Origin of the sequence: Devosia faecipullorum, assembly GCF_015158295.1 — a bacterium.
Classification (GTDB): Bacteria; Pseudomonadota; Alphaproteobacteria; order Rhizobiales; family Devosiaceae; genus Devosia; species Devosia faecipullorum.
The window spans coordinates 1-56,425 of record NZ_JACDXV010000004.1; the positions used below are offsets into that span (position 1 = coordinate 1).

Annotated in this window: 55 protein-coding genes (1 of these 55 cut by a window edge); 38 read left to right on the forward strand and 17 right to left on the reverse strand. The window is 63.1% G+C overall.

Annotated elements, in window-relative coordinates; translation table 11 throughout:
- Positions 1-176: 176 nt before the first annotated feature.
- The 5 genes from H0482_RS10605 (at position 177) to H0482_RS10625 (ending at position 7,192) form a co-directional block, all read left to right on the forward strand.
- Complete coding sequence (locus H0482_RS10605) at positions 177-815, forward strand: TnsA endonuclease N-terminal domain-containing protein (protein ID WP_193730036.1); 639 nt, start codon at positions 177-179, stop codon at positions 813-815.
- Complete coding sequence (locus tag H0482_RS10610) at positions 815-3,028, forward strand: integrase catalytic domain-containing protein (protein WP_193730037.1); 2,214 nt, start codon at positions 815-817, stop codon at positions 3,026-3,028. The genes H0482_RS10605 and H0482_RS10610 overlap by 1 nt, the downstream gene beginning before the upstream one ends.
- Positions 3,025-4,062: an AAA family ATPase gene (locus tag H0482_RS10615; RefSeq protein ID WP_193730038.1), complete on the forward strand. Its 1,038-nt coding sequence runs from the start codon at positions 3,025-3,027 to the stop codon at positions 4,060-4,062. The genes H0482_RS10610 and H0482_RS10615 overlap by 4 nt, the downstream gene beginning before the upstream one ends.
- Positions 4,059-5,996: a hypothetical protein gene (locus H0482_RS10620; protein WP_193730039.1), complete on the forward strand. Its 1,938-nt coding sequence runs from the start codon at positions 4,059-4,061 to the stop codon at positions 5,994-5,996. The genes H0482_RS10615 and H0482_RS10620 overlap by 4 nt, the downstream gene beginning before the upstream one ends.
- A gap of 551 nt (positions 5,997-6,547) precedes the next feature.
- Positions 6,548-7,192 (forward strand): outer membrane protein, encoded by a 645-nt coding sequence (locus H0482_RS10625; protein ID WP_230989580.1) that lies wholly within the window; start codon positions 6,548-6,550, stop codon positions 7,190-7,192.
- Positions 7,193-7,329: 137 nt separating this feature from the next.
- On the opposite strand, the gene H0482_RS16770 is transcribed toward H0482_RS10625, so the two are convergent.
- The gene (locus H0482_RS16770) at positions 7,330-7,455 is read right to left on the reverse strand and encodes a hypothetical protein (RefSeq protein WP_269144686.1); all 126 of its coding nucleotides are present in this window, start codon (positions 7,453-7,455) and stop codon (positions 7,330-7,332) included.
- Here H0482_RS16770 and H0482_RS10630 point away from each other — a divergent pair.
- Positions 7,442-7,933, forward strand: coding sequence for a VanZ family protein (locus H0482_RS10630; RefSeq protein ID WP_230989581.1), 492 nt, complete (start codon positions 7,442-7,444; stop codon positions 7,931-7,933). The two genes, H0482_RS16770 and H0482_RS10630, sit on opposite strands and share 14 nt — an antisense overlap.
- Before the next feature lie 163 nt (positions 7,934-8,096).
- Positions 8,097-8,987, forward strand: coding sequence for an alpha/beta hydrolase family protein (locus H0482_RS10635; protein ID WP_193730040.1), 891 nt, complete (start codon positions 8,097-8,099; stop codon positions 8,985-8,987).
- 99 nt (positions 8,988-9,086) lie between these two features.
- Here the strand turns inward: H0482_RS10635 and H0482_RS10640 are convergent, their stop codons facing one another.
- The 6 genes from H0482_RS10640 to H0482_RS10665 form a co-directional block, all read right to left on the reverse strand.
- Complete coding sequence (locus tag H0482_RS10640; protein ID WP_193730041.1) at positions 9,087-9,986, reverse strand: carbohydrate kinase family protein; 900 nt, start codon at positions 9,984-9,986, stop codon at positions 9,087-9,089.
- Complete coding sequence (locus H0482_RS10645) at positions 9,983-11,050, reverse strand: ABC transporter ATP-binding protein (protein WP_193730042.1); 1,068 nt, start codon at positions 11,048-11,050, stop codon at positions 9,983-9,985. The genes H0482_RS10640 and H0482_RS10645 overlap by 4 nt, the downstream gene beginning before the upstream one ends.
- On the reverse strand, positions 11,050-12,558 hold the full coding sequence (argH, locus tag H0482_RS10650) for an argininosuccinate lyase (RefSeq protein ID WP_193730043.1): 1,509 nt from the start codon (positions 12,556-12,558) through the stop codon (positions 11,050-11,052). The genes H0482_RS10645 and argH overlap by 1 nt, the downstream gene beginning before the upstream one ends.
- Before the next feature lie 3 nt (positions 12,559-12,561).
- Positions 12,562-13,419 carry a carbohydrate ABC transporter permease gene (locus H0482_RS10655; protein WP_193730044.1) on the reverse strand — a complete coding sequence of 286 codons (858 nt, stop codon included), beginning with the start codon at positions 13,417-13,419 and terminating at the stop codon, positions 12,562-12,564.
- Positions 13,416-14,348 carry a carbohydrate ABC transporter permease gene (locus H0482_RS10660; RefSeq protein WP_193730045.1) on the reverse strand — a complete coding sequence of 311 codons (933 nt, stop codon included), beginning with the start codon at positions 14,346-14,348 and terminating at the stop codon, positions 13,416-13,418. Before H0482_RS10660 ends, H0482_RS10655 begins: the two co-directional genes overlap by 4 nt.
- 72 nt (positions 14,349-14,420) lie before the next feature.
- A complete protein-coding gene (locus H0482_RS10665) occupies positions 14,421-15,659 on the reverse strand; it encodes an extracellular solute-binding protein (protein ID WP_193730046.1) in 1,239 nt (412 codons plus the stop codon).
- A gap of 200 nt (positions 15,660-15,859) precedes the next feature.
- On the opposite strand from H0482_RS10665, the gene H0482_RS10670 reads away from it, so the two are divergent.
- Genes H0482_RS10670 through solA form a run of 4 tightly spaced genes read left to right on the forward strand, consistent with a single transcriptional unit; the run spans position 15,860 to position 21,523 of the window.
- Positions 15,860-17,089, forward strand: coding sequence for an ROK family transcriptional regulator (locus H0482_RS10670; RefSeq protein WP_230989582.1), 1,230 nt, complete (start codon positions 15,860-15,862; stop codon positions 17,087-17,089).
- 25 nt (positions 17,090-17,114) lie between these two features.
- On the forward strand, positions 17,115-19,475 hold the full coding sequence (locus H0482_RS10675; protein ID WP_193730047.1) for a PIG-L family deacetylase: 2,361 nt from the start codon (positions 17,115-17,117) through the stop codon (positions 19,473-19,475).
- Between the two features lies 1 nt (position 19,476).
- Entirely contained in the window at positions 19,477-20,367 is an 891-nt protein-coding gene (locus H0482_RS10680) for a DMT family transporter (RefSeq protein WP_193730048.1), read from the forward strand.
- The gene (gene solA, locus H0482_RS10685; RefSeq protein WP_193730049.1) at positions 20,351-21,523 is read left to right on the forward strand and encodes an N-methyl-L-tryptophan oxidase; all 1,173 of its coding nucleotides are present in this window, start codon (positions 20,351-20,353) and stop codon (positions 21,521-21,523) included. The genes H0482_RS10680 and solA overlap by 17 nt, the downstream gene beginning before the upstream one ends.
- A 295-nt stretch (positions 21,524-21,818) precedes the next feature.
- Here solA and H0482_RS10690 read toward each other — a convergent pair whose 3' ends face one another.
- Together H0482_RS10690 and H0482_RS10695 are read right to left on the reverse strand one after the other, a co-directional pair.
- Positions 21,819-24,323 (reverse strand): PIG-L family deacetylase, encoded by a 2,505-nt coding sequence (locus H0482_RS10690; RefSeq protein WP_193730050.1) that lies wholly within the window; start codon positions 24,321-24,323, stop codon positions 21,819-21,821.
- Positions 24,324-24,596: 273 nt separating this feature from the next.
- Positions 24,597-25,040, reverse strand: coding sequence for a pseudoazurin (locus tag H0482_RS10695; protein ID WP_193730051.1), 444 nt, complete (start codon positions 25,038-25,040; stop codon positions 24,597-24,599).
- A gap of 231 nt (positions 25,041-25,271) precedes the next feature.
- Here H0482_RS10695 and nirK point away from each other — a divergent pair, with 231 nt between their 5' ends.
- From nirK to H0482_RS10715, 4 genes are all read left to right on the forward strand, one after another.
- Positions 25,272-26,402 (forward strand): copper-containing nitrite reductase, encoded by a 1,131-nt coding sequence (gene nirK / locus H0482_RS10700; protein WP_193730052.1) that lies wholly within the window; start codon positions 25,272-25,274, stop codon positions 26,400-26,402.
- 70 nt (positions 26,403-26,472) lie between these two features.
- The gene (locus H0482_RS10705) at positions 26,473-27,363 is read left to right on the forward strand and encodes an SUMF1/EgtB/PvdO family nonheme iron enzyme (protein ID WP_193730053.1); all 891 of its coding nucleotides are present in this window, start codon (positions 26,473-26,475) and stop codon (positions 27,361-27,363) included.
- A gap of 98 nt (positions 27,364-27,461) precedes the next feature.
- Positions 27,462-28,157: a Crp/Fnr family transcriptional regulator gene (locus tag H0482_RS10710; RefSeq protein ID WP_230989583.1), complete on the forward strand. Its 696-nt coding sequence runs from the start codon at positions 27,462-27,464 to the stop codon at positions 28,155-28,157.
- A gap of 91 nt (positions 28,158-28,248) precedes the next feature.
- Positions 28,249-29,454, forward strand: a complete 1,206-nt coding sequence (locus H0482_RS10715; RefSeq protein WP_230989584.1) for an NnrS family protein — start codon at positions 28,249-28,251, stop codon at positions 29,452-29,454.
- Between the two features lie 63 nt (positions 29,455-29,517).
- Here the strand turns inward: H0482_RS10715 and H0482_RS10720 are convergent, their stop codons facing one another.
- The 4 genes from H0482_RS10720 to H0482_RS10735 are packed head-to-tail and all read right to left on the reverse strand — an operon-like array spanning position 29,518 to position 31,941.
- Positions 29,518-29,826: a metal-sulfur cluster assembly factor gene (locus H0482_RS10720; protein WP_193730055.1), complete on the reverse strand. Its 309-nt coding sequence runs from the start codon at positions 29,824-29,826 to the stop codon at positions 29,518-29,520.
- Positions 29,823-30,329, reverse strand: a complete 507-nt coding sequence (locus tag H0482_RS10725) for a DUF2249 domain-containing protein (protein ID WP_193730056.1) — start codon at positions 30,327-30,329, stop codon at positions 29,823-29,825. The genes H0482_RS10720 and H0482_RS10725 overlap by 4 nt, the downstream gene beginning before the upstream one ends.
- A complete protein-coding gene (locus H0482_RS10730) occupies positions 30,326-31,672 on the reverse strand; it encodes a hypothetical protein (protein WP_193730057.1) in 1,347 nt (448 codons plus the stop codon). Before H0482_RS10730 ends, H0482_RS10725 begins: the two co-directional genes overlap by 4 nt.
- A 17-nt stretch (positions 31,673-31,689) precedes the next feature.
- Positions 31,690-31,941, reverse strand: a complete 252-nt coding sequence (locus H0482_RS10735; RefSeq protein ID WP_193730058.1) for a DUF2249 domain-containing protein — start codon at positions 31,939-31,941, stop codon at positions 31,690-31,692.
- Positions 31,942-32,179: 238 nt separating this feature from the next.
- Between H0482_RS10735 and ccoN the strand changes: the two genes are divergently transcribed.
- The 10 genes from ccoN (at position 32,180) to H0482_RS10785 (ending at position 40,355) form a co-directional block, all read left to right on the forward strand.
- Positions 32,180-33,826, forward strand: coding sequence for a cytochrome-c oxidase, cbb3-type subunit I (gene ccoN / locus H0482_RS10740; RefSeq protein ID WP_193730252.1), 1,647 nt, complete (start codon positions 32,180-32,182; stop codon positions 33,824-33,826).
- 2 nt (positions 33,827-33,828) lie between these two features.
- Positions 33,829-34,560, forward strand: coding sequence for a cytochrome-c oxidase, cbb3-type subunit II (gene ccoO / locus H0482_RS10745; protein ID WP_193730059.1), 732 nt, complete (start codon positions 33,829-33,831; stop codon positions 34,558-34,560).
- Position 34,561: 1 nt separating this feature from the next.
- The gene (locus H0482_RS10750; protein ID WP_193730060.1) at positions 34,562-34,735 is read left to right on the forward strand and encodes a cbb3-type cytochrome c oxidase subunit 3; all 174 of its coding nucleotides are present in this window, start codon (positions 34,562-34,564) and stop codon (positions 34,733-34,735) included.
- Positions 34,726-35,598 carry a cytochrome-c oxidase, cbb3-type subunit III gene (gene ccoP, locus H0482_RS10755; protein WP_193730061.1) on the forward strand — a complete coding sequence of 291 codons (873 nt, stop codon included), beginning with the start codon at positions 34,726-34,728 and terminating at the stop codon, positions 35,596-35,598. The genes H0482_RS10750 and ccoP overlap by 10 nt, the downstream gene beginning before the upstream one ends.
- Positions 35,595-35,807: a hypothetical protein gene (locus H0482_RS10760; RefSeq protein WP_210319159.1), complete on the forward strand. Its 213-nt coding sequence runs from the start codon at positions 35,595-35,597 to the stop codon at positions 35,805-35,807. Before ccoP ends, H0482_RS10760 begins: the two co-directional genes overlap by 4 nt.
- A 50-nt stretch (positions 35,808-35,857) precedes the next feature.
- Positions 35,858-36,652, forward strand: a complete 795-nt coding sequence (locus H0482_RS10765; protein ID WP_193730062.1) for a DUF2189 domain-containing protein — start codon at positions 35,858-35,860, stop codon at positions 36,650-36,652.
- A gap of 169 nt (positions 36,653-36,821) precedes the next feature.
- Positions 36,822-39,056, forward strand: coding sequence for a heavy metal translocating P-type ATPase (locus H0482_RS10770; RefSeq protein ID WP_193730063.1), 2,235 nt, complete (start codon positions 36,822-36,824; stop codon positions 39,054-39,056).
- A complete protein-coding gene (gene ccoS, locus H0482_RS10775) occupies positions 39,053-39,217 on the forward strand; it encodes a cbb3-type cytochrome oxidase assembly protein CcoS (protein ID WP_193730064.1) in 165 nt (54 codons plus the stop codon). Before H0482_RS10770 ends, ccoS begins: the two co-directional genes overlap by 4 nt.
- The gene (locus H0482_RS10780; protein WP_193730065.1) at positions 39,214-39,672 is read left to right on the forward strand and encodes a hemerythrin domain-containing protein; all 459 of its coding nucleotides are present in this window, start codon (positions 39,214-39,216) and stop codon (positions 39,670-39,672) included. Before ccoS ends, H0482_RS10780 begins: the two co-directional genes overlap by 4 nt.
- Entirely contained in the window at positions 39,669-40,355 is a 687-nt protein-coding gene (locus H0482_RS10785; protein WP_193730066.1) for an NnrU family protein, read from the forward strand. The genes H0482_RS10780 and H0482_RS10785 overlap by 4 nt, the downstream gene beginning before the upstream one ends.
- A gap of 99 nt (positions 40,356-40,454) precedes the next feature.
- On the opposite strand, the gene H0482_RS10790 is transcribed toward H0482_RS10785, so the two are convergent.
- A complete protein-coding gene (locus H0482_RS10790; protein WP_193730067.1) occupies positions 40,455-41,033 on the reverse strand; it encodes a UbiX family flavin prenyltransferase in 579 nt (192 codons plus the stop codon).
- A 1-nt stretch (position 41,034) separates the two neighbouring features.
- Positions 41,035-42,546, reverse strand: a complete 1,512-nt coding sequence (locus H0482_RS10795; protein ID WP_193730068.1) for a UbiD family decarboxylase — start codon at positions 42,544-42,546, stop codon at positions 41,035-41,037.
- Positions 42,547-42,655: 109 nt separating this feature from the next.
- Between H0482_RS10795 and ubiT the strand changes: the two genes are divergently transcribed.
- From ubiT to H0482_RS10815, 4 genes are read left to right on the forward strand one after another with little or no spacing between them, the layout of a single operon-like run.
- Positions 42,656-43,150, forward strand: a complete 495-nt coding sequence (ubiT, locus tag H0482_RS10800; protein WP_193730069.1) for a ubiquinone anaerobic biosynthesis accessory factor UbiT — start codon at positions 42,656-42,658, stop codon at positions 43,148-43,150.
- A 2-nt stretch (positions 43,151-43,152) separates the two neighbouring features.
- Positions 43,153-44,130, forward strand: coding sequence for a ubiquinone anaerobic biosynthesis protein UbiU (gene ubiU / locus H0482_RS10805; protein WP_193730254.1), 978 nt, complete (start codon positions 43,153-43,155; stop codon positions 44,128-44,130).
- A 2-nt stretch (positions 44,131-44,132) separates the two neighbouring features.
- Positions 44,133-45,038, forward strand: coding sequence for a ubiquinone anaerobic biosynthesis protein UbiV (gene ubiV, locus H0482_RS10810; RefSeq protein WP_193730070.1), 906 nt, complete (start codon positions 44,133-44,135; stop codon positions 45,036-45,038).
- Complete coding sequence (locus H0482_RS10815) at positions 45,035-45,418, forward strand: YbaN family protein (protein ID WP_330998254.1); 384 nt, start codon at positions 45,035-45,037, stop codon at positions 45,416-45,418. The genes ubiV and H0482_RS10815 overlap by 4 nt, the downstream gene beginning before the upstream one ends.
- Before the next feature lie 6 nt (positions 45,419-45,424).
- Here H0482_RS10815 and H0482_RS10820 read toward each other — a convergent pair whose 3' ends face one another.
- A complete protein-coding gene (locus tag H0482_RS10820; protein ID WP_193730256.1) occupies positions 45,425-45,856 on the reverse strand; it encodes an Rrf2 family transcriptional regulator in 432 nt (143 codons plus the stop codon).
- A 94-nt stretch (positions 45,857-45,950) separates the two neighbouring features.
- Entirely contained in the window at positions 45,951-47,297 is a 1,347-nt protein-coding gene (locus H0482_RS10825; protein WP_193730071.1) for an FAD/NAD(P)-binding protein, read from the reverse strand.
- A gap of 302 nt (positions 47,298-47,599) precedes the next feature.
- On the opposite strand from H0482_RS10825, the gene H0482_RS10830 reads away from it, so the two are divergent.
- The 9 genes from H0482_RS10830 to H0482_RS10870 all read left to right on the forward strand — a co-directional run.
- Positions 47,600-50,479 carry a monovalent cation/H+ antiporter subunit A gene (locus tag H0482_RS10830; protein WP_193730257.1) on the forward strand — a complete coding sequence of 960 codons (2,880 nt, stop codon included), beginning with the start codon at positions 47,600-47,602 and terminating at the stop codon, positions 50,477-50,479.
- Positions 50,470-50,805, forward strand: a complete 336-nt coding sequence (locus H0482_RS10835) for a Na+/H+ antiporter subunit C (RefSeq protein ID WP_193730072.1) — start codon at positions 50,470-50,472, stop codon at positions 50,803-50,805. The genes H0482_RS10830 and H0482_RS10835 overlap by 10 nt, the downstream gene beginning before the upstream one ends.
- A gap of 1 nt (position 50,806) precedes the next feature.
- Entirely contained in the window at positions 50,807-52,408 is a 1,602-nt protein-coding gene (locus H0482_RS10840) for a monovalent cation/H+ antiporter subunit D (protein ID WP_230989585.1), read from the forward strand.
- Positions 52,405-52,890, forward strand: coding sequence for a Na+/H+ antiporter subunit E (locus H0482_RS10845; RefSeq protein ID WP_193730073.1), 486 nt, complete (start codon positions 52,405-52,407; stop codon positions 52,888-52,890). The genes H0482_RS10840 and H0482_RS10845 overlap by 4 nt, the downstream gene beginning before the upstream one ends.
- A complete protein-coding gene (locus H0482_RS10850) occupies positions 52,887-53,168 on the forward strand; it encodes a K+/H+ antiporter subunit F (RefSeq protein ID WP_193730074.1) in 282 nt (93 codons plus the stop codon). Before H0482_RS10845 ends, H0482_RS10850 begins: the two co-directional genes overlap by 4 nt.
- A complete protein-coding gene (mnhG, locus tag H0482_RS10855) occupies positions 53,165-53,527 on the forward strand; it encodes a monovalent cation/H(+) antiporter subunit G (RefSeq protein WP_193730075.1) in 363 nt (120 codons plus the stop codon). Before H0482_RS10850 ends, mnhG begins: the two co-directional genes overlap by 4 nt.
- A 74-nt stretch (positions 53,528-53,601) precedes the next feature.
- Entirely contained in the window at positions 53,602-54,618 is a 1,017-nt protein-coding gene (locus H0482_RS10860) for a LacI family DNA-binding transcriptional regulator (RefSeq protein ID WP_193730076.1), read from the forward strand.
- A gap of 426 nt (positions 54,619-55,044) precedes the next feature.
- A complete protein-coding gene (locus H0482_RS10865; RefSeq protein ID WP_193730077.1) occupies positions 55,045-56,196 on the forward strand; it encodes an extracellular solute-binding protein in 1,152 nt (383 codons plus the stop codon).
- Positions 56,193-56,425: the 5' end (the start) of an ABC transporter permease gene (locus H0482_RS10870; RefSeq protein ID WP_330998255.1), read on the forward strand. Its footprint extends 652 nt past the window's final position; only the first 233 of its 885 coding nucleotides appear in the window; its start codon is at positions 56,193-56,195; the stop codon falls past the right edge of the window. Before H0482_RS10865 ends, H0482_RS10870 begins: the two co-directional genes overlap by 4 nt.

A 56,425-nucleotide genomic window follows, 5' to 3' on the forward strand; every position in this document is an offset into this window, starting at 1 on the left:
TGCTCGGCAGGCTTTTTGGTGCTCGGGGATTTAGCAGTCATCTTGGTTCCTTCGTCAGACGACGAGACCAAAACACTCCTTAAAGCTCAACCCTCAATCTGTGCCATGGGCGCTGACGGGGAACACCATCGGTTAAGGCCGGCTATGGCCAGCCCTGCGAAGCGGATCACGAGCGTATGCACGTGCGCATCTGCGAGGCCGACCCCCGCATCGTCGACTACCAGCATCAGCCTCATCGGTTGGAGATCATGCTGAGCGATCGCGCCAAAGCCCTCCTCTACACTCCTGATGCGATCAGACAGACCGAGGATGGCACGATCGAAGTGGTCGAGACCAAGCAGACAGAGGAGCAGTTCACGCTCTCGTCGCGGTACGCCGAGAAGCTGGCCATGGCCGAGCAGGTGTACGCTAGCCTCGGCTGGCGTTTCCTCCGCCTTTCCCAGGACAAGGATCTCGAGATCAAGCCCCTTTGGCCGAACGCCCGTATGATCTGCCTACGTAACAAGCGCCGTGTGACGACCGCCGATCGCATGCGCTTCCAAGAGGCCGCCCAGCACGAAGGGGGTACGCTTCCCTTCGGCAAGGCCGTGGAGGCTCTTGCCGCGGGCGGGATCTACGAGCCGTGTGACGCTGTGACCCTGCTGCACCGCCTGATCGTGGGCCGCACCGCCTTCCTCGACCTGACCCGCCGCATCAAGATCGATTCCCCGGTCAAGCTCATCGTCGACCCCGGCCCCCCTTCGATGCTCCGCAATTTGCCTGAATTGTTTGGCTCGGACATCCAGTTCGACGCACTCGAAATGGAGTTATCGTGATGGGAAAAGGTATCACCCTCAAGATCAGGACCGACGAAGTTTTCGCGTTTTCGGACGGCATGTACCGCTTCGTTCGCGAGCTTGCCGACAGCATCCTGCTCCTGCAGCGCCATGGCACCGGGAAGGAGATTCAGGTAGCGGAGGCGGATCTGATAGACCAGCTCGGTCGCGGCGAGGTAGTTCGCCTGCGTGATCGCCGCGACCGCAAGGGCCGCCCGATGGTCGAAGCCGACGAGGTCTCCCCGGACGCGAAGCCTGAAGACGTGTTGCGTGCGAAAACCCTGCAGTTCTACGTTCGCGCCTTCGATGCCGACACCAGTATCGGGCTCGGCAATGCCGGCTTGAACAAGCTTATCAAGCGCAAGCGAGAGGATGCCCAACGAAAGGGGCTCACCCATGAGTTTTCCGCCGATACCCTGCGTCGGGCGATCCAACGGAATGGAGCTCCCGGAGCCCGCCGCCTGAAAGACTTCATGTCCAAGCGGGGCCGCACCAAGCGCATGCGCCTCGACCTGACGATTGAGGACATGCTGACTGACGCGGTGAATTTCTACTGGGAACTGCGCTCGCGGGACAAAAAGGATGCCTGGGCCTACCTGACCGCCGAGCTCAAGAAGGAAAACGCGAAACGCAAGACGGCTGGGCTGTCCAAGCTTTGCCCTCCCAAGGACGCCAGCACGCTCTACCGCCGCATCAAGGCGAGCAACTGCAAGGAGAACCACGCAAGGAAGTATTCCGCGCACGAGGCCAACCAGGCATGGAAAGGTGTCTCCACCCACCTCGACGCTACGGCGCCCGGTGAGCTCGTTATCATTGACCACACGGTTGTCGACACGTGGGTGTTATTGGACGACAACGGAATTCCGCTCGGCAGACCGACGCTGACGGTCGCCATCGACGTCTACAGCCGTTGCATCGTCGGCTTCCTCCTGAGCGCGGAACCCCCGTCTATCTATTCGATGGCCACGGTCATCAAGCACGTCCTCATGCCCAAGACGTATGTGAAGACGCTTTATCCGGATATTCAGCGCCCATACGACTGCTGGATCCTGCCGAACACCATCCTGATCGACAATGATTGGTCGCACCTGTCGGGCAGCCTCAGGGATGCGGGCGAAGACATCGGCTTCGAACTTCATTACTCCCCAATCCACTCGCCCGGCCACAAGGCCATCGGGGAGAAGATCTTCGACACGCTCAACGACTTCTTCCACAAGCTACCTGCTGCCGTCCCTTACGACGTGACGACCATGCGGAAAGCCCGGCTCAATCCTCAAGACGAGAAGCCGGTCTATCATCGCGACCTCGAGTATTTCCTGCATCGCTTCATCATCGACCAGTACCACTATCGGCTGCACGAGGGGATCAACGCCGTGCCCGCACGGCGTTGGGACGAGGGCATCGAGCGGCACGGGCGCGAGTTCGTCGATGACTTCGGTGCCCTCGACCAGCTGCTCGGGAAAGTAGACGAAGCCTCCATCAGCCGTGCCGGCGTCAAGTACCGCAACATGCGCTTCCATGACGCTGAACTCACCACCGAAATCCTCAACGACATGGTCCGCCTCCAGCCGATCAAGTCCCTTACCACCAAGACCTACGGCCAGGTCCGGGCACGGGTGAAGATCAAGATAAACCCCGCGGACTGCAGCAAGATCGACGTCTGGAACGAAGGCGCTGACCCTAAACGATACGTGACGCTGCCCAACGTGGACCAGACCATGACCCGTGGCCTCAGCTTCTGGGCTGCCGATCGTGTGCGTGAGCACGCCAAGGAACTGGACCTTGAGTATTCGTCCGAGGAGGACCGTCTCCTAGCCCGTGATAGCCTGCGCCGTGCCTGGGAAGAACTGGCGCAGCTCACCCCGCGGCGCACCGGTGCAGATGCCCGGCGCGGCATGGCCCAGGAGACGCCCACCGTCATCGAAGGCGTGGTGAGGTTCGCCGAGGCGGAGCCTTCGGTCTATGGCAATGCCCAGCCTGTAGAACTGCCGGCGCTCACTCGCGCCAATTCCTCGCAGAAACCCGTCAGCACCCTGCGCGGTGGCGAGAAGACCAAGGCCAAGATGCGCAAGGCCTTGCAGAAGCGTGCCACTGCCTCGGAGGAGACTGAGACCGCCCCGCCACCCGCCAAGCCAGAAAAGGGGTTCTTCCTGCCGCCGGCGGCGAAGGCTCCCAAACGCAATCCCTATGACTTGGACGGAGAGTGGAAGTGACGTGGACCCCCGAACAAGACCGCAAGATGGACCTTTTCGAGTCCATCTTGGTCGACCATCCCCGCAAGACCCAGTTGCACACCGCCCTGGGCAACCTCATGCATGAGACCACCCGTGCGTCCCGGCGCTACCAGGAGCGGGCCGCTGCTGCCGGGGGGCGCCCCTTGAAAGCGGAAGAGTTATACCTGCTGCCGGTGATCGGTCCTTCGGGTGCGACCAAGACCAAGTCGTTGAGTACCTATGTGGATGCCGTCCTTTCCGACCCCCGCCTGGAACCGGACGAGGTTCCGGTGCTCGTCGTGACGGTCCGCAATTCCGTTAAGTCCACCCGTCACCTTCAGGCGGCGATTCTGCTTGCCTTTGGGGACATTGCCGCCTCCGAGGAGGTCCTGTGCCAGCGGGATTACTCGGAGGCCCGTGTCAACATGGACCTGCTCGAGAAGGCTCGCGCCAGGAAGACGCGTATCGTCATCCTCGACGAATGCCACAGCATGATCCAGAACGCCGGTCCCGTGCTTCTCGACTCCATGGCTACGGCCATGAAGAGCTTCGTCAACGATGGACTTTTCAGCTTGGTTCTGGTGGGTACCGACAGGGTGAAGAGGCTCCTGCAATTCAGCGAGAACCATTCCCGTCAGAAGCGCATCGTCGACTTCGGACCGGCATCCCTCGATGACCCCGAAGACGTGCAGTATTTCATGCAATTCGTGGGGCGCTTCGAGAAGGAGATGCTTGCCAAGAAGGTGATAACGGAGCCGCTCAACATGATCGGCGACGTGGCGACGCGTGCCATCGTCTACGACATGGCACGGGGCGTTGTGGGGACGGTCGTTCGTATCCTTCGCATCGCCTTGGAACAGTCGTTCGAAGAAGGCCAGCTGCTGGACTGGACCCATGTGGCGAAGGCATTCCGCGCCTGGAACCGCGCCCTCGAAAAGCCGGGCCCGGATCCCTTTGCCAGCACCAGCGCGTCCAAGAAGACGCAGATGAAGCTTGAGGCGATCGAGGCCATCAGCATGAAGGCAGCCGAATGACCTGGCGGTACAGCAAGGACAAGCTCGTCGAGCCAGGAAGGGTCGTTCCCGCCTTCATCACCATGCAGCCTGAACCCGACGAAAGTCTTGCCGGATTGTTCAACCGTATGTTCGGACGCACGGTGTTTTCCAACTTCAGCGCAGCCGCCGCCCGTGCCGGCATAGCGAGCAACCGGCCCGATTTCATGGCCAGCTCGGAACTCACCGACGCGCAGGTCGAGGGCCTCGCTGCCCGACTCGGTACCAGCACGGACGAGGTCCGGTTCCGCCTGCATCCCCCGGCGCGGATTGGAGACAACGGCACTCGTGGTGTCAACTTCCACGGGCAATTCCTGCGGTTGACCTTCCTGGAGCGCGAGCGAAGGCGTGTTTCGCCGATGGCTTTGGAGTTGAACCGCTACCATCGTGCCCTTTGGGATGTACGCCCCTTGTCCTTCGACAGCTCTACCATGGAACTGCTGCTCGACACCTGCCCGGTCTGCGGAAACAAGCTACGCTGGCGCAACCTGTTCGGTCCCGAGAAATGTGACCACTGCCGCGACGGGCGGGGGCTGCCATGCACAGACCTTCGCGACCACCGCCAACCGATGGTGCCGGAGGAGCAGCATGACGTTCTTCGTGCCGTGGCCGGCCTGTTGGATCCACGTGCCGAAGTGCGGGAGCAGTCGGTCCGCTTCTTCCCCGATCCCTGGCGGGGATTGGCGCCTAGCGAGATATTCCATCTCCTCACCGAGATGGGGCTCGCGACCTCGGGACTTTCCGGAACATTGTTGCCCTCGTCGCTGCCGCTGCATGCCGATGCGCTCTATGAAGCCGGTAGGGTGCTGGCGGGTGGCGTGGAGGCTTTCCATGCTTGGTCGGACAGCACGCTGACCAGGAAGGATGCTCCTCACTGGACCGTCGACAGACCTATGGCCAGCACGGGCTACGATCGTCTGGTGAAATGCCCGCATATTTCTCTTTCCGCGAAATCCTTGCTGCAAGGCATGAGGCTGGACATACGCAAGGTCACCCGTCGGCGACGCGCCGGATCGTTCGCGTGGTTAGTGGCGTGGGACCTCACCAGGGAGTTCCATGTCGATCACGCCCGGACGCGCACCTTCGTCAAACATGTGAAATCGGTGATCCGGGCCGGGGGGGATCTCTCTTCCGAGAAAATCCCGAAGACAAAGGAGGAGTTCGCTTCGTTGATCCCGGTAATTAAGGATGCGGTGTCGATCGGACTCGCAGCATCCATGCTGAGGGCGGGCATGGACGTGGTGGACGGCATTGGCAAGATTGGTTTGCTCCAGCCCATCCAGTCTCCTGCATCGCTTCTGCTCAAGGCGAACACAAGCTATTCGGGATCCGCTGTCCGCCAGCTCATGGAGCAGTTCCAGTCCAGGCTCGGCAGGTCGACCGAAGGCGATGACCTCTGCCCTGTCGCCACCGTGCTGAGGAATAGCGGCATTCGTCCGCTTCCCCGTGCCGCTGCCTGGCATCTTATCTGGTCCGGAGCCGCCCATGTTCTATGCAGCCGACCTGATCCCTCCGACTGGCTGCGTGAAGTTTTGGTTCCCGATCCGGCAGCGTTCATTGCGCTGCTCCATGATCACCCTTCTGTTCGGACCGATGTTGCACTTCCCGACCAGGTGACGACGCAAGTCGCGGCGCAGATGATAGACTCCGACATCGTCGTCGTCGCCCAATTGGTCAAGAACAAGATCCTGTCGCCTAGTGCCAAAACCAGGCCTTTGATGTTCCGTCGCAAGGACGTTGAACAGTTCGCCGAGAAGTACGTCTCGACCCCGGAGCTGAAGCGGGCGTTGGGGTGGGCAAAGGGCGGACCTCTGTCGGCTTCCTGCCCGGATCTTCCGCCAAGCGCATTCGATTTCGCCGGCCAGAGAAGTCGTTTCTATCTACGCTCGGATTGCACGGGGATACTCCAGGCCTGAGCTTTTCGCTTCGTCCGCTGAGGTATGGCTAACGCCGTCGACGTGTAACGTCGACGGCGTTCCTGTTTGACCCCAAAGCACAGCGTTGCATTCTTACAGCCGAAACCTCACTATCGTTGCAGTCTTACAGCCGGAACAGTTGCAGTCTTAGATCGCAGGTTCGAGTGCTATCAAAGACTTAGCCGTAGCACTCTTACAGCCCCGGCATATCATCAATAAAAGACATAGGCGCTGCCTGCCTGAATTTTCGGGGAGGCCATATGTCGTTGTTTGCCGAGGATTTCCGAGCGCTTCCGAAGACGTCCGTCGGGGCCATGGCATATGCAATGGTACACGACATATGGGAAAGCTCTGCGTTTCCACTGGGCCTGAATTTTTGTGCGCTCATCACGGGTTATCTAAAAACGGTGCCGCGGCAGCCCTGGCATCTGCATGAATACCCTGACTGGGTTATTCTATGGCTCCCGCCCGATCACTAGGCTGCCTTCCCAGCACACTCTGTTTCCAACGAACGAGGCCGAGTGATTCCAATTTTTTGATCGAGTGACCTTATGAAAAGAACAGCCATTGTCCTGGCCACTTTAAGCGTCAGCCCAGCCTTTGCGGCTGACCTTATTAACATGCCGTCCCAAATGACGGCACCGACACCTGTCATGGACACGTGGACTGGCTTTTACACTGGCGTGAATGCCGGCATGGGGCATGCTGAAGTCACCAGGGGCGGCGCTGTGATGGGGGGATTTGACGCCCTCAGAGGGATAAATGGCGGCGCGCAGATTGGCTACAATCTGCAAACCGGCCCTGCAGTCTTTGGTGTGGAAGCCGACCTTCAGGGCGCCCATATGTCCCAATCCATCAATGGCGCCACGCACACATTGCAATATTTCGGCACAGTTCGCGCCCGCGTGGGACTGGATATCGCTGGCATGGTCATGCCCTACCTCACCGCAGGTATCGCTGGTGGCGGCGCAACGCATGATCTGCCGCCTCCCGGCGCATCATCCACCAAATTTCATGCGGGTTGGACCGTTGGCGCCGGCGTCGAGGCGAAACTCAGCGATAATGTCAGCGTGAAAGCAGAATACCTTCACCTCAATCTGGGCGAGGCCGTCTATTTCCCGGTGGCTGGCATTGCCAATACCGAAGTCGAGATGGGAGCCAATATTGCCCGCATCGGTGTAAATTTCCATTTCTAGCCGACCGTGGAAAAAGCCGCTGGGACGAATGCGCAGGCACTGGCACACGGTGCGCGCCGAGAATTGCTGGCGATGCGCCGCCGGATCTCCTCGGCCTGCCCATCGCTATTCTCGACTGGCGCTGCATAGTTCTTGCGTCACTCACGAAGCAAGAGCGCACTGATCCCCAAACGCTGCGAAACCTGCGAAACCGGATAGCCCTGCCCGGTGATCTGGCGCGCTGCATCGTGCTTGAACTCCAAGGCGAAATTGCTGCTGCTCAAAAAGCCCTCCTTGCCTCGAAATCAGGGAAGAAGGCGTCTACAAATCCAGGGGCTATTCAGTTCGGATTGCCTTGCGCCGGGCACGCCGTTAGCAAGATGGTCACGAATGATAGTGTCGATTGTCGCAATGAACTCACAGCTTATTCGAATTGGGGCCTGGCTCCTGCTGGTGGCCATTCTGGTGGTAACGCTTGGTCCGATCGGCCTGCGGCCAGTTTCAGCCGCGCCGGTGCAATTGGAGCGGCTGTTGGCGTTCGGCTTGCTTGGCTTGACCTTTGCCCTCGCCTATCCGCGCCATCTTCTATTGGTGGCCCTGCTGACTTTCGGCGCAGCCTTGGCGCTGGAAGTGTTTCAATATGCGGTTCCCGGCCGCCACGCGCGGGCATCGGACTTCGTTGCCAAGATTGTTGGCGGCGGCCTTGGCATCGCCACCGGCTGGGCGTTTGCCAGATTCATCAGCCTGCGGGACAAGCTCTGAATCGAGAACGGCGCGGGACTGTCACCCTGCCCTTTCCGCAATTCCGAATTGCCCGAGGCGCGAAGGGCGACAATCTGGACACGGCCAATGAATGCGCTCATCCTGCGTTGTCGGAGGCGATCTGCATCGCTGCGCAGAATTGCCCCGCCTGAAAGGCAGAAAAATGAAGCGTCGCAATATCGGACTTCTACCCACTCTCGGCGTGTTGGCCACCTTGAGCCTGGTCAGCGCCGCCGTCGCCGAAACGTCTACCGATGTCACAATCCAGAATGGTGATCGCGCCGTTCCGGCCACCGTGGTGGTGCCGGATGGAGACGGCCCCTTTGCTGCCGTGGTCATGAACCATGGCCATGGCGGCGGTCGCCAGGAAAACGGCGGTTTCGGCGGCATAGCCAAAGCTCTCGCCGACAAGGGGATTCTGACGATCCGCATGGACTTTCCGGGGTCGGGAGACAGCACGGAGCCTTTCACCGAAGGCTATCTGTCGAACATGATTTCGGACTCGAATGCCAGCCTGCAATATGTGCTCGACAATTACGCCGTCGATGAGAACCGACTGGGAATTTTCGGCTACAGCATGGGCGGGCGCATTGCGCTGACCATCGGCGGCACCGAGGGCACTCCCTATCGCGCCATGGGCCTTCTGGCGCCCTCCGCCGATTGGGGCCAGGACATGATGGTGAGCTTCCTCGGCGGACAGGCGGAATATGACCGGCTCTATGCCGAGTCAGGTGGCGAGAAGGGTTTTGCGGAATTCGTTACCCAATGGGGGCAGACGCAGGAATTGAGCCGCCAATGGTTCGATGAAATGATCGCCTCCAAGCCGCTGGAGGTGATTGGCGCCTATGATGGCCCCATGATCGTCGTCTCCGGCGACAAGGACGACGTGATCCGCGCGAACGTCATTGCCGATCTTGCCAAGGCCTATCCAGACGCAACCAGCATTGTGGTTCCGGATGCAGACCACGGATATGGCTTTTACAGCGACCAGCCCGAAGTCACGGCACTCGTCGAAAAGAGTTTTGCTGACTTTTTCGCCGACGCGCTTCGTTGATGACGCATTGCGCGAATAGCCGCGAGGAGTAATCCTTCTCGCGGCGGTTTTTGGGCTCCAGCACCTTTACCGAGCGCCAGGCCCCCGCCCCTCGCCAGCTTATGCAATAGCGGCGAGGGAGCCGGTGCCGCCTGATGCCTGTACCGACCGCGAGCCGGCGCCGATGGCCGCCGCGAGGCACGCCTGGGGCTGGGCGCCATCGAGCCAGGCATCGAGAAAGCCGGCATTGAAGGCGTCGCCCGCGCCGGTCGTATCGATGACCCGAACCTGCGGGCTCGGCATGGAAAACACCTCGTCGCCCACGGCCAGCATGGCGCCGTCGCCGCCGCATTTAAGGGCGACGATGGGGAAATGCCGAGCCAGGATGGCGAGCGCTTCGCGGGGGTCTTCCTCGCCGGTCAGGGCATGGGCTTCTTCCTGATTGGGCATGAAGATATCGACGCCCGTGCTGCGCTCGAAAAACAGCGGGTCGCGGATCAGATCGTCATCCCAGCTGGGGTCGAGGGAGACAGTAAGCCCCCTCGCCTTGGCCGCGCTGACCGCGTCGCGCATTTCGTGCAGCGTGGCATATTCGGCTATGTGCAGATGCGCCGCATCCTGCCAGGCCAGCGCCTGTTCGAAGCTGGCGGGGCGCGCATGCCCGGCTCGGCGGGAAAGGAAGGCGCGGTCATTGTCGTTGACCATCACCACGGTCAATTGCGGACCGGCACTGTCGTGGCGGTCGAGAAATTGCAGATCGAGCCCCAGCGCCTCGATCTCGCCGACCAGCGCCGTCGACAGGGAATCGGTGCCGAAGCGGGCGACGAGCGCGGCTTTGCGGCCGCCAGCCACCAGATGCGCCGCCGTGATCAGCGCGCCGCCACCCGGCGTCAGTGCGAAATCGCGCGCGAAGATTTCGCGGCCCAATTGGGGCATGCCATCCAGCCCGCGAAACACCAGATCGCAATAGAAGCGGCCAAGGCTGAGGACAGCCCGGGCGTTGGATCGTGTCGATGTCATGCGCGACCCAGAGCCTTTTCGTTGGCTGCGTCGAACAGGTAAAGAGCGCCGGCATCGGCATGAACGGACACTGTACTGCCGATAGCGGGCACGACACGGCCCGGAGCCGTCGCCGTCACCAGCGTCTGGCCGAGCTTGAGATGAACCAGGGTTTCCGACCCCAAAGGCTCGACGGCTTCCACGAGACCGGTGCCGGAGATGCCAGTGCCGCTCGTCTCGCCCACGACCAAGTCGTGCGGACGGATGCCGACCAGAACCTTGCCCTCATGAGCCGGCAGCGACAGGCCCGTCACCCCAACGCCGTCGATGGAGAGGCCGCCATTGGCAAGCGTGCCCTCCATCATGTTCATCGAAGGGCTGCCGATGAAGCGCGCGGTGAAGACATCGAGCGGGTTTTCGTAAAGATCGGTGGGGGAGCCGACCTGCAGGATGTGGCCATCGCGCATCACCACGATCTTGTCGGCCATGGTCATGGCTTCCACCTGATCGTGGGTCACATAGACGATCGTGGTGCCCAGGCGGCGATGCAGGCTCTTGATCTCCATGCGCATCTGGCTGCGCAATTGCGCATCGAGGTTGGAGAGCGGCTCGTCGAACAGGAAGGCGACCGGGTCACGCACCATGGCGCGGCCGATGGCGACGCGCTGCCGCTGCCCACCCGACAATGCCGCCGGACGCCGGTCGAGCAGCTTTTCCAGACCCAGGATCTTGCCGGTTTCCTCGATCCGCTTCTGCTTCTCGGCCTTGGAGAGCTTGGAGGTATACAGCCCGAAGCCGATATTCTGTCCCACGGTCATGTGCGGATAGATGGCGTAATTCTGGAACACCATGGCGATGTTGCGGTGCTTGGGCTCGCGCTGGTTCACCACTTCGCCGCCGATCAGCAGATTGCCGCCGGAAATGTCTTCGAGCCCGGCGATCATGCGCAGGGTCGTGGATTTGCCGCAGCCAGAGGGTCCGACAAAGACCACGAATTCGCCGTCTTCGATAGTGAGGTCGATGCCATGGACGGCGCGGGTATTGCCATAGGCCTTGACCAGGCCCTGAAGTTCGATCTTGGCCATCAGGCTTTTCCCTTCAATGCGTCGAAACGCTCGTTCAGCATGCGCGCGGCGTCGGACTGACGGCGCAGCAGGTTTTGGTGTTGATCCGCCAGTGCGGCAGCGTCCCTTCTATATCCGGCAACCGCCGCCAGCAGCGGCTTCGGCGCCGGACCGCCGAAACGAGTGCGCACGGCAACGAAATATTCGGGCGATACCAGTTCGGCGAACGTGGCTTCATCGAGAGTGGAAGCGCGTCCGGTCGCCTTCTCGAAGGCAGCGACGAAGGGCGCATAGCCGTCGCTGACCAGGTCACCGCCCATGGCGACGACGGCGCGGGCAACGGCAGCGGCGATTTCGTGACCTTCGCGGAAGGACAGGCCCTCGCGCCGCACCAGGCTGTCGGCCAGTTCGGTGATGGTGATGCAGGAGCGGCGGATATTCTGGGCCACCCGCGCCGGGTCGATGCGAATTTGTGCCACCAAGGCCGCCAGCAGGTCGAGCACGCGATAGGCGCTTTCAAATGCGCCATAGCCCATGGACTGGGTTTCGCCCTCGCTGTCATTCATGTCGGTGAAGGGCGTGTTGTGCATAATTGTCAGCATGGCATGCGCCCTGCCCACGGTCTGGCTGGCCAGATGGCGCAGATGCTCGATCGGCACCGGATTGCGCTTCTGCGGCATGATCGAGGAGATCTGCACGAGGCTATTGGGCACGTAAATCTGCCCGACCTCGAAGCTGGTCCAGACCTGGAAGTCCTGGATCGGACGACCAAGATGAAGGAACATCAGCTCGATCGCCGAATAGGTCGAAGTGATATAATCGACCCCGGCAATGCAGGAATAGGAATTTTGCAACGGCGCGGCAAAGCCGAGCAGTTCGGCAACGCGCGCGCGATCGGTGGGGAAACCGGTCGTGGTGATCGCGGCGGCGCCCATAGGCGAGAGATCGACGATGGCATAGGCATCGAACAGCCGCCCGATGTCGCGGCCGACAAATTCGATGATGGCCGCCAGATAATGCCCAAACGTGGTCGGCTGCGCCGGCTGGCCATGGGTATAGGCCACGATCAGCGTGTCCTTTTCCCGCTCGGCGGCGTCGATCAGCGCCGCATGCAGGGTCATGGCCTTGCCGATCAGCACATTGAGCCGCTCGCGCAGGCCGAGCTTGAACAGCGTATGGTCGATATCGTTGCGCGAGCGCGCGGTATGCAGTCGTCCGCCAAGATCGGGACCAACGCGCTTCTTCAATTCCTTCTCGATGAGGAAGAAGAAGTCTTCCACCTCACCGGTATAGACCAATCGCGAAGGATCGATCTCGGCATCGATATTGTCCAGCGCGCGCGCAATCTCGCCGGCCTGATCCGGGGCGACAATACCGGTTTCGGCCAGCATCACCAGATGGGCGCGGTCGATGGCGCGGAAGCCCTCGACGTGGTGGTTCTTGGCGCCGTCGAACAGCGGCGCCAGCACGGTCTCTTTGTAAACCGGGTCCGGAAAGACGGAATGATCGGAAAGACGGGGATCGGTCATTGCTTAACCCTTGAGGCCGGCCAGCATGACGCCGCGCACGATGAACCGCTGCAGAGCCAGGAATACGAGGAGCGTCGGAATGGTGCCGATAGCGGCGCCGGTCATGATCAGCTCCCACTGAATGGACGATTCCGCCGAGAAGCTCGAGATGCCCACCGGCAGCGTATAAAGCTCCTTGGACGTGGTCACGATCAGCGGCCAGAAGAACGCCGTCCAATTGCCCAGGAAGGTGAAGATGGCGAGGGCCGAAATAGCCGGCACCACCATGGGCATGGCGATCTTCCACCAGATGGTGAATTCGTTGAGCCCATCGACACGCGCCGCTTCGAGGAAGTCATTGGGCACGCCCTCGAAGAACTGCTTCATCAGGAAGGTGCCGAAGGCCGTCATCATGCCGGGGAACATGATGCCCCAATAGGAGTCGATCCATCCGAGCTGGCTGGACATCAGATACCACGGGATCACCAGCATTTCGGTGGGGATCATCAGCGTCGAGAGGATGGCGAGGAAAATGAAATAGCGGCCGCGGAACTCGAACTTGGCCAGCGTGTAGCCCACGAGGCTGTCGAAGAACACGTTGGAGAGCGTCACCGTCAGCGCGATGAAGGTCGAGTTGAGGAACCACCGCATGAAGCGGCCATCGCCCAGAACCTTGATGTAATTGTCGAGTGTCGGCGCGGCAGGGATGAGGCGCAGGTCATAGACCTGGCCCGAGGTCTTGAGCGAGGTCGAGAACATGAACAGCAGCGGCGTAATCATGATCAGCCCGCCGATCAGCAGCAGCGTCCAGGCGATGATGCGGCCGGGGCGAATTTCGCGGCGATTGGCCGCCAGTTCCCTGGTTTCGGTCATGGCGGTCATTTCTTTTCCCTCAGCACATAGAGCTGGAGCAGCGATACGATGAGCAGGATAGTGAACAGCACCACGGTCTGCGCCGCGGCATAGCCCATCTGATAGGACGAGAAGGCAGTCTGATAGATCATGAGCACCAGCGGCTTGGTCGCGTTCAGCGGCCCGCCCGGATCATTGGTGGTCATGTTGTAGACTTGGTCGAAAATGCGCAGGAAGCCGATGGACGAGAACACGACCAGGAACACGGTGGTGGGCTTGAGCAGCGGAATGGTGATCTTGCGCAGAATGGCCCCGTCACCCAGCCCGTCGATGCGCGCGGCCTCGTAGAAGGTCGAGGGGATGGCGCGCAGCCCGGCCATGAAGATGATGATCTGGAAGCCGAGTCCGGCCCAGATCGCCGGAATGAGAATGGAGATCAGCGCCTGATCGACCGAGCGCAGGAAAGGCTGTTGGGCAATACCGATCGTGCTGAGAAAGCCGTTGATCACGCCAATTGGCACGGGCTGGTAGAACCAGCGCCACACCCAGCCCATGGCCGCCGCCGTGGTCAGATAGGGCAGGAAATAGAGTGCGCGGATGAAGCCGTGCATGAACCGCACGCGGTCGAGGTAATAGGCGATGATGAAGGAGATCACCAGGCTGACCGGCGTACCGATGATCAGATAGAGGAACGTGTTCTGAAACACCTTCCAGAAGATCGGATCGGCGAACATCTTCTGGTAATTCGCAAAGCCGATAAACTGGGCCGGCCGCAGCAGGTCCCAATTGGTCAGCGACAGCCAGAAGGCCTGAAAAGTGGGATAAAACCGGATTCCGGCGTAAAAGATGATCGGAAGGGCCAGAAAGGCCCAGGCCCAGATCACACGCTTGGTACCGATATTCAGGCGATCCCAGAAGCGAGACGGGCCTGCGGGGGAAGTTGCGTTTGCCGACGCCATGATCGCTCCTTGGGAAGCATGCGACCGATGGCGGCGTGACGCCGCCATCGGTCAATTGTCTGGACGTTAGGCTTACTGACGGCCGCCGTCGATGATGGCCTGTTCGGCTGCGGCGGCCTGGGCGATCGCATCTTCGATCGACTGGCCTTCGAGCAGAACGCGGTTGACCATGTCGATCGAGGTCTGGCGCTGGGCCGCTTCGTCATAGAACTGCGTGGTGTACGCATATTCGAGGCCCTTGAGGAAGGGACCACGGATCGGGTCGGCCAGGTTGGCGTCCGTCAGGGCGACGTCGCGGCGAGCCGGCAGTTCACCAACGGTTTCCAGCCAGATTTCCATCGCCTCGGGCGAGGAGATGTAGGCGAGGAACTTCTGGGCGGCTTCCAGCTCTTCACCTTCGGCAGTCGCGCCGATGGCATTGGCGAAATAGCTCGAATAGTTGGAGCGCAGGCCATCTTCATTGGCCGGCAGTTCGACAACGCCCCACTCGAACGGGTTGCTGGCGAAGGCGCCGAGACGGAAGGTGCCGTCAATGGTCATTGCGGCCATGCCGGCGCGGAATGCAGCCTGGCCTTCATCCATGAAGCCGATGAGACCGACCTTTTGCTCGGTCTGAAGGTCGGTATAGAACTTCAGCGCCGCAGCACCGGCAGCGTCGTCATAGGCGACATTGCCTTCAGCGTCGTAAGGCACACCGCCGAACTGGCGGATCAGGGCTTCACGCCACCAATGGTGGTCCTGGCCGGCCATGTCCATGGTGATGCCGGCGGTGGTGATGTTGCCGCCGCCATCGCGCTTGGTGGTGGCTTCGGCGGCCGTCAGCAATTCGTCGAGAGTGCTCGGGGGCTGGACGCCAGCTTCCTCGAAGATCGCCTTGTTATAGAACAATGCGAGCGAGCGCACGGCAGTGGGCAGGCCATAATAGTCTTCGCCGCGCTTCATCGCCGAAACGATCGGAAAGAATTCCGATTCGATCTGGTCATGCGGGAACACAGCCGGATCAAGCGGCTTGATCAGCCCACCATTCACGAACTGGTCGGTCCAGCCGTAAAACAGCTGCACGACGTCCGGACCCTGGCCGGCAACCTTGGCCGCAACGACGCGGGTCTGGTAATCGGCATAGGGGAAAGTGGTGTGCTTGACGGTGATATCCGGGTTGGCCGCTTCGAAATTTGCGATCAGCTTGTCCATTGCCTGGACGCGGCTGTCGAAAACATACTGCCAATATTCGATTTCCACAGCCTGGGCGGAGCCCAGTGCCAAAAAGCTAATGCCAGCCGCAAGCGCCGTCATCTTTGCTTTGGTGAACATTCAATCCCTCCTGTAGGGCCGCCGATCCTCCGGTGGCCAACTCTGGTGCGAGACAGGCGCACGACCGCCAATCCACCCTTAGCGTGGAATATGTGACCTTCGCTTGTCAATAAAATAATCTACTTGAGTTATTATGTGCCCCGGCTAGTTTGGTTTCAGTTTCATGTGCTAGCAGTAGCGCGCCCGGAGGAAAGCCCATCTTGAATAGCCGCAGCAAACGCAATCTGCGTCAGCGCGTTGCCATTGGCTCCAATCCGGAGCGCAATCGCGCTCACAATCGCCGGGTCGTCCTCGAAGTCATTCGCATGCATGAGCATCTTGGACGCACGGAAATCGCCCGCCGCGCGCAGCTCACTCCGCAGGCCGTGGCTAATATCGTCGAAGAATTGCTCGATGAGGGCCTACTGATCGAACTCGGGCGGCTGCGCTCCGGCCGCGGTCAGCCGCCGATCCAGTTTGCCGTCAATCCCAATGGCCCGATGACCGCCGGCATCGAAGTTGCCGCCGACCATATGGTGACGGTGCTGCTCGATCTTTCGGGCGGCGTGCGTGGCCAGTCCATCGTCGCGCTGACCCCGGACGGCCAGGGCCCGGACGTCGTGCCTGAACGCGCTGCCGGCGAAGTGCGGAAATTGCAGGCTTCTCTGGGCGCCGACAGCAGCACGCTGCTCGGCATCGGCGTCGTCATGCCTGGCCCCTTCGAGATCGAAGGCATGAGCTCGGTTGGTCCGGCCACCCTGCCCGGCTGGACCGGCGTCGATCCGGCGCCGCTTTTCGCCAAGGCGACCGGCCAGCATGTGGTTGTGGAAAACGACGCCACCGCCGCCGTGGTCGGCGAGCGGCTTTACGGCGCCGGCAGGCAATTGGGCAGCTTCTGCTACCTCTATTTCGGCGTCGGCCTCGGCCTCGGCGTCATTCAGGACGGGCGCCCGATGCGCGGCGCATTCGGCAATGCCGGCGAGATCGGCCATGTCGGGCTCACGCCGCGCAATGGCAAGGGCGTCTATGGCCCGGCGGGCGCGCTCGAACGGCTGGTTTCCGTCTTCGCACTGCGCGAGCGCCTGGCAATGGCCGGCATCTATACGGCCAATGTCGAGGACATCCAGAAGCTGCATGACGAAAACAACCAGACCCTGCTGGACTGGATAAAAATGGCCGCCGACTATCTCGCGCCCACCGTCGCCATGCTCGAAAACATCTTCGACCCCGAAGCGGTGATCTTCGGCGGCGGCCTGCCCGATTCCGTCTTCGATGCGGTGATCGCGGCGCTGGAGCCGCTGCCGGTCTCGGTGGCGACCCGCCTGCAACGCACGCATCCGCGCGTCGCGCGCGGGCAGACGGGCCAGTTGACTGCCGCGCTCGGGGCCGCCGCCCTGCCGCTGCTCGATACGGTTTCGCCTCATCTCAGTGTTGCCGCCCCGGCAGGCTGACCTTTTTTTGTTCGGGAATTTGCTGATGTTGTCCAGTCGCCAACGGCTCCAAAACCAGGCAGCCAAGCCCTACCTCGTCGCCCTGCACCATGCGCTGGGGCGCCTGCGCTCTCCGCTCACCCTCATGAATACCGGCGCGCATCCCGACGACGAACAGAACGGCATGCTGGCGACGCTGCGCCATCAATATGGAATGCGCGTCGTCATTGCCTGCTCGACGCGCGGCGAAGGCGGCCAGAATACGCTCGGCCCCGAACGCGGCGGCGCGCTGGGCGTCATGCGCAGCCGTGAGATGGAGGAATCCGCCCGCGCCATTGATGCCGATATCGCCTGGCTCGGCCATGGACCGGACGATCCGGTGCATGATTTCGGCTTTTCCAAATCCGGCCCGGATACCCTCTCCCGCTGGGGCCGTGACCGCACCATCGAGCGGCTGGTGCGCGCCTATCGCCAGTTCCGTCCCGACATCGTCATTCCCACCTTCCTCGACGTACCCGGACAGCACGGCCATCACCGGGCCATGACCCAGGCCGCGGAAATTGCCCTGGCGCTCGCGGCGGACCCGGCCAGCTTCCCAGAACATGCGCGCGAGGGGCTGAAACCCTGGCGCGTCGCCAAATACTACCTGCCGGCCTGGACCGGCGGCGAAAACGGCTATTACGATGACGAAGTGCCGCCCCCGCCCGCGACCACCGTCGTGCGGGCCCATGGCCCCGATTCAGCCACCGGGCTGTCCTTCGACCGCATGGGCGAAATCTCCCGCGCCTATCATGGCAGCCAGAATATGGGGCATTGGCGCCCCATACTGACCGAATGGGATCTGCATCTGGTCGGCGGCAGCGCTGAAGCCGACATCAATATCGACCTGCCGCTCTGTCTTGCCGATCTGGCGGATCATCCCTCGCTCGCCGAGGCCGACGCCGCCATCGCACAAGCCGTCGCCGCCTTTCCCGATGCCCCCGCCATCATCGCCGCATTGGTGACGGCGCGGACAGCGATTGCCCGAGCCCGAGACGCACTGGACGCCGAAACTCTCGCCCTGCATGGCCACCGCCTGTCGCGAAAGCTGGTGGAAATCGACGCCGCCATCGCATCGGCGGCCAATATAAGGGTCACCGCCGCTCTATCCTCGGCCAATGTCGTTCCCGGCGGCAATGTCGAGCTCATCGTGGAGGTCGAGCCCGGCCAGGCCGACATGATCGAGGTCGCACCCATCACCGGCGACGCCCTCGAAGCCGTTGCCGCGCAGAGGATCGACGGTACCGCCACGATCCCTCTTGCCGTCCGTCCCGATGCGCCGGTCATTAATGCCTTCGCTCCCGATTGGCAGAGCCTCGGCGGCAACGGAATTTTGTCACTGCGGGTCAATGCGCATGTCGCCGGGACGCCCATTTCGTTCAGCGTCGACACCGAGGAGCCGTTCCAGGTTTCCCCGCCCCACCCGCTGGTCCTTTCGCCCGAAGCGCTGATCCTGCCGCTGCCGGCCCAGGGCTCGAATCCGATCACCGTCCGGCCACAGAGCCAGGCCGCGGGGCTCGACATTGCGACAATTCCGGGCCTGACGCTGGTGCGCGATGGCGACCAGCTTGGCCTCGCCGCCGATCCCGGCCTCGTGGCCGGTCGCTATCATCTCCCCGTTTCCATTGACGGCCAGCTGGCGCATGTCGTCGCGCCAATCGATTACCCCCATATCGGGCGCACCCGTTTCGTGCGCCCCCTCACCCTCGACATCCTCGCCCTCGATCTCGTCCTGCCTGAATCCCGCATCGGCTATATCGGCGGCGGCAGCGACCGGGTCGGTCATTGGCTGGACCGCATGGGCGCCAGGCCCGTCATGCTCGACGCCGAGGCGCTTGCCGGCCCCCTGACCGAATTCGATACCATCATCGTGGGCATCTTCGCTTTCGGCACCCGTCCCGATCTGGCGGCGGCCAATGGCCGGCTGCGCGACTGGGTGGAACAAGGGGGCCATCTGGTGACGCTTTACCACCGCCCGTCCGATGGCTGGTCCCCCGATTCCACGCCGCCGCGCCGGCTGGTGATCGGCTCGCCCTCGCTGCGCTGGCGCGTCACCAATCCAGCCGCACCGGTCACGCTTCTGGCGCCCGAACATCAGCTTTTCCGCGGCCCCAACCGCATCACGGCGGAGGATTTCGCCGGCTGGGACAAGGAACGCGGGCTCTATTTCGCCTCCGAATGGGACAAGGCCTATCAGCCGCTCCTGTCGATGAGCGATGAAGGGGAAGAGGCGCTGACTGGCTCGCTGCTCTCGGCGGAGATCGGCAAGGGCCGCCATACCCATACCAGCCTCGTCCTGCACCACCAGCTCGACAGGCTGGTGCCCGGCGCGTTCCGCATCATGGCCAATCTGCTGCAAAGAGCCTGACATGCCCAAGGCGGCGGCGCCGAATATTGGCATGATCTGGCTGCTCTGCGACATGAGCCTCGTCACCATCATGACCGTCATGGTCAAGCTCGGCGGGGCCGATTATCCCGCCGTGCAGATGGTGTTCATCCGCTCGCTGGTGGGGCTGGTCAGTGTGCTGCCCCTCGCCTGGCGTCACCGCCACGCCCTGCGCCAGACCCGGCAATGGGGCCGCCACGCCTTTCGGGTCTTCTGCAATACCGCCGCGCTCAACGCCAATTTCGCCGCACTCACCGCCCTGCCGCTGGCACTGGCCAATGCCATCGGCTTCATGCGACCGCTGGTGGTGCTGGCGCTCGCCACCTTCATGCTGGGCGAGCGCTCCGGCCCCTGGCGCTGGATCGGCGCGGCCATCGGGTTTTTCGGCGTCCTGATCATGGTGGCGCCGGGCGAAATCGCCTGGAGTGGCGGCATTATCGCCGCGCTTGCCGCCGTCCTGTTCGGCTCGCTGGCCACGGTGCAGACACGGGCGCTCAAGGCCGAGAACACCACGGTGTTGATGGTCTTTTACACTGTGGGCCTGACGCTGTTCACCGCCATCCCCGCCGGCCTCGCCTGGCAGCCGGTCGCGCCCTCGTCCTGGCCGCTGCTGCTGGGTATCGGGGTGATCGCCCAGGTCGGTCAATATTGCTATCTGCGCGCCTATCAATCGACGCCGGCCAATGTGCTGGCGCCGCTCGGCTATTTGTCCATCGTGCTGGCCAGCCTTGCCGGTTTCCTCGCCTTTGGCGAAATTCCGGCCTGGACGACGCTTGTCGGCATCTTGGTAATTCTGTTCGCATTGGCGCTGACCGCGCGCCTCGACCGCCGCTATCCAGCCAGGGAAACGCCAGGAAATGGTTCAGACATTTGACATTGCCGTCATCGGCCTCGGTGCCATGGGCAGCGCCGCGCTCTATCAACTTGCCCGGCGTGGCGCCCGCGTCGTCGGCATCGACCGCCACCACCCGCCCCATATCCATGGCTCGACCCATGGCGAAACCCGGATCACGCGGCGCGGCATCGGCGAAGGCGAATTCTATGTTCCCCTCGCGGCGCGGTCGCATGAGATCTGGCGGCAATTGGAAGAGGAAACCGGCAAGGTGCTGTTCCATGAAGTGGGCAGCCTCATCGTCTCGGAGCATGATGACGATGTCGTGCGCCCCGGTCGCACCGGCTTCATCCGCCGCTCCATCGCCGCCGCGCAGCGCTATGGCATCGCCCACGAAATCATCGACGCGGCGGAAGTCCGCCACCGCTATCCGCATATGTCGCCGACCGATACCGAGATCGGCTATTTCGAGCCAGGCGGCGGCTATCTCGTGCCCGAAACCTGCGTATCGGCCCAACTCGAACGCGCTGGGCAACTCGGCGCGTCCATTCTCACCGGCCAGCAGGTCGTCAAGATCGATGCGCAATCCGGCAGCGTCGTAGTGCACCTGGCTGATGGCAACACCATCATTGCCACACAGGCCATTGTCGCCGCCGGCCCCTGGGCGCCCGGCCTGCTCGGCGCGCCGTTCGACCGGATATTGAAGCCCACGCGGCAGGTCATGCACTGGTTCGCGCTCGCCGCCGACGCCCCCCAATCGTGGACGCGGGGGCCGGTCTTCATGTGGCCTCATGGCGATAGTGAGGACGGCTTCTTCTACGGATTCCCCTCGCTCGACGGACGGAGCTTCAAGACCGCCGACGAATTCTATGGTGATGCTAGCGATCCCGACCGGATCGAGCGGAGCGTCCCCCCTTCGGATAGCGAGCGCATGTTCCGGGCCCATGTGCAAGGTCGGCTCAAAGGGGTAACGCCGCAAGTCGTCAACACGGCAACCTGCATCTATACCGCCACCGCCGACAGCATATTCCTCATCGACCGCCATCCGGCGCACGACAATATCCTTGTCGTTTCCCCCTGCTCCGGCCACGGCTTCAAGCATTCCGCCGCTATCGGCGAAAGCGTGGCCCAATGGGCGCTTGAAGGGAAATCCTCAATCGACCTCTCGAGCTTCAACCTGGCTCGGCTGCTGACGTAAAACTGAAGCGCTGATACACGAAATCAGAGCGTTTGCAGCAAAAGTAGAACCGGTCTTGCGGTTCGGAAACGCGAAAAAACAAAGGTTTAGAGCATCGTGCAGAAAAGTGGAATCCGGTTTTCTGCAAAAACGATGTGATAACAATAAGATAGTGCCGATCTAGGTCATTTCATCGTTTCACTGAAACGATGAAATGATCAAAAAACCCCCGGCCCAGGAACAGAGGCCGAGGGTTCTTGCCGCAACAGCGGCGAAAACGGCCCGCGGGGGAGGTCACCGCGAGCCGAATGCCAGATCAGCGCCGAGCTGGCTGGATCAGGTTGGCCATGATGCGGAAGGCACCAGGCGTCAGCTTGTCGAGCTGGTGATGCAGCACGAGGCTGGTATGGGTGTGGCGGCCTTCGCCGATCTCCGCCGAGAGCAGCGAGCCGGTCAGCGGGTCTTCGCCCGCATCGTTCATGGCCAGCAGCGGCTTGTAGACCTCATCCCATTCCGAGGCAAAGTAGAGCCCGCGTTCCTTGTCCCAACCGGCCCAATCGTCCTCAGTGATGACGTTGGGATAGTTGAGCAGCGGATGATCGGGCTCAAGCACCGTCACCGGCGCGGTGGCGTCGGTCACGCGATAGCGGATCGAAGGCGTACCGATCTTGAGGTAGGCCAGCGGCACCGTATCGTTGTTCCATCCATCTGACGGACGGTGATAGAGCGTCACCAGATGCCCGCCCTTCTTGACCCATTCATGCACGCCGGGCAGCGCGGCCACCAGATCCTTGCGGCGACCGAAGGAGAAGATGCCGACGACCAGGGTATCGAGGTCGCGATAGGCGCCCGTTTCCATGTCGGACGGGGTCAGCTCCTTGAGGTTGACGCCAAGACGCTTGAGCCAGATGGCCACATTGTCGTTGCCGCCACCGATATAGCCGATCTTGCCTTCCGGAATGATGGCGCCAACCGACTGCACCGGCACCGCCACTTCCGTCGGAACCACCGAACGGCCGATATGGGGATAGGAGAAGACATTGATGGCATAGGCCTGCTTGTCGAGCAGCTTGGGAGCGATAGTGATGCGCCCTGTGCCCAGTTCTGCCGGCGGCGCCAGCTCGAACGTGCCCGCTTCCGATCCGGTTTCGCCCTTTGCCGTCATCGACCAGCCTGCGGGCAGGTCAAAGTCAAGATCGGCAGTGGTGGCGCCGGAAACGACGGCACTCATTTCGACCGGCGTGATGTCCTTTTCGGTGTTGAACACCACCGCATCCGGCTTCAGTTCCAGCGAGGCTTCCGGCAAGACGCGCAGGGCATCTTCCAGGTCGATATCGAGCACTGCCTTGTAGCCCCCGACATTGGCGGTCAGCCGCACATAGGCGTCGCCATTGCCGCCGAGGGGGTCGAACTGCTCGTTGAGCGGGTTGGTCAGCGCCGCGTCGGCGGCGATCGAAACCTTGACGCCATCTTCAGCGGATTCGCTGCTGATGCCGTCGCGGGCGATGACCGCAACCGATTCCACCGTGACACTATCCGGCGCATCGACGATGGCCTTGACCACGATGTCCTGGCCCGGACGCAGGTCGCCGCCATCGGTGAAGGCACGGATATGCATGCCGGCAGCGGTAGCCAGCGCCAGATCGACTTCCTTGATCTTGCGATCGAGGCGATGACCGGCCTGCAATTCCAGTTCCTCGGGCAGGCTGGCGCGGGCTTCGGCGATGGCCTTGCCGATTTCCACCAGCTTGCCGGTCACGGCAACCGGATCGCCATAATCGGAAATGGCTTCATCGATCAGGCCCTGCGCATTGCGCAGCGCGTCGGCCGCCGAAGCGGGCATGCCATCGAGCGCGGCGACATGGCCGACAGTGGCGATGAGACCTTCACGGATGTCGGATTCCTGCTTGCCGGCTTCGCCATTGGCGGCCCAGCTCAGGTTGAGCTGCCATTCGGTCTGCGGATCGGGGCGCCAGGATCCCATGCCCTGCGTCAGGTGGCAGGAACGTGACCATTCACCCATTTGCGGGAAGGTAGCGCCGGAAATCGGATCGCGTTCGGGGGCGCGGACCACCAGGGTCTGCGGAGGGGGCGGAGTTTCGTCGTCATAGACGCCACCGCCGCCGCCCCATGCGGGCTGATAGATCTTGGGAACGCTCCACGGCTTGAGGCCGGCTGCGATCTGATCGGGGAATTCATCCGCATTGCCGGAAATCTCGGCGGTCACGAAGGTCGCGACATTGGCGGCGCGGTGATGACCATGCTGGCCGCCCACATCCAGGAAGCAGTTCATGATCACGTCGGGGCGATAGTAGCGGAACGCCCAGGTCATGCGCTCGATGACGCGGTCCCTGCCCCAGCGGTCGATGGTCTGGTTGGGATCCTTGGAGAAACCGAAATCGTGCACGCTGTCATTGTGGCCCTGGCCGCCAAAGGCCAGCGAGGCGTCGAGTGCGCGCGAGGCTTCGGTCATTTCGCGGGTGCGCAACACGCCGAGAACCGAACCCCGCTCCGGGCCGATGGCGTTCTGGCCGCCTTCGCCACGGGTGATGCAATAGAGCACCGGATGGATGCCATAAACATGGCGCAGGGCCGCCAGCATGCCGCTGGGCTCGTCGTCCGGATGCGCACCAGTGGTCATCAGCGTGACAGTCGATGTCAGGCGCTCAAGCTGGCGGTAGAGCCGGACAAGGGCGGGCTCACCCTTCTGAGCCGCAATCAGTTCCAGATTGGAGGCCGGAGCCGCCCAGGCGGGAATCTGCGTCGCCGCCAAGAGGGGCGGCACGGAGGCGATAAAGGTACGCCGCGTCAAACGAGTCATTGGTACTTCCTCTCCATGACCTTTCAGCAGCCTGGCCCTCCACGGCCATGTGCTGCGGTCATGTGAGACGACTATGCAGACCCATTAACTTAACTCAAGTGTGTTAATTGAATTTCATCCCACCCCTTCCCGACAGCCCCGGAATGCCTGGCTTTCGGCCCGATCACATCTTCAATCCGGGCCTGTGGAATACCCCAAAACAGCAAACGCCCCGAACCTTGGAAGGCTCGAGGCGCATATCTTTCGACCGGCTTTACCGGGAGTGGCGGGGTGTCAGAGACCCAGGGCCTCAAAAGCAGCGGCGAAGCGTTCGCCGACCTTCTTGGGCACATCGGCGCCCTTGACCGCGTCGAGGTTTTCATTGCCTTCGCCGACAGCCACAACCATCACCATGCCCATTGCATAATGCGGCGTGCATTTCAGGCCGTAGATGCCGGGCACGTCGAAGGTGACGGTGAAGTTCTCGTTGATCTTGCTCTTGAAGGTCTCGGCGCCCTCGGGGATCAGATCCTTGATGGTTTCGACATTGTGACCCTTGTCGGTGGGCACGAAGGTGACCGTATCGCCGGGCTCGATCTGCAATTGCGCCGGCTCGAACACCATGGTTCCTGCCTCGCCCTTATTGAGCATGTGCACTTCATAATCGGCCGCCAGGGCAGGCGCCGCGAATCCGCCAAGGGCAACCAGGGCGACGAGGGTCTGAGCAATAGCACGCATCGGGAGTTCTCCTTCTTCAGGAACCAGTGTCGGGGGGAAAGCAAGAGCGGTTCCTGAGACGACCTTCTAACCCCTTATTACTGTCGGCTCTTTGATCCCGATCAAACATCCCTTCCGTTTAATCCGATGATTTTCTTCACTAATTTGATGGCCAACAAGGATGCCCTCCTTATCCGGCAATATTGTCCGAATGAAGACGCGAACAGATGCGTCATACCACGGAGAAGAAAAATGGCTGGTCAGAATTTTGTTTCGCGGCGTGCCCTGCTCGGTGGCGCAGTGGCCGTTGGAGCCGCCGCCCAGCTCGCTGCACTGCTGCCCGCGGCAGCACAGGAAATTGCCGCCACCGCAACCGCGCCTGTCGACATCAACACACTTCCGCGCGTCAAGGTCGAGCTCGTCGCCCCGCCCTTTGTTCATGCACATGATCAAGTCGCGGTCGGCGGTCCGAAAATCGTCGAATTCACGATGACGATCGAAGAGATGGTCCACAAAGTGGCCGACGACGCCGAAATCTGGGGCATGACCTTCAACGGCTCGATCCCCGGCCCGCTGATGGTGGTGCATGAGGGCGATTATGTCGAGCTGACGCTGATCAATCCCGCCCACAACCTGATGATGCACAATATCGACTTCCACGCCGCCACCGGCGCGCTGGGCGGGGCCGGCTTCACCAATGTCAATCCGGGTGAAAAGGCCATCCTGCGCTTCAAGGCCACCAAGGCCGGCGTGTTCGTCTATCACTGCGCGCCCGAGGGCATGGTGCCCTGGCACGTCACGGCGGGCATGAACGGAGCCATCATGGTGCTGCCGCGCGATGGCCTACGGGATCCGAAGGGCAACCTGCTCACCTATGACCGGGTCTATTACGTGGGCGAGCAGGATTTCTACATCCCCAAGGACGAGGACGGCAATTACAAGGCCTATGACACGATCGCCGATGGCTACGACGATGCGCTTGCCGCCATGCGGACGCTCATTCCCAGCCATGTCGTGTTCAACGGCAGCGTCGGCGCCCTGACCGGCGACAATGCCCTCAAGGCCAATGTTGGGGAAAAGGTGCTGATCGTCCACTCGCAGGCCAACCGCGATACGCGGCCGCACCTGATCGGCGGCCACGGCGACTTCGTCTGGCCATCGGGCAAGTTCCACACCCCGGCCGATGTGGACCAGGAAACCTGGTTCATCCCGGGCGGCGCGGCGGGAGCGGCGTTCTACACGTTCCTCCAGCCGGGTGTGTACGCCTATGTGAACCACAACCTGATCGAGGCCTTCGAACTCGGCGCCGCCGGTCACTTCGTGGTCGAGGGTGATTGGGACGACGACCTGATGACCAGCGTATTGGCCCCGAGCCCGATCTGACCCGCTCGGTACGATACGCGACGCTAACCGGCGCTTTTCCTGCAAGCGCCGGCTTCTCCCGGAGGCGGAAATGACAGCCAAAGCTGCACTGACCAAGGATATGACTGGACTTCTGCTGCCGGCAGGCCTGCTCCTGCTGGCTCTGGGCGGACTGGCGGCGCAGCTCGCGCCCTTCCCCGCCCTTACGCAGAAGGGTCATCCAGTTGCCCCTGCAACGGTCACCCTGCCTCCGGGAACACTCACCTACCGCGCGCCCGACACCTATCTGCGCGAAGGGCGTCAGGTGGATGCGCCGGAAATTCAGGTGACGTTCGATCAGCCCCTCATCATCATGCAATACCAGGTCAGCGCCGCCGACTATGCCGCCTGCGTGGCCGACAATGCCTGTGCTCGGGCCGAACCGCGCAATATCGGAACCGGCAATATCGCGGCCACGGGCGTCAGCTTCAATGACGCAATGGCCTATGCGGACTGGCTCTCGGCCCGGACGGGTCAGACATGGACGCTGCCCAGCGACGCCGAATGGGCCTATGCCGCCGGCGAGCGCTTTGCCGACGATGCGCTGGGTTTGGAGGGCGACGACACCAATCCTGCCCTGCGCTGGATTGCCGATTACCGCAAGGAAGCGGCCCGCAAGCGCGTCTCGGACCCCATACCCCACCAACTCGGCTTTTACGGCGCCAATGAAAATGGCCTGCAGGACATTGCCGGCAATGTCTGGGAATGGACCGATACCTGCCAGACCAATGTGCGTGTCGATGCAGCGGGCGTGGTGATCAGCACGGCCCCCGCCTGCACGATCCGCGTGCTGCAAGGCCAGCACCGCGCCCCGATGAGCAGCTTTATCCGCGATGCCAGGAGCGGCGGCTGCTCGGTCGGCACGCCTCCGGACAATCTCGGTTTCCGCCTCGTGCGCCGGCCGGCTTGGCACGAGCAGCTCCTTGCCCGTTTCGGGCTGTGAGCCGACAGTCCGGCCCGGAGGGGTGCGACCGCGGCACAGGTTTCTATCTTCCAGTTTTTGATGTATCCCAGACGCATCAAAAACCGGAGGACTGCGCATTGGCCGAAATCGACCGTTCACTGGTGCGCGCCCTGCCGCTTTTTGCCAATATGAGCGATTCCGACCTTGACCGGCTGCTGTCGCGCGCCATCATGCGCCGCGTTGCTCCGGGCGAAACCGTGTTCGAGCAAGGCCAGAAGGCCACGCAATTCTTCCTGCTGCTGCATGGCCGCCTCAAGGTGACGCAGGTCACGCCCGAGGGTCAGCAGATCATCGTCCGCGTGGTGCATCCGGGCGATATTTTCGGCTTCGCGCAGGCCCTGCAGCGCGACGACTATCCCGGTACCCCCATCGCGGCCGCCGAAAGCGTGGTGATCTGCTGGCCCAATGAGGTCTGGGCGCATTTCGTCGAGCAAAATCCGCATCTGGCCATCAACGCCATGCGCAGCATCGGCCAGCGCCTGCAGGAAGCGCATACCCGCATCCGCGAAATGGCCACCGAGGAAGTCGAGCGCCGTGTCGCCCATGCCGTGCTTCGCCTGATGGATCAGGCGGGCAAGCGGGAGGCCGAAGGGGTGCGAATCGATTTTCCCCTGACCCGCCAGGACGTTGCCGAAATGACCGGAACCACCCTGCACACAGTCTCGCGCATTTTCAGCGCCTGGGAAAGCCGGGGCATCGTCAAGGGCGGGCGTCAGAAATTGCTGGTCCGCGACCGTCCCCGTCTCGAGGCCCTGGCCGAGGGCGAAGGCTGAGCTTGGCGGCCTCACCTTGCGCCACGACAAAGACGGGGCAGTCCATCCCCTCTAGCGCTCAGCTGCAAGCCAATTCCGCTCCGAGGCCATGATGACTCCCACCACTCCCCGCAAACCCGTCCCCCGTGGGCTCGCCCATACCGGGCCGGTCATTCTCGCCTATGGCTTCCGCCCGTTCTTTCTGGCCGCGGGCTGCTGGGCGGTGCTGGCCATGGGATTGTGGGTCGCGGCCCTCGCCATGGGGGTTTCCATTGGCGGTTCCTATGGCGGCCCGGCCTGGCACGCGCATGAAATGCTGTTCGGCTATACGTCGGCGGCGTTGGCGGGCTTCCTGCTCACCGCCATTCCCAACTGGACCGGTCGCCTGCCGGTATCGGGCACGCCGCTCGCCATGCTGTTCGCCGTCTGGCTGGTCGGTCGGCTGGCGTTGATCGCGCCGGACATGATCGGTCTGCCGTTGGCCATCGTGCTGGATAGCGCCTTCCTGCCGCTGCTCCTGGCCATCTGCCTGCGCGAAATCGTGGCGGGTAAAAAGTGGCGCGATCTCAAGGTGCTGGCCGGCGTCGCCGCCCTTGCCGTCGCCAATATCGGCTTCCATGCCTTCATCGTGTTCGGCGACGATCCCGGTCTCGCCAGCCGTCTGGCGGTTTCCGCCTATATCATGCTGATCGGAATTATCGGCGGCCGCATCGTGCCCAGTTTCACCCGCAACTGGCTGGCGAAGCGCCACGTCATCACCCTGCCCGCGCCCTATGATCTGCTCGATACGCTGGCCCTACTCGGCAGCCTTCCGGCCCTCGCCGCCTGGGTTATCCTGCCCCAGCATCCGGCAACGGCCCTGCTTGCCGCCCTAGCCGGAATTCTCCACCTGCTGCGGCTTCGCCGCTGGCAGGGCTGGCGGACGGGCGCGGAACGGCTCGTTCTGGTGCTGCACATCGCCTATGGCTTCATCCCGCTCGGCTTCTTGGCCATTGCTCTCGTGCCGTTAGGTGTGCTCGATCAGGCGTCGGCGCTGCATGTCTTCACCATCGGCGCCATCGGCCTGATGACCCTTGCCGTCATGAGCCGGGCAACGCGCGGCCATACCGGCCTGCCGCTCACCGCCCCATGGCCAACCGCCACTAGCTATGTGCTGCTCCTGCTGGCCGCCCTGCTCCGGCCGCTGGCCAATTTCGCGCCTGACCTTTACATGCGGCTCATCGAAATAAGCGGTCTGTGCTGGATGCTGGCCTTCGTCTTCTACGTCGCCGAATATGCCCCGGCGATCCTTGGCCGGCGCAAGGCCCGGCCGGAGTGAGGCGCGCGTTCCCACCACGATCCCACACCCAAAGCTTATCCCCTCGGGCTCGACCCGAGGGGTTCAGACCCAGGAAATATCGGGGGAAGCCCGATCCGGCTCCCAGGGCGGGTCATAGGTCAATTCCACCACCAGCGCAGTCACGCCGGGCACCGCCGATGCCCGTTCGGTGACGGCCTCCTGAAGGAATGCCGAAGCCGGGCAGAAGCGCGTAGTCGTGGTCATCACCACCCGCACGGCTCCGTCCTCGGCGACGTCTACATCGTAGATCATGCCCAGATCGACAATGTTGTGACCCAGTTCCGGATCGATCACGCCGCGCAGGGCGGCGCGAATATCGGCCTCTATCGCCATGCGCCGGGAAATGGTCATGGCTTTCTCCCAGCCCGCACCATCAGGCGGTAGGTGGCACCGGTCTCGTCGAAATCGCCGGCCCAGGCATGGCCGCGCGCCGTCAATTCGGGGTAGAGGAAGAGCGGCTCGCGCGCCAGGAGCGCGAACAGCACCTCGCCGTCCTCCATCTCTTCAAGACGGCTCAGAATCCGCACCATCGGCTCGGGCGGATCGAGATCGGCAAGATCGAGATATTCACAAGGATCGTCCCACGAATCGGGATTTTCGGGGGTGGATGCGCCGCTCACTACATCAGCGGCTTCCGGGATGAAGATCACCTGCCATTCACCGTCTTCCAACGGCGTGGCCTCATAGCCGAAGCCCTTGGTCTCCATCACGCGGAACAGGGGATCGGGGCGGAAGGTGGCGAACAATTTCAGCCTCTGGCCCGGTTGCAGGCTGTTGACGGCGCCCATGATGGCGCCGAACGGCTCGCCGCCATTGCGCAGGATGGGACGAACATCGAGTTCCAGGTCGGTCATAGGAAGCTCCTTTGTCTGGGCAGGAACAGTCGGGGACGGGAATGATGGTGCCACGCGGCGGGCAGATCGGCGAGCAGTCGCGCCCTTCCATATTGGTAGGTCAACAGCAGCGTCGCCAGCAATTGCAATCCGGCTGCCAATTGGAACATGACCGGATAGCCAATCTGCAAGCCTGCTGCGCCGAGTATCAGGGCGATGAAATACAGCCAGAACCAGGCGCGGGCACGAGATTCGCGGACCAGGTCTTGCACGCGCGGCGTCGGCTCGCGGCCCATGAAAGGCGCGAAGCATTCGAGCCAGGTGAGAAAGGGAATGATCTTGTAGAGCATGGCGAGACCAAGGCCGCCGAGCCAGCCGAACGCCAGCACATAGATGGCGGCGGCAATGCCTGCCTCGCTCTCCAGCATAGTCGCCACGACCAGCCACAGCGCACCGGCCGGTAGCACGGCGAAGGCGGCGAGCCCCGCCTCCATATGCAGTTCCAGCGCCTTGCGCCGCCGCGCCTGATAAAGCGCCACGATGTCGCCGGCATAGGCGCCGATCGCGGCAAGACCGGCTATGGCGGCGATGGCCAGGGTCAGCGGCAGCGGGGCATTGGTGGCCAGCAGCACACCGAGCCCCATGCACAGCATGGCCAGCGCCGCGAGACCGCTCCACAGCACGATGCGCGGCCGCATGCCGGTGCGCTCCGGCGCGACCAGAAACATCGAGACGAGCCGATAGCTCACGCCCATCGCCGCCAGCGTCAGCCAGCCGCCGAGCCCAAATCCGGCATGCAGCGGCACGCCATGGGTGATGATCGCCGCAGCGAAATCGCCACCGAACAGACCGGCAATGGCGCTGGCCAGCGTTTCGCCCAGCAACGCCGTCACCAGCGCGCTCATCACCGCGATGGCGACGAAACCGGCGGGCAGCGGCAGGGCCTTGGCGTTGAGCAAGGTGGCGAACATGATGAATGCCGCGACCGAGAGACCGGCGAGCAGCAGCAATCCGCCCAGCGGCAGCGTTTCAGGCGGCACGCCGCCCCAGCCGTCCATCACCGCAAAACCCATCAAAAGCAATACAAGACCGGCAACCAGCAGGAGCAGCACCAGCGGCGCCCATCTGGCGGCGCGCAGATTGCCGCCCACCAGCACCGGCAGGAATTGCAGCAGCGCTCCCAGCATCAGCAGCGACAGCCAGCCCAGGGCAATAAGATGCACGATGATCAAGGTCTGCGGCGCCATCAGCGCTGCATGCGGATAGCCGAAGCCAGCACTCATCAGGCCCAGCGCGGCGAGCAGGCTCGCCAGCGCAAAACCGAAAAAGGCAAGGGTCCATCGTGATATGCTGGCCATCGGCATTTGCGGGCTTCCTCTGCTCAGGCGGCCGCTTCCCGGCCCAGCGCCACGCGCCAGACATCGGGACCGGCTTCCAGATATGTCCAGGAGAACTGGCCCGGATATTCGGCCTGCAATTGATAATGCAGCGGGCGCGGATCGTGGTCGTTGACGATCACGAAGCTCTTGCCCACGGCCAGGCCATTGGCCTTGGCGAAGATTTGCGGATGCCGCTCGCGCGGGGGAATGGTGCGCACGTCGATCGTGTCGTGCTCGGCGTTCTGATCTGTCATCGGTTCTATCCCGGCCGCCGTGAACGACGCGCTCCCGGCTGCGGCCAGAACACCGGGATGCTGTCAGCCTAGAAGCCGCCCCGGCGGCGCACTTTGTCGCGGCGCAACAAGGCTACAAAAACATGCCGAATCCGAGCATATTTGATCCAGATCAAAGATTGCCCTGGCCAATCGACTAGGGCTTGGCGTTAGCGTGGCCTATTATCCGGCCGCGAAACGTATTGTTGAGGGCAAGACAATGGTGGCTGATTTTACGCGCAGCGAAAGAACGGGCGCCCTGATCGTCCTGGGAGGGCTCATTCTGATTGGGCTCGCCATGGCAATCGGCGGACGGCACGACCTCATGGGCGTCCATGGCTGGCTGGTGGCCGCCGCGGGGCTTTGGGGTTTTTTCACCATGGTGCGGGGCTATGACCTGCCCGAGCCCTCCGCCGAGCGGCTGTCCGAATATTATGACGCGCCCACCCGGGTCGGCATCATCCTCACCCTGATCTGGGGCGTGATCGGCATGGCCGCCGGCTTCTGGGTCGCTGCCTTGCTGGCCTGGCCCGACCTCACCTTCGACGTCGCCTGGCTCAGCTTCGGACGCCTGCGCCCCATCCATACCAGCGGCGTGATCTTCGGCTTCGGCGGCAATGCGCTGATCGCTACCTCGTTCCACGTGCTGCAACGGACCAGCCGTGCCCGCCTGCCGGATGCGTTCAGCCCCTGGTTCGTGCTGCTCGGCTACAACCTCTTCTGCATTGTCGCGGCCACCGGCTACCTCATGGGCATGACCCAGTCCCGCGAATATGCGGAACCCGAATGGTATGCCGATATCTGGCTGGTCGTGGTGTGGGTGGTCTATTTCGCCATCTACATGCGCACCCTGGCCCGCCGCAAGGAACCCCATATCTACGTCGCCAACTGGTACTACATGGCCTTCATCCTGGTCGTGGCCATCCTGCACATCGTCAACAATCTCGCCGTTCCGATCTCGTTCGGCGCGGCCAAGTCCTACTCGCTGTTCTCGGGCGTGCAGGATGCGATGACGCAATGGTGGTACGGCCATAACGCGGTGGCCTTCTTCCTCACCGCCGGCTTCCTGGGCATGATGTATTATTACCTGCCCAAGCGCGCCGGCCGCCCGATCTTCTCCTACCGGATGTCGATCATTTCCTTCTGGGGCATCACCTTCATGTATATGTGGGCCGGTTCGCACCACCTGCACTATACCGCCCTGCCCCATTGGGTGCAGACGCTGGGCATGGCCTTCTCGGTCGTGCTGCTGGTCCCTTCCTGGGCCTCGGCCGGCAATGCGCTGCTGACCCTCAACGGCGCCTGGCACAAGGTGCGCGATGACGCCGTGCTGCGCTTCATGGCTCTGGCCGCGATCTTTTACGGCATCACCACGTTCGAAGGCTCGTTCATGGCCATCCGCGCCGTCAACTCGCTCAGCCACTATACCGACTGGACCGTCGGTCACGTCCATGCCGGTGCGCTGGGCTGGGTGGCGATGATCACCTTCGGCTCGATCTATGCAGTGGCTCCGTCCATGTTCAAGCGCGAGCGCCTGTTCTCGCAGAAACTGGTCGAGGTCCATTTCTGGCTCGCCCTGTCGGGCACCGTCGTCTACGTCTTCGCGATGTGGAATTCGGGCGTCATCCAGGGCCTGATGTGGCGCACCTATGACGAGAGCGGAGCGCTCAGCTATTCGTTCCTCGAAAGCCTGGACGCCATGCACCCCTATTATATCGCACGCGCCTTTGGCGGCCTGCTCTTCGTGCTCGGTGCCCTCACGGCCCTCTACAATATCGTCATGACCATCCGCATGCCCGCGATCGAAACCGCGCCGGAAAGCCATGCGGACCTGCCGGCCAAACCGGCCATGCAGGCTGGAGAATAAACATGTTCGGACTTCACTATCGCCTCGAACGCAGCGCCATGGGCCTGGTGGCCTTCATCATCATCGTTGCCTCCATCGGCGGCTTCGTGGAAATCGCCCCGCTCTTCACCATCGACGAGACCGTCGAAAAGGCCGAAGACATGCGGGTCTATACCCCGCTCGAAGTGGCCGGTCGCAATATTTATATCCGCGAAGGGTGCTATGCCTGCCACAGCCAGATGATCCGCACGCTGCGCGATGAGGTGGACCGCTACGGCCCCTATTCGCTGGCCGTGGAAAGCCAGTATGACCATCCCCATCTCTGGGGCTCCAAGCGGACCGGCCCCGATCTGGCCCGCCTGGGCAACAAGTATTCGGACGAATGGCACGTCGCGCACCTCTACAATCCGCGCGATCTGGTCCCCAGCTCCAAGATGCCGGCCTATCGCTGGCTGATGCGTGACCAGCTGCGCATCGACGATCTGGGCGACCACCTCACGGCGCTCCGCGCGGTCGGCGTACCCTATACCGACGAGCAGATCGCCCATGCCACCCGTGACGCCTATGGTCAGGCCAATCCGGACAGTCCCGAAGCCTCGGGCGTGGCGGAGCGCTATGGCGACGCCACCAATATCCGGGCCTTCGACGGCAATCAGGGTCCGCTCACCGACATGGACGCGCTGGTCGCCTATCTCCAGGTGCTCGGCAATCTCACCGATGTCGCTCATACCAGCCCACAGAACGAGGTCGAATAAGATGCCCTTCGATCATGAAACCGTCGTCGGCTTTTCCAAGTCCTTCGGCCTGTTCTATCTCGTCGCGCTGAGCGCGATCTGTCTGGCCTGGACCTATTGGCCCACCAACAAGAAGGGCTTCGACGAGGCTGCCAAAATGCCGCTGCTCGAAGAGGAGGATCGGCCATGGCGCTGAAGGAACGCGACGAATTTTCTGGCCAGATGACCACTGGTCATGAGTGGAACGGCATCAAGGAACTCAATACGCCTGTGCCGCGCCTGCTCTGGTTCTTCCTCATCTCCATGGTGCTGTTCGGCCTGGTCTGGACGCTGCTCATGCCAAGCTGGCCCGGTGTCAGCGGCTATTTCCGCGGCCTTCTCGGCTCGGACCAGCACGAGGCGGTGCGCCAAAGCATGGTGGAAGCCGAGACTGAGCGCTCCGTCTGGACCGCGCGGCTCGTCGATGAGGATTTCGACAGCCTTGCCGGCGACGATGCTATCATGACCGTCGTCCGCCAGACCGGCCCCATGCTGTTCGGTGACAATTGCGCCGGCTGTCACGGCGTCGAGGCCAAGGGCAATCTGGGCTATCCCAATATTGCCGAGGCACCGATGATGTGGGGCGACGATGCCGACACCATCGCCGAAACCATCCGCGTCGGCATCAATGCCGTGCATCCTGAGACCCGCTACGCCCAGATGCTGGCCTTCGGCCGCGACCAGATGTTGAGCGGCGCCGACATCAATCTGCTCGTCGACTACCTGGAAGACCTTGGCGGGCGCGGAACAATGTCGGCGGACGACCGGGAGATCGCTGCATCCCTCTTCGCGGACAATTGCGCCAGCTGTCACGGTGACGACGCCATGGGCATGACCGATACCGGCGCGCCCAACCTCACCGACGCCTTCTGGACGCACGGCGGGGATCGTTCGTCGATCAGGCGCTCGATCTACAATGGTCGCCAGGTGACCATGCCCTCCTGGGAAGGACGGCTGAGCGAAGCGCAGATCCGCCTTCTCACCTTGTACGTGATGGATATGAGGACAGCCACGCCATGAGCATGAGCGACGGCGATGCCCATTCCGGTTCCAGGCCCCGCCGGCGCAGGCTCGGCTGGTTTGTGGGCCTGGGCATCGTCGCCGCCCTGCTCGTTGCCAACGCGCATCTTGTCTATGTCGCCTTCACCTCGCAGCCCGACTGCGTCAGTCATCTCAAGCTTCCCGATGGCAGCGCCGATCATTTCCGCGCTGCCAAGTCGGGCTGTTGAGAAGGCCGTCCTGTACGGATAAGCCAAACCCATTCGCATCTGGAAGTGCCATGACCGAAACCGCTGACATCCTTCCTCCTTATGAGCCGGCCCTGGCCCGCGCCGTCAATCACAGCCGCAATCTGCCGACCGGCGCGCCCTTTCAATGGCTCGCTGCCGGCTGGCGCGACCTTTGGACCAACCCGCTCCCGAGCCTTGCCTATGGCCTCGGCATCACGCTGGTGTCCTGGGGGCTGATCTATTCCATGTTCACCTTCGACTGGGCGCAGATCCTGTTCCCAGCCCTGGCCGGCTTCCTCGTCGTCGGCCCGCTTCTGGCCACCGGCCTTTACGAAAAAAGCCGAAGGCTGGCGTCCGGCGAGAAGGTTACGCTCCTTGCCATGCTGTTCCCGCGTGGCGGCATGCACCTGTTCTTCGTCGGCGCGGTGCTGATGACCCTGATGCTGCTCTGGGTCCGTGCAGCGGTGCTGCTCTATGCCCTGTTCTTCGGCTGGCGGCCCTTTCCCGGCTTCGATCACATCGTGGCCATGCTGTTCACCACCCCGCACGGCATTGCCATGCTGATTGTCGGCACCGCCATTGGCGGGCTGTTCGCGGCCTTCTCCTTCGCCATCGGCGCTTTCTCGATCCCCATGGTGCTTGATCGCAAGGTCGATGCCTTTTCCGCCATGGGCCTGTCGCTGTCGCTCGTGACCAACAACATGCCGGCGACGCTGGTCTGGGCCGTTCTGGTTGTCGGCCTGGTTCTGGTCAGCATTGCCACCGGCCTGGTCGGCCTCATCGTCATCTTCCCGCTGCTTGGCCACGCCACCTGGCAGGCCTATCTGGCGGTGCGGGGGGAATAGGACGGCGAACCATGTGGGCTCCGGTTTGGCCTCTGCATGTTCAAAAACACCGTGCTGCCCTCGGGCTTGATCCGAGGGCATACGTGGAAATCGCAAGGATTTCCGCGCTCTGGGAGGATGGCCCTCGGGTCAAACCCAAGGGCAGCATTGTGGATGTAGAGGTCAAGGAATGAGTTGCTGCGCGCCCCCTCCCGCCTTTGTCGAAAGCCTTGCCGGCGGCCCCGATCGTGGTCCTTCGGCCAATGAGGTTCGCCTCGCCAGCCGCGAATTGGGCGATGGCTTGCGGCAATCGGAATTTTCCGTGCCGTCCATCCATTGTGGCGGCTGTATCCGCACTATCGAGGGCGCGCTCGACGCCCTGCCCGGCGTCGTCTCCTCGCGCGTCAACCTGTCCAGCAAGCGGGTCAGCGTGCGCTGGCGCGACGAAGGCGTTGCCCCGCCCATGGTGCACCGCATGGTCGAATTGGGGTACGAGCCCAATCTGTTCTCGCTCGAGGAAGCCGCCAAGGATACCGGTTTTGCCGCGCTGGTCCGCGCGCTGGCCGTCGCCGCCTTCTGCTCGATGAACATCATGATGTTTTCCGGCTCGGTCTGGGCCGGGGCCGATGGACCGACGCGCGACATCCTGCATTGGATCTGCGCCCTGCTGACGCTGCCCGCGCTGCTTTATTCCGGCCGGGTCTTCTACCAGTCCGCCTGGGCCGCCCTGCGATCGGGCCGCACCAATATGGACGTACCGATCACCATCGGTATTGCGCTGGCCTTCGCACTCAGCCTTTACGACACCATCTTTTCCGGCGAGCAGGTCTATTACGACGCTGTGGCCTCGCTGATCTTCTTCCTGCTCATCGGCCGCACGCTCGATCATGCCATGCGCGAGCGCGCCCGCACCGCCGTCAAGGGTCTGGCGCGGCTATCGCCCGCCGGCGCGCTGGTGCTGGATGGCGAGAACGGTCCAGCCTTCCTGCCGCTGGCCGAAATCCGCCCCGGCGCCACCATCTCTGTCGCCCAGGGCGAGCGCATTCCGCTCGATGGCGACGTGCTGACCGGCACCAGCGCCCTCGACCGAAGCCTGCTCACCGGCGAGAGCCTGGCCGAAGCCATCGGTCCCGGCCAGAGCGTGCCAGCCGGTGCGCTCAACCTGTCGGGTGCGCTCACCATGCGCGTCACCGCCGACGAGCAGAATTCGACCCTCAGCCGGCTCGTGCATCTGCTTGACGGCGCCGAGGCCTCGCGCAATCGCTATCGCCGCATTGCCGACCGCGCCGCCACCTATTATTCGCCCGTGGTCCACCTCGCCGCCGCCCTCGCCTTTATCGGCTGGATGTTGCTCGATGGCGATCTGCACAATGCCACGACCATCGCCATCGCCGTGCTCATCATCACCTGCCCCTGCGCCCTCGGGCTGGCAGTTCCCATGGTTCAGGTCATGGCTGCCCGCCGCCTGTTCGAGGCTGGGATCATGGTCAAGGATGGGTCCGCTCTGGAGAGGCTGGCGGAAGTCGACAATGTGGTCTTTGACAAGACCGGTACGTTGACCACCGGCCTCGCCACGCCGGTCGCCAGCCATGGTGACCCGCAGGCGCTCGGCATTGCCGCCAGCCTTGCCGGCCTGTCGCGCCATCCCTATTCCATGGCCATTGCCCGCGCCTTTCCGGCCACTGGCCTCGACTGGCACGATGTCGCCGAACATCCCGGCCTGGGCATCGAGGCAAGGCTGGGCAAGCAGGTCTATCGTCTCGGACGCCCCGGCTGGTCGGGACCGGCCGAAGACGCAGAATCCGGCTCGATCCTCTCGCGTGACGGCGCCATTCTCGCCGCTTTCGCCTTTGAGGATGACCTTCGTCCTAATGCGGTGCGCAGCACGGCGGACCTGCTGGCGGCGTCGCTTCAGGTGCAGGTTCTCTCCGGCGACCGCCCGGCCCTCGTCAATACGCTTGCCGACCGCCTCGGTATATCCGGCATGGGCGGGCTGATGCCCGACGAGAAGCTGGCCCGCGTCGAGGCGCTGGAATCGGCGGGCCATCGCGTCCTCATGGTTGGCGACGGCCTCAACGATACCCCCGCCATGGCCCGCGCCCATGTCTCCATGGCTCCGGCAAGCGCGGTCGATATTGGCCGCAACGCCGCCGATTTCGTCTTCCTGCGCAATGACCTGCTGGCCGTTCCCCAGGCACTGTCGGTGGCGCGCGAGGCGCGGGTGCTGGTGCGGCAAAACCTGTTCCTGGCCCTGCTCTACAATGCCATCGCCCTGCCCATCGCCGTTGCCGGCCTGGTCAATCCGTTCCTCGCGGCCATTGCCATGTCGGCCTCGTCGGTCGTGGTGGTGCTCAATGCGCTGCGGCTCGGCTGGCGGCCATTCGGCGAGGGCAGGCCCCGCTCCCAACAGGAGATCATTGCATGAGCGATTTCTTCTATCTCATTCCGATCTCGATCGTTCTGGGCCTGATCGGTCTTCTGGTCTTCCTCTGGACCCTGCGCGACAGCCAGTATGACGATCTCGACGGCGCGTCCGAGCGCATCCTTTATGACGAAGACCGTCCGCGCCCCGACCCCAGGCCATGATCACGGAACAACCCGAGGGCATGCAGGCGCTGCTTGAGTGCTATAGCGGCCTGCTGCATGTCTGCGACCAGCTCGAGGCCATTGCCGATGGCCTTCCCGATAGCTTCGGCATCGAGCGCAGCACTTGGGTAGCCGACCAGCTATTGCCGCTGCTGGCGCGGGCCCATGAGGAGGAAGAACGGGTCTTGCTGCCGCTGATCGGGCTTTCGGGCCATCCGCAGGTGCGCAATCTCGTCAACAGGCTGCGCCACGAGCATCAAGTGGACGAAGCCGCCGCGCTGGACATCACGGAGACGCTGCTGGCGCTCGGCGCCGGGCGTCCTCTGCTCCCGCCCGAAGCGACGGGCTATCAACTGCGCTCATTCTTCGAGAGTGTCCGGCGCCATGTGCAGGCGGAACAGGATATGCTGTTCCTGCTGGACAATTTCACCATCGATGCCAAGGCCAAGACGTGATCCTGTTCCTGCTCGCCATCGCGGTTTTCATCGCCCTGCATTCCGTGCCGGCCATTCCCGGCATCAGGCAGCGCCTGATCGAGTTTTTGGGCCGGCGCACCTATCTCGGTCTTTATTCGCTGGCCTCGCTGCTGTCGCTGATCTGGGTGTTCCACGCCGCGTTTCGGCTCGATTATTTTGAACTCTGGCCGCAGGAAGCCTGGCAGGCCTATTTCCCTATCATCCTGACGCCGGTCGCGTTCTTCCTGCTGCTGGCCGGCCTGATGAGCCCCAATCCGCTCTCCATCACCGCGCGACGCAATGGGGCAAAGTCCGGCGCCATCAGCGCCATCACCCGGCATCCGGCCTTGTGGGGCTTCCTGCTCTGGGCCATCGGCCATGTGGTCGCCAATGGCGATCTGCGCAGCGTCATGCTGTTCGGCATCCTGACGCTTTTCTCCATTTTCGGTATGGTGATGGCGGAAAGGCGTGCGCGCCGGAATGCCGATACTGACCTTGACAGGGCGCGGGAAAATACCTCGATCCTACCCTTCGTCGCCATCGCCCAGCGCCGCGCCCGTTTCACCCTGGACATGCCGATGCTCGTCGCACTGATTTTGTCGGCATTGCTCACCGCATGGATGCTGCTGGGCGGCCACGCGGCCCTGTTCGGCGCCGACCCGCTGGCCATGACGACGATCTAGCGCATGTCTCCCGAAAGTGGCTCCGGTTTCGGGATAAAGACATGCGGCAAAACAAGGGGCTAAAGCGCAGGGGGCGAATCTGAAAGATCGCGGCGCGCTTTAGACGTCCAGCCCGGCCCAGGCTTTGGTCTCAGTCACGCCTGGCAGGCCAAGCAGGTCGATGGCCCGCGCCGCGAGATGATCGACAATGTCCGCCACCGTTTCCGGGCGCTGGTAGAAGGCGGGCACCGGCGGCATCACCATCGCCCCCATCTCGGTGACCGCCACCATATTGCGCAAATGCCCCAGATGCAGCGGCGTTTCACGGGCCAGCAGGATCAATTTCCGGCGCTCCTTGAGATGCACATCGGCGGCGCGCGTCACCAGATTATCGGCAAGACCTGTAGCAATGGCGGCGAGGCTGTGCATCGAGCAGGGCGCGACGATCATGCCGGCCGTGCGGAACGAGCCGCTGGCGATGCTGGCCCCGATATTGTCCGCTTCATGCAGGCAGGAGGCGAGGCTTCGCGCCCATTCCACGCCATTCTCGCCCACTTCGTGGCGCAGCGTCCGCTCCGCCGAGGGCGAAATCACCACATGAGTTTCTACCTCCGGACGGGTGGCGAGCCGCTGGAGAATGGCGAGGCCCAACGCCGCCCCCGAGGCGCCAGTAAAGGCGACGACGACGCGATGATCCATGTCAGTTCTCCAGTCCCAATCGTGACCACATGGCATCGACCCGCGCCATGGTTTCTTCATCCATGGCCAGCGGACGGCCCCATTCGCGCGCCGTTTCCGGGCCGATCTTGTTGGTGGCGTCGATGCCCATCTTGCCGCCCAGACCCGGCAGGGCCGAGGCGAAATCGAGATAGTCGATGGGCGTATCGGGGATGATCACCAGATCGCGCGGGGCATCGAAACGGGTGGAAATGGCCCACATAACGTCCTGCCAATTGCGCACATCGATGTCTGGATCGACGGCGATGATAAGCTTGGTCATGCTGAATTGCGGCAGCATCGACCAGAGCCCCATCATCACGCGCCGCGCCTGACCGGGATAGCGTTTGTCGATGGCCACCACCATGGCCCGATAGGAGCAGGCTTCCGGCGGCAGCCACAGATCGGCGATTTCGGGAAACTGTCTTTTGGCAAGCGGCGCGAAAAGCGGCGTCATCGCCTCGCCGAGCCGGGACGGCTCATCGGGCGGGCGGCCCGTATAGGTGGAGAGATAGATCGGATCGCGCCGCGAGGTGATGGCCGACAGCGTCATCACCGGAAACGGCTCCACCCCGTTATAATAGCCGGTATGGTCGCCATAAGGGCCTTCGGGCGCGGTCTCGGACACGGAGACATGACCTTCCAGCACCATTTCCGCCTCGGCAGGCACCGGCAGGTCCACCGTCACCGCCCGCCCGATTGTGCCCGCCTTGCGCCGCAACACGCCGGCGAAAGCAAGCTCGTTCATGCCCTCGGGCAGCGGCATGACGGCGGCGAGGATGGTTGCGGGATCGGCCCCGATGGCGACGGCGACCGGCATGTCCTGGCCCAATTGCTGCCATTGACGATGGTGCCGCGCGCCGCCACGGCTGGGCAGCCAGCGGATGATGGCGCGATCCGGCCCCAGAACCTGCATGCGGTAGATGCCGACATTGATATCGGCGGGATCATGCGGCGAGCGCGTGATCACCAGCGGCCAGGTGATGAGCGGGGCGGGTTCGCCGGGCCAGCACCATTGAATGGGCATGGCGGTGAGGTCGATTTCCCCCTTCTGGCGCATGACCTGCTGGCAGGCGGGGCGCGCCACGCTTTTCATGCGCATGGTCAGGGCCGCCTTGAGCAGGTCGCGCTGCGCCCAGGCTGCAGCGAGATTGCGCGGCGGACGGGGCGAGCGCATATCGGCCATGGCCTCGCCCAATTGCGGCAGGTCGCCCTGTTCGAGTCCCATTGCCAGGGCGATACGGCTCTGCGTGCCGAACAGATTGACCAGAACCGGCATCGCGGCTGCTGCACCGTCCGCCATAAGCGGACTCTCGATCAGCAGCGCCGGTCCCTCGGCCTCTAGGGTGCGCCGGTGAATTTCGGTCAATTCGTGCCGGATGGAGATCGGCTCCGACAGCCGCTTCAGCTCGCCGCGCGCCTCCAGCAAATGGATGAACTCGCGGAGATTTCCGGCGACGGGATGGCGGAGCGGGGGAAGAAGAGGCTGGGGCATGGCCTCATTTCTAGCCGAGGCGAATTCATTGCTTCCTTGCGCTGCATCAAAGCAGCGATGGGTCGCCCACCCTACATTCGGCCAGGAATTGACCACCGGGAAGCGTCCAATGCCCTTGCCTCGCGCCCTCGCCGCTCTCATCGACCGCACACCCTTGCCGGTGGCGCAGAAGGCAACGGATTTGATCTTTGCGAGGGCCCTGCAGCAACATCCGGGCCTGTTCGACCGGCTGGGCGAGCATGCCGGCAAGGCCTTCGGCTTCCGACCGACCGATCTCGACCTCTATTTCGTCGTCCATCCCTCTGCCGCGATGATCCGGCTCTATCGTCCGCGCCAGGCCCCGCCTGTGGCCGCTTCCATTTCCGGTCCCCTCGTCACCCTATTGGCATTGCTCGAAGGCCAGATCGACGGCGATGCTTTGTTCTTCTCGCGCAGCGTCACGGTGACCGGCGACATGGAAGCCATTCTGGCCCTGCGCAACGGTCTCGACGATTGCGGCTTCGACTTGCCAAGGGATTTGTCGGGCCTCGCCGGGCCGCTGGCCCTGCCCTTCCGCCTTATCGCTGAAAAAGTGCGCGCCCGCGCCCTCGCCGGATTGGCATGAACATGGAACTCATCTGCCCCGCCGGAACTCCCGCCGCCTACCGCGAAGCTCTCGAAGCGGGTGCCGACGCCATCTATTGCGGCTTCCGCGATGAAACCAATGCGCGCAATTTCCCCGGCCTCAATTTCTCGCGGGCCGAAATGGTGGAAGCGGTCGCGCTGGGCAAGAAGCGTGGCGTGCACACCTATGTGGCGCTCAACACCTTCATGCGCGCCGGTTCGGAAGATACCTGGTATCGCGCCGCCGACGATGCGGTCGCAGCCGGGGCGCATGCGCTAATCCTCGCCGACATGGCCCTGATGGATTATGTCGCCACCAACTATCCCGAACAGCGCCTGCATGTGTCGGTGCAGGCCTCAGCGGCCAATGTCGAGGCGATCAATTTTCTGGTCGAGAGTTTCGGCGCGAAACGGCTGGTCCTGCCGCGCGTCCTCACCGTCGCGGAAATCGCCGCCATCGCCAAGAATGTCGATTGCGAGCTGGAAGTCTTCGCTTTTGGCGGGCTCTGCGTCATGGCCGAGGGCCGGTGCTCGCTCTCGTCCTATATTACCGGCCAATCCCCCAATATGCAGGGCGTGTGCTCGCCCGCCAGCCATGTCCGCTATCGCGAGGACGGCACTGAAATGGTCTCGGAACTGGGCGGCTTCACCATCAATCGCTTCGGCGCCGATGAGCCCGCCGGCTATCCAACCCTGTGCAAGGGGCGCTTCCACATTGCCGACGCCGAAGGCTATGCCTTCGAGGATCCGGTGAGCCTGGATGTCATGGATCATCTCGACGCCCTGCGCGATGCCGGCGTCATCGCGCTGAAGATCGAAGGCCGCCAGCGCGGCAAGGCCTATGTGGCGGAGGTCGTGTCCAGCCTGCGCAGAGCCCTGTCCGCTCCCGCAGCCCAACGCAGCGCCCATCTGGCGCAATTGCGGCGCCTCAGCGAAGGCCAGCGCACCACTTCGGGCGCCTATGAGAAGAAGTGGCGCTGACGATGGCCGATACAAAGACACTCAAGCTCACCATGGGGCCGGTTCCATATCTGTGGTCCGGCGAAAAATGGCGAGATTTCTATTACCGCGTCGCTGAGTCGGGGCATGTCGATGCGGTAACGCTGGGTGAAGTGGTCTGTTCCAAGCGGGATCACTTCACCCGGCCCTTTATTCCCGACGTGGTGGAGCGGCTGCAACAGAGCGGCAAGAGCGTGGCCCTGGCCTCGCTGGCGCTGGTGACCATGGAGCGCGAACTCGGCGCCACCCGCCGCTTGGCCTCCGGTCCGGCGCTGGTGGAGGCCAATGACCTCTCGGCGCTGCGCCTGTTGGCCGGACGCCCGCATCTCGTCGGCCCCTTCGTCAATGTCTATAACGGCGCGACCGCACGGCTGCTGGCGAAAAAGGGCGCGACGCGCATCTGTCTCGGGCCGGAATTGCCCGCCGCCTCACTGGCCTCGATCATCGCGGGCGCGCCAGAGCTGGACTATGAAATCATCGCCTTCGGCCGCCTGCCCCTCGCCATTTCGGCGCGCTGCGCCCATGCGCGCGCCAAGGGGCACAGCAAGGATAATTGCCAATTCGTCTGCGGCGACGAGCCGGACGGGCTGGATGTGGATACGCTCGACGGCCAGCCCTTCCTCACCATCAATGGCGTCCAGACCATGTCGCGCCATTGCCAGGTTCTGCTGGGCGACCTGCCCGCCCTCGCCGCTATGGGCATCACCCATCTGCGCCTGTCGCCGCAGGATTGCGACATGGCCGAGGTCGCCGCCATCTATGCGTCGGTGCGCGATGGCTTGGTGAGCCCCGATGAAGGATTGGCAAAGCTGAAACAGGTCTATGCCGGCGCGCCGTTCTCCAATGGCTTCATCCATGGCCAGCCCGGCATGAACTGGGTCGCGGCGTGAGCCGCGCCATCCGGTATATGCTGACCGCCCTGGGTTGCATCATGCTGGGGCTGGGCGCGCTGGGGGCCGTGCTGCCGCTCCTGCCGACGACGCCGTTCCTGCTCGCCGCCGCGGCCTGTTTTTCCCGCTCGTTTCCCCGGCTCGAAGCCTGGCTGCTCGCGCATCCACGTTTCGGCGCGCCCCTGCGCGACTGGAAGCGCAGCGGCGCCATTACCGCGCGCATCAAGGTGCTGGCCGTCTCGGCCATGTTGGCCAGCTATGCCATGTTCCTTTTGACAACCGAGACCGGCGCAGCACCGCAAATCCTCGTCGCGCTGCTGCTGAGCTGCTGCTCCGCCTTCATCCTGAGCCGGCCCACGCCTCGGGAGCGGCAAGGCTGACCGCGCTCAGGCGTGACGTTTCTCCACGCCGAAGGCGGCGGGATCGACCACCAGATCCGCCAGGCTGTGCCGATCCATCTCCGCCATGAAGGCATTGAGCGCCCCATTCAGGACGCCTTTCAACCGGCAGGAGGGGGTGATGCGGCAGCGACCGTCCTCGGAAAAACACTCGACCACGGCGAAGTCGGGCTCGGTGCCGCGCACCACTGCGCCCAGCCCGATTTCGGCGGCGGGGCGGCCTAGCGCCAGCCCGCCGGACCGGCCGCGCACGGATTTGAGATAGCCTTCCCGCGTCAGGTGGTTCGCGACCTTCATCAGATGATTGCGCGAAATGCCATAGGCCGATGCCGTCTCCTCAATGGTGACGAGGCGTTTGTCGTGGGTGGCCACATAGATCAGTAGTCGCAAAGCATAATCGGTGAATTGGGTGAGGCGCATCTCTGACCTGCATTGGGCGATCTGGATAAGATCGGGCGCGGGAGGCATGAGCACAACCTGTCCTCAATACCTAAATTGTCGCAGGCCGAAGCCCTCATCCCCGGTTGAGAATGTCTTCCGCCACGTTCGCGCATTGCACGCGGATATCGGGAATGGCTTCGATCTCGAAATAGCGCCCGCGCGTCAGCGGTCCGACGACGCGGACCCGCTCCGAAATGGCCCCATCGGCGGCGATCAGCGCGCAGGCATCGTCCACGTCGATACCGATATGCATGATGTCGGGTCGCGCCGCACCGGATTGGATGAGGTGGCGGATCACCGGATTGGTGCTGGCGCGCACGTCCACCGTTACGCCGCCGCAATCATAGACCCGCGCCACATCGACATGCTTGCGCTGGCTGGTGCCGCGTGGGCGGATCGTCGCGCGCACGGCCTCGCCGGCCCGCTCGATGGCGACGAATTCGGCGGCAACGAGCGAGACCTGCCCCGCCTCGATAGCCCCGAGCAGCAGCGCGTGCAGGTCGGGCGGCAGGCGGTGGCGATGGATATTCCACCAGGGCCGCACATGCCGGAGGAATTGGCGCTTCTGCCGCTCCGGCCAGCTTTGCCAGAGGCGCTGGTTATAGGGACGCAGCCCGTCCACCACGCTGCGCCAGTCGCCCCCGCCCGCTTCGGCTCTGGCGACTTTGCCGCGAAACCAGCGCACAAGCGTGGTCAGGCTGGCGCCGAAGGGCACATCGGCTTCGTCTATGGTCAGCGGGGCGACGTCCTTGTGCCCGCGCGGCACGAGACCATTGCGCGACACCACGATTATGGGCCCGGCATGGCTGGCGCTCGACAGCGACACCCAGGCATCCACCATGCTGAGGCCGGAGCCGAGGATCATCACCGGCGCATCGGGGTCGAGCGGCGTGTCGCGCTCGGAACCGGCGGTCACGGCAATACCCCGGCCCCGCGCCGGCTGCGTCTCGTGGCCCACGGCCAGCACAGCGTGACCGGCCTCGACCCTGGTGCCATTGGCCAGCGCCACACTGACGCCTTGCGCCGTCTGTTCAAGGGTTTCGACTTCTTCGGACAGCACCAGCAGCCGGCCGGGCATGCGCTCGCCCGCCTCGCGCAAGACGTCTTCCAGATAGGCGCCATAGAGCCGGCGCGGCACGAAGGTCCAGGACGAGGCATGCCTGCCCGGCTCCCGGCCTTGCAGCCAGCGCCAGAAATGGTCGGGATCGTCGGCGAAGGCGCTCATGCCATGAGCGGGCACATTGACCCGGTGCTCGCGGTGGCGGGCCGAATAGGCGACGCCCTGGCCGAACCGGCCATCGCGCTCGATCAAGGTGACCCGCAGGCCGGGATCGGAACTGCGCAGCAGGTGAGCGGCCAGCAGAACGCCACTGGCGCCACCGCCGATGATCGCGACGGATCTGGGTCCGCTGGATATCATTCTGCTCTCCTGGCTTTGTCATTCGCATCGAGCCGGCTTCAGGCAGGGAAGAGCGCATGTGGTCCGGCGCAGGCCGCTGCCCATGCGCGACACGCGGCTCTATACGACCAATTGCCGGTCACGCCAAATCACGGACCGTACAGCAGCGTCCCGATTGTCCCTGCGACAAAAACCGCGCCGAAAATCACGGCGAGCGAAAAAACCGGCCTTCTCAAGATGTTTCTCTAACCCTATAGGTTTAGAGGAGATTCTTGACCGAGGACTGGCCCCTGCCCCAGATATCGACCGACCTTGCCCTGACGATGCTTGCCGCACTGCCCTTTGTGGCCTGCGCGCTGGTTCTTGCCCTACCGGGCAGGGGGAACAGGGGGGCGGTCTGGATAGCGGCAATCGTCTCTGGCACACTCGGTCTGTTGTCCATCGGTTTATTTCCGCTGGTTGCCGATGGTGGCGTTATCACCACCCGCATCGAATGGATTCCCGTGCTCGGCCTCGATCTGGTCCTGCGCATGGACGGCTTTGCCTGGCTGTTCTCGGTTCTGGTCACCGTCATCGGCTTTCTGGTCGTGTTGTATGCGCGCTATTACATGTCGCCCAAAGACCCGATCGCGCGCTTCTACTCGCTGCTGCTCGCCTTCATGGGCGCCATGCTCGGTCTGGTCATTTCCGGCAACATCATTCAGCTGGCCATCTATTGGGAGTTGACCAGCCTCGTTTCATTCCTGCTCATCGGCTATTGGTATCACCGCGGCGACGCGCGCGACGGCGCGCGCATGGCCCTGATCATCACCGGCACCGGCGGTCTGGCACTGTTCGTCGCCATGATGCTGGTGGGCCATATCGTGGGCAGTTACGAGCTTGACGTGGTGCTGGCCTCAGGCTCCATGCTGGTGGACAGCCCGCTTTATCCGGTCACGCTGATCCTCTTCCTTTTGGCCGCCTTCACCAAGAGCGCGCAATTCCCCTTCCAGTTCTGGCTGCCCAATGCCATGACCGCGCCGACCCCGGTTTCGGCCTATCTGCATTCGGCAACCATGGTGAAGGCCGGCGTCTTCCTGCTGGCGCGGTTCTGGCCGGTCATGTCCGACAGCCAGCTCTGGTTCTGGCTCGTCACCTATACCGGGCTGGCGACGCTCATCTTCGGGGCCTATGCCGCGCTGTTCCAGCGCGACCTCAAGGGCCTTTTGGCCTATTCGACCATTTCCCATCTGGGGCTCATCACCACGCTGCTGGGCATGGGCACCCCGCTCGCCGCCGTCGCAGCCATCTTCCACATCGCCAATCACGCCACCTTCAAGGCGTCGCTGTTCATGGCGGTGGGCATCATTGACCATGAGGCCGGCACGCGCGACGTGCGCAAGCTCAGCGGCCTCATCAAATTCATGCCCTTTACCGGGGCCCTTGCCATCATCGCCAGCGCTGCGATGGCCGGCGTGCCCTTGTTGAACGGCTTCCTCTCCAAGGAAATGTTCTTCACCGAGACGGCCGAATTCAACGCCAACGTCTTCATCAATCTCTCGCTGCCCATCGGCGCGACAGTGGCAGGCATGTTGAGCGTGGCCTATTCGATCAAGTTCGTGCATGGCGTGTTCTTCGGTCCGCCGCCCACCGAGCTTGAAAAGGTGCCGCACGAGCCTCCGGCCCTGATGCGCCGGCCCATTGAATTTCTGGTTCTGGTCTGCCTGGCCGTCGGCATCTTTCCCGCCATCACGGTCGGCCCCTATCTGGCCGCCGCCGTGCATGCCGTGCTCGGGCCGGAAACGCCCTATTACAGCCTCTCGATCTGGCACGGCTTCAACCTGCCGCTGGTCATGAGCGCCATCGCGCTGGTGGGCGGGGCCATCATCTATGTCCCCTATTATCGGCGCCTCATTAATTTTGACGGCGTGCCGCTGACCCACGGTTTGCGCGGCCAGCGCATTTTCGAGCGTATTCTGGTGACCGCCACCAATCGCTGGGCGCGCCGCGTGGTAGAGGCTTTCGGCACGCAAAGGCTGCAACCGCAGATCTTCATCGTCATCCTGATTTCTCTGGCGGCGGGCTTCGGCGCCGGCTGGGCGCGCCTGGGCAATCTGCCGCTGCCCGACAATTTCGACCCTGTGCTTGGTCTGGTCTGGCTGCTCGGCGGCATCAGCGCCGTTGCCGCCGCCCATCAGGCCAAGTTCCACCGCCTGGCCTCGCTCATCCTCATGGGCGGCGCAGGTCTGGCGACCTGTCTCACCTTTGCCTGGTTCTCCGCACCGGACCTGGCGCTGACCCAGCTTCTGGCCGAGATCGCCACCACCGTGCTCATCCTGCTCGGTCTGCGCTGGCTACCCAAGCGGACGCCCATTGCCGACGAGCACACCTGGAAATTCTGGCTCCGCCGCTATCGCGACATCGGGTTGGCCGTTCTGGTCGGGCTCGGCACGGCTATTGCCAGCTATGCCATCATGACGCGCGGCGCGCCCGAGGGCATTTCCGGCTTCTTCCTTGCCAATGCCTATGCCGAGGGCGGCGGCACCAATGTCGTCAACGTCATGCTGGTGGATTTCCGTGGCTTCGACACCATGGGCGAGATCACCGTCCTGGGCGTCGTGGCGCTCACCGTCTTCGGCCTGCTCCGCCGTTTCCGACCGGCCGCTGACAGCGCCGACCGGCCTGAGCAGCAGCGGGTTCTGGACGATTACGCGCCCGGCGCCGGCCAGCACGTTACCGATGATTTCCTGCGTATTCCCGCGCTGATCATCAACTGGATGTTCCCCCTCGTGATCGTGGTGGCCGTCTATATGTTCCTGCGCGGCCATGACCGGCCGGGCGGCGGGTTCATCGCCGGCATCATCATGTCGCTGGCCTTCATCCTGCAATATCTGGCCGGAGGCACCCGCTGGGTCGAGGAACGTCTGCGCATCCTGCCCGTGCTGTGGATCGGCTGGGGCCTGCTGTTCGCCCTGCTCACCGGGCTGGGAGCCATGCTGCTGGGCGCGCCCTTCCTGACCTCGGCCTTCGACTATGCCGACATTCCCCTTATCGGCAAGGTACCGATGGCGACGGCTTTGTTGTTCGACCTGGGTGTCTTCGCCCTGGTCGTCGGCGCGGTGGTCCTGATGCTGGTCGCCCTGGCGCACCAATCCATCCGCCGCCCCAAACCGGCTGGCGCCGCCAGACCCAAGGTGCGGGAGGGGCTCGACAAATGGAACTGACGCTGGCCCTCGCCATTGGCGTGCTCACCGCTTCGGGCGTCTACCTCGTGCTGCGCCCGCGCACCTTCCAGGTCATTATCGGCCTGTCGCTTTTGTCCTACGCAGTCAATCTGTTCATTCTGGCCATGGGAAGGCTGCGTATGGACGCGGCGCCGATCCTGTCGGGCACGGGCGCCGATCCCGCCGACTACACCGACCCGGTGCCGCAAGCGCTGGTACTCACCGCCATCGTCATCGGTTTCGCCATGACGGCCCTGTTCCTGGTCGTGCTGCTGGTCGCTCGCGGCCTGACCGGCAACGACCATGTCGATGGTAAGGGGAACTGAGATGACCGGCATGAATCATCTGGCCATCCTGCCGATCCTCATTCCGATGATGGCGATCATCGCCAATCTGATCATGAGCGACCAGCGCAGCAATTCGCGCGTGGTCGGGCTCAATATCGGCTTCAGCGCGCTGTTGCTGCTGGTGTCCATCCTGCTGTTCGTGGTGCAGGCGCAGTCCGGCGGCACTGCCGCTGCCGTCTATCCGCTGGGCGATTGGCCGGTTCCGTTCGGCATCGTGCTGGTGGCCGACCGGCTGGCCGCGATCATGGTGCTGACCACGTCGATCCTGGCGCTTGCCGCCCTGATCTATGCCTCGGCGCGCTGGCATAGCCGGGGACCGAATTTCTTCCCCATGTTCCATGCCCTGACCATGGGGCTCAATGGCGCCTTCCTCACCGGCGATCTGTTCAACCTGTTCGTCTTCTTCGAGCTTCTCCTTGCCGCCTCCTATGGGCTGGCCCTGTTCGGCGGCGGGCGCAACCGCGTGCGCGCGGCGATGCACTACATCGTCATCAACCTCGTGGCCTCCTCCCTGTTCCTCATTGGCGTGGCGCTGATCTATGGCACAACCGGTACGCTCAACATGGCCGATATTGCCCGCGCCGTGCCGCTGATCGCGCCGGAGGACCGCGGCCTGTTCGAGGTCGGCGCGGCGGTTCTGGGCATCGCTTTCCTGATCAAGGCGGGCTCGTGGCCGCTGCATTTCTGGCTGCCCAACACCTATTCCGCCGCCGCTCCGCCAGTTGCGGCGCTGTTCGCAGTCATGACCAAGGTGGGTTTTTATTCCATCCTGCGGCTGTGGATGCTGGTCTTCGCCAATGAGACCGCCGGGCCCGAATGGACCTTCGGGCAGACAACGCTACTGGTTCTGGGCGTGGCGACGCTGTCCTATGGCAGTATCGGGGCGCTGTCCTGCAAGGCGCTGGACCGGCTGGCGAGCTATCTCATCCTCGTTTCCGCAGGCACCCTGCTGCTCGCCGTAGGCTACAATTCCCCCGGCGTCACCGCCGGCGCGCTCTTCTATGTCGTCGTGGCCACCTTGGCCGCCGGAGCGCTGTTCCTGCTCAAGGACATCATCGACCAGATCCTGCCCGCCGAGGCGCAGGTGCTGGCCGTGTCGCTGGAACTCTATGGCGACGAGGAAGAGATGGTGGATGAGGATCAGGAGGTCAGCCGCACCATTCCGGCAGCGGCGACCATCGTGACCCTTTGCTTCGCCATCGCCGCCCTGGTCATGGCCGGCCTGCCACCGCTTTCCGGCTTCCTCGCCAAATTCGCCATGATCTCCTCGGCGCTGGCCGCCGAGGGCGCACCCAACGCCGCGACATGGTGGATGATCGGCGCGCTGATCATTTCGGGGCTGTTCGTGCTGGTCTCCATGGTGCGTAACGGCATCAACATCTTCTGGACTTCGCTGCCCGAAGACGGCGTTCTGCAATTGCGGACGATGGAGATCGGCCCCATCGTCGTGTTGCTCTCGCTCTGTGTGCTGATGTCGCTGGCGGCGGGGCCGGCGATGGAATTCTTCGCCGAAACCGCCTCTTTCATCCATTCCTCGCCCAGCTATATCGACGTGGTCATGCCGGGGGGGAGCGCATCATGAGGCGTTTGTTCCCTCATCCCATCCTGGCCGTTTTCCTGCTGATATTCTGGCTGATCCTGCAACAATCGGCGAGCCTCGGTCATATCCTGCTCGGTGGGTTCATCGCCATTCTCGCCTCGATGGCCACCAATCTGCTCATTCCCGAGCCGCTGGTCTTCAAGAAGCCACTGAAGATCCTGCAATTTATCGTCGTGGCCGGCGCGGACATCGTTCGCTCCAATCTGGCCGTCATGCTGATCCTGTTCAGCCCGCGTCCCGAGCCCGACGCGGACTTCGTCGAGATGAAGCTCGAACTCACCCACACATTCGGCCTGGCCATTCTGGCCTGCATCATCACCGCAACGCCGGGTAGCGCCTGGCTGGAATATGACCGTGAGCGCAGCACAGTGCTGATCCACGTCTTCGATCTGGTCGATGCCGAACAATGGATCGAAACGATCAGGAACCGCTACGAAACCCTGTTGCTGGAGATCTTCCAATGAGTGACGAGATTCTGCACTGGAGCCTGCTTGCCGCCCAATTGCTGCTGGGCATCGGCATGCTGGCGACGCTCTACCGCATGGTGGTCGGCCCGCGGGCGCAGGATCGCATCCTGGCGCTGGACGCGCTTTACGTCGTGGCGCTGCTGCTGCTGGTGACGCTGGGCATCCGTACCGCCTCGCAGGTCTATTTCGAACTCGCCCTGCTCATGGGCATGCTCGGCTTTGTCGGCACTGTGGCGCTGTCCAAATTCCTCATGCGCGGCGAGGTGATCGAATGAGCCAGGATCTGCCGCTCTGGCTCTCCATCCTCGTGTCCGCCTGCGTCGTGCTCGGCGCGCTGATCACCATGGCCGGCTGTTTCGGCCTCGTGCGCCTCAAAAATTTCTACGTGCGCATCCATGCGCCCACCATGGGCACCAGCATGGGCGGCGGGCTGATCCTTCTGGCCTCGGCCATCTTTTTCACCGTCACCCGCGAGCGGCTGGTGATGCACGAATTGCTGATCTTCTTTTTCGTGACCATCACCACGCCGGTGACGCTGATGCTGCTGGCCCGTGCCAGCCTGTTCCGCGACCGCGTCGAGGGCAATGACGGGGTGCCGCGCCGCATCTCCAACAGCACGACGCCCGAAACCTGAAGCCTGATCGCGCCGTCTGGACCCGGCCAGGCCGACATGCGAGCATCCGGCGCCGCATTTTCCGGGATCTTATCATGAGCAGCGACAGCAAGACCCGCAGCTTTGTCAGCGCCCGCATCGTCGCCGAACGCGCCGGTGTATCGCGGTCCGCCGTCTCGCGCACCTTCACCGATGGGGCCAGCGTCTCGGAGGAAACCCGCCGCAAGGTGCTCGATGCTGCCGGGGCGCTCGGTTATCACGTCAACCACCTGGCCCGCGGTCTGCGTGAGCGCAGCAATATCGTCTGCCTCGTGGTCGCCGACATGACCACGCCCATCCGCGCCGGCATGGTTGATGTGCTCACCCGTGAATTGCAGTCCTCGGGCAAGATCACCATGGTGATCAACACCAAGGCCGATACCGACAGCGTTTCCACCGCCCTGCGGCAGACCCTCAATTATCGCGCCGACGCCACCGTGGTGCTTTCCGGCACGCCCCCTGCCTCGCTGATCGAAACCTGCCTTGCCAATGGCCAGCAGGTGGTGCTGATCAATCGCGACGACAAGCTGGTGGGCAGCCACAATCTGGGCGTGGACAATTCCGTGGCCGGGCGCGAAGCCTTCTTTCTGCTGCGCCGCGCCGGCTGCCGCCGCCTCGGCCTCGTCACCTCCAATGCCGGCACCGCCAGTCTCGTCGAGCGCGAGCGGGTTTTCATCGAGGCCGCCAATGCCGATGGGATGGAGGTCGCGGTGTTCGAGACCGGGCCGACCAGCTATTCCTCCGGCTTCGAGGCGGGACGACGCGCCTTTGGCCGCTCCAACAGCCCCGATGGCGTATTCTGCGTCACCGACCTTCTGGCGCTGGGCTTCATGGATGCCGCCGTGCACGAATTCGGCCTGTCCATCCCCGACGATCTCTGCGTCGTCGGCTTCGACGACATCGAACAGGCGTCCTGGGAATCCTATCGGCTGACCACTTTTTCCCAGCCGCTCAAGGCCATGGCCGATCAGGTTCTCGACCTGTTGCTCGATCCCCAATCGGCTGGCTCGGAGCGCATCCTGTTCGAGCCGATCCCGCGCTGGCGCAAATCGGTTCGCCCCGGCCCGCGCTGAACAGACCCCCGCCGGACCGGTTGCAACAATCCTGCAAACCGGCGTCTTCACGTCGCAAAAGCGGCATGAAGAAAGCCGCATGAACGCCGCGTCATAGGCTTCCCCGGCCCAATTCCTCGTTGCACACGTGCGCATCACAAAGGCCGTCATAAAAGCGTTATGCACCGCCGCTATCAAGCAAACCGAATTTTCCAAGATTGCACTTGTGTGCAATCTGGAAAGGGTGTTGTCTTGTGGAAGCGATGATGGATCGCGGTGAGACAAGCCCAGCACAGATTGGGCCACCCTCCCGCAAATCGCTGCAAGAGGGAGGAGGCCCATGAGGCGGGCGAACCGATGCCGATTCGGTTTCGCCGTTTAACGCTGCCTCCGCTATCGGCGTTAAACGCGCCGTGATCCTCCGGATCACGTAATGGGAGAATTGAGATGAAACGTCGTGACTTCATGATTTCGACCGCTGGCGTCATGGCCGGCATGGTCATTGCGCCGCGCATGTCCTTCGCCGCCGAAGGCGTCATCGACTGGTACACCAGCTCGGACAGCAATATTTTCGACTTCTGGGCCAACAATGTGAAGCCCGCCTTCGAGGCGGCCCATCCGGGCATCAAGATCAATCTGGTCGATGCCGGCGATGCCTCGGGCATCCAGGCCATCGGCGAGCGCGCCATCGCCGCCAAGCAGAGCGGTGCCGATCCGCAGGCCGACTTCTTCGAATCCGGCAATGCCCGCCTGCCCGCCGGCGCCATCGAAGCCGGCGTCTATACCAATATCAAAGAGGCCGGCCTCGCCAATTATTCCAAGGTGAACCCGCTGGCCATCGACAGCGATTATTCGCTGCCCTATCGCGGCAGCCAGGTGCTGCTGGCCTATGACACCACCAAGCTCGATCCGGCCAATGCGCCCAAGACCTGGGACGAACTCGTCGCCTGGATCAAGGCCAATCCCGGCCAGTTCATCTATAACCGTCCCGACAAGGGCGGCTCGGGCGGCAATTTCGTGCGCCGCGCCCTGCATCAGGCCAATGGGCTGGACCCCTCAGCCTTCACCCTCGACAATTTCACCGAGGAATATGCGGCCGAAACGCTGGGCAAGACCTGGGAAATCCTCAAGGACATCGCTCCGCATCTTTATGATGGCGGTGCCTATTCCTCGGGCAATACCCAGTCGATCCAGTTGCTGGCCCAGGGCGTGGTGACCATGGTCCCGGTCTGGTCCGACCAGATCCTGCAAGCCATCGACCAGGGCGTACTGCCCGAGACCACCGGCCTCGTCCAGCTACAGGATCTGGCCCTGGTGGGCAGCTTCACCCGCGCCATCGTCATCGAGAACGGCGCCAATCGCGACGCCGCGCTCAAGCTTGCCGATTTTATTCTCTCCGAAGAAATCCAGAGCGCTATCCTGACCGAGCTGGGCGGATTTCCCGCCGTCAGCTGGGACCATGTCTCTGCCGAACTGCGCGAGCGCTTTGCCGACATCGTGCCGCAGACCATCCCCACCTTCCCCAATGGTCCGTGGGAGCCGGCAATCAATGACGGCTGGTATCGCAACGTGGCTCCGAACGTCGATCGCAACTCGTGACCGAAACCGCCGGAACGGCCGCAAGGCCGCTGCTTGAAACCGGCGCGCGCAGGAGGCCGATTGGCCTCCTGCTCGTCGCCCTGCCCGTCCTGTTGATGATCTGGCTGATGATCTGGCCGATCTTCAGCGCCGTGGCGCAAACCGTTTGGCGGCCGAACGAGGCCGGCGAATATGGCTTCAACCTGTCCTCCTACGTCTTTTTCTTTTCGGACAAATACAGCCTCGACAA

What these genes read in the sequence shown, in the direction of transcription:
- H0482_RS10605 (WP_193730036.1), top strand. Translation starts at nt 177, where the DNA reads ATGCACGTGCGCATCTGCGAGGCCGACCCCCGCATCGTCGACTACCAG.
- H0482_RS10610 (WP_193730037.1), top strand. Translation starts at nt 815, where the DNA reads ATGGGAAAAGGTATCACCCTCAAGATCAGGACCGACGAAGTTTTCGCG.
- H0482_RS10620 (WP_193730039.1), top strand. Translation starts at nt 4,059, where the DNA reads ATGACCTGGCGGTACAGCAAGGACAAGCTCGTCGAGCCAGGAAGGGTC.
- H0482_RS10625 (WP_230989580.1), top strand. Translation starts at nt 6,548, where the DNA reads ATGAAAAGAACAGCCATTGTCCTGGCCACTTTAAGCGTCAGCCCAGCC.
- H0482_RS10635 (WP_193730040.1), top strand. Translation starts at nt 8,097, where the DNA reads ATGAAGCGTCGCAATATCGGACTTCTACCCACTCTCGGCGTGTTGGCC.
- H0482_RS10640 (WP_193730041.1), bottom strand. Translation starts at nt 9,986, where the DNA reads ATGACATCGACACGATCCAACGCCCGGGCTGTCCTCAGCCTTGGCCGC.
- H0482_RS10645 (WP_193730042.1), bottom strand. Translation starts at nt 11,050, where the DNA reads ATGGCCAAGATCGAACTTCAGGGCCTGGTCAAGGCCTATGGCAATACC.
- argH (WP_193730043.1), bottom strand. Translation starts at nt 12,558, where the DNA reads ATGACCGATCCCCGTCTTTCCGATCATTCCGTCTTTCCGGACCCGGTT.
- H0482_RS10655 (WP_193730044.1), bottom strand. Translation starts at nt 13,419, where the DNA reads ATGACCGCCATGACCGAAACCAGGGAACTGGCGGCCAATCGCCGCGAA.
- H0482_RS10660 (WP_193730045.1), bottom strand. Translation starts at nt 14,348, where the DNA reads ATGGCGTCGGCAAACGCAACTTCCCCCGCAGGCCCGTCTCGCTTCTGG.
- H0482_RS10665 (WP_193730046.1), bottom strand. Translation starts at nt 15,659, where the DNA reads ATGTTCACCAAAGCAAAGATGACGGCGCTTGCGGCTGGCATTAGCTTT.
- H0482_RS10675 (WP_193730047.1), top strand. Translation starts at nt 17,115, where the DNA reads ATGTTGTCCAGTCGCCAACGGCTCCAAAACCAGGCAGCCAAGCCCTAC.
- H0482_RS10680 (WP_193730048.1), top strand. Translation starts at nt 19,477, where the DNA reads ATGCCCAAGGCGGCGGCGCCGAATATTGGCATGATCTGGCTGCTCTGC.
- solA (WP_193730049.1), top strand. Translation starts at nt 20,351, where the DNA reads ATGGTTCAGACATTTGACATTGCCGTCATCGGCCTCGGTGCCATGGGC.
- H0482_RS10690 (WP_193730050.1), bottom strand. Translation starts at nt 24,323, where the DNA reads ATGACTCGTTTGACGCGGCGTACCTTTATCGCCTCCGTGCCGCCCCTC.
- H0482_RS10695 (WP_193730051.1), bottom strand. Translation starts at nt 25,040, where the DNA reads ATGCGTGCTATTGCTCAGACCCTCGTCGCCCTGGTTGCCCTTGGCGGA.
- nirK (WP_193730052.1), top strand. Translation starts at nt 25,272, where the DNA reads ATGGCTGGTCAGAATTTTGTTTCGCGGCGTGCCCTGCTCGGTGGCGCA.
- H0482_RS10705 (WP_193730053.1), top strand. Translation starts at nt 26,473, where the DNA reads ATGACAGCCAAAGCTGCACTGACCAAGGATATGACTGGACTTCTGCTG.
- H0482_RS10715 (WP_230989584.1), top strand. Translation starts at nt 28,249, where the DNA reads ATGACTCCCACCACTCCCCGCAAACCCGTCCCCCGTGGGCTCGCCCAT.
- H0482_RS10720 (WP_193730055.1), bottom strand. Translation starts at nt 29,826, where the DNA reads ATGACCATTTCCCGGCGCATGGCGATAGAGGCCGATATTCGCGCCGCC.
- H0482_RS10725 (WP_193730056.1), bottom strand. Translation starts at nt 30,329, where the DNA reads ATGACCGACCTGGAACTCGATGTTCGTCCCATCCTGCGCAATGGCGGC.
- H0482_RS10730 (WP_193730057.1), bottom strand. Translation starts at nt 31,672, where the DNA reads ATGCCGATGGCCAGCATATCACGATGGACCCTTGCCTTTTTCGGTTTT.
- H0482_RS10735 (WP_193730058.1), bottom strand. Translation starts at nt 31,941, where the DNA reads ATGACAGATCAGAACGCCGAGCACGACACGATCGACGTGCGCACCATT.
- ccoN (WP_193730252.1), top strand. Translation starts at nt 32,180, where the DNA reads ATGGTGGCTGATTTTACGCGCAGCGAAAGAACGGGCGCCCTGATCGTC.
- ccoO (WP_193730059.1), top strand. Translation starts at nt 33,829, where the DNA reads ATGTTCGGACTTCACTATCGCCTCGAACGCAGCGCCATGGGCCTGGTG.
- H0482_RS10750 (WP_193730060.1), top strand. Translation starts at nt 34,562, where the DNA reads ATGCCCTTCGATCATGAAACCGTCGTCGGCTTTTCCAAGTCCTTCGGC.
- ccoP (WP_193730061.1), top strand. Translation starts at nt 34,726, where the DNA reads ATGGCGCTGAAGGAACGCGACGAATTTTCTGGCCAGATGACCACTGGT.
- H0482_RS10760 (WP_210319159.1), top strand. Translation starts at nt 35,595, where the DNA reads ATGAGCATGAGCGACGGCGATGCCCATTCCGGTTCCAGGCCCCGCCGG.
- H0482_RS10765 (WP_193730062.1), top strand. Translation starts at nt 35,858, where the DNA reads ATGACCGAAACCGCTGACATCCTTCCTCCTTATGAGCCGGCCCTGGCC.
- H0482_RS10770 (WP_193730063.1), top strand. Translation starts at nt 36,822, where the DNA reads ATGAGTTGCTGCGCGCCCCCTCCCGCCTTTGTCGAAAGCCTTGCCGGC.
- ccoS (WP_193730064.1), top strand. Translation starts at nt 39,053, where the DNA reads ATGAGCGATTTCTTCTATCTCATTCCGATCTCGATCGTTCTGGGCCTG.
- H0482_RS10780 (WP_193730065.1), top strand. Translation starts at nt 39,214, where the DNA reads ATGATCACGGAACAACCCGAGGGCATGCAGGCGCTGCTTGAGTGCTAT.
- H0482_RS10790 (WP_193730067.1), bottom strand. Translation starts at nt 41,033, where the DNA reads ATGGATCATCGCGTCGTCGTCGCCTTTACTGGCGCCTCGGGGGCGGCG.
- H0482_RS10795 (WP_193730068.1), bottom strand. Translation starts at nt 42,546, where the DNA reads ATGCCCCAGCCTCTTCTTCCCCCGCTCCGCCATCCCGTCGCCGGAAAT.
- ubiT (WP_193730069.1), top strand. Translation starts at nt 42,656, where the DNA reads ATGCCCTTGCCTCGCGCCCTCGCCGCTCTCATCGACCGCACACCCTTG.
- ubiU (WP_193730254.1), top strand. Translation starts at nt 43,153, where the DNA reads ATGGAACTCATCTGCCCCGCCGGAACTCCCGCCGCCTACCGCGAAGCT.
- ubiV (WP_193730070.1), top strand. Translation starts at nt 44,133, where the DNA reads ATGGCCGATACAAAGACACTCAAGCTCACCATGGGGCCGGTTCCATAT.
- H0482_RS10820 (WP_193730256.1), bottom strand. Translation starts at nt 45,856, where the DNA reads ATGCGCCTCACCCAATTCACCGATTATGCTTTGCGACTACTGATCTAT.
- H0482_RS10825 (WP_193730071.1), bottom strand. Translation starts at nt 47,297, where the DNA reads ATGATATCCAGCGGACCCAGATCCGTCGCGATCATCGGCGGTGGCGCC.
- H0482_RS10830 (WP_193730257.1), top strand. Translation starts at nt 47,600, where the DNA reads ATGCTTGCCGCACTGCCCTTTGTGGCCTGCGCGCTGGTTCTTGCCCTA.
- H0482_RS10835 (WP_193730072.1), top strand. Translation starts at nt 50,470, where the DNA reads ATGGAACTGACGCTGGCCCTCGCCATTGGCGTGCTCACCGCTTCGGGC.
- H0482_RS10840 (WP_230989585.1), top strand. Translation starts at nt 50,807, where the DNA reads ATGACCGGCATGAATCATCTGGCCATCCTGCCGATCCTCATTCCGATG.
- H0482_RS10845 (WP_193730073.1), top strand. Translation starts at nt 52,405, where the DNA reads ATGAGGCGTTTGTTCCCTCATCCCATCCTGGCCGTTTTCCTGCTGATA.
- H0482_RS10850 (WP_193730074.1), top strand. Translation starts at nt 52,887, where the DNA reads ATGAGTGACGAGATTCTGCACTGGAGCCTGCTTGCCGCCCAATTGCTG.
- mnhG (WP_193730075.1), top strand. Translation starts at nt 53,165, where the DNA reads ATGAGCCAGGATCTGCCGCTCTGGCTCTCCATCCTCGTGTCCGCCTGC.
- H0482_RS10860 (WP_193730076.1), top strand. Translation starts at nt 53,602, where the DNA reads ATGAGCAGCGACAGCAAGACCCGCAGCTTTGTCAGCGCCCGCATCGTC.
- H0482_RS10865 (WP_193730077.1), top strand. Translation starts at nt 55,045, where the DNA reads ATGAAACGTCGTGACTTCATGATTTCGACCGCTGGCGTCATGGCCGGC.